General features: G+C 48.6%; 64 protein-coding genes and 1 pseudogene (2 of these 65 only partly in view). 48 read left to right on the top strand and 17 right to left on the bottom strand.

Features of this window, described 5'->3' with window-relative positions; translation table 11 throughout:
* From T320_RS01115 to T320_RS01135, 5 genes are all read left to right on the top strand, one after another.
* Positions 1-388: the 3' portion of an ABC transporter permease gene (locus T320_RS01115; RefSeq protein WP_026760727.1), read on the top strand. The gene continues 371 nt to the left of window position 1, outside the view; the window shows 388 of its 759 coding nt (coding positions 372-759); the start codon falls outside the window, past its left edge; it ends in the stop codon at positions 386-388.
* Positions 389-390: 2 nt separating this feature from the next.
* Entirely contained in the window at positions 391-1167 is a 777-nt protein-coding gene (locus T320_RS01120; RefSeq protein ID WP_037352128.1) for an ABC transporter ATP-binding protein, read from the top strand.
* An 86-nt stretch (positions 1168-1253) separates the two neighbouring features.
* Positions 1254-1748, top strand: a complete 495-nt coding sequence (locus tag T320_RS01125) for a DMT family transporter (protein WP_037352130.1) — start codon at positions 1254-1256, stop codon at positions 1746-1748.
* 315 nt (positions 1749-2063) lie between these two features.
* Positions 2064-2303, top strand: coding sequence for a hypothetical protein (locus T320_RS01130; protein ID WP_026760725.1), 240 nt, complete (start codon positions 2064-2066; stop codon positions 2301-2303).
* 165 nt (positions 2304-2468) lie between these two features.
* Positions 2469-3680 carry an MFS transporter gene (locus T320_RS01135; protein ID WP_037352133.1) on the top strand — a complete coding sequence of 404 codons (1212 nt, stop codon included), beginning with the start codon at positions 2469-2471 and terminating at the stop codon, positions 3678-3680.
* A 148-nt stretch (positions 3681-3828) separates the two neighbouring features.
* Here T320_RS01135 and T320_RS01140 read toward each other — a convergent pair whose 3' ends face one another.
* Complete coding sequence (locus tag T320_RS01140; protein WP_231465815.1) at positions 3829-4281, bottom strand: cupin domain-containing protein; 453 nt, start codon at positions 4279-4281, stop codon at positions 3829-3831.
* Between the two features lie 169 nt (positions 4282-4450).
* Positions 4451-4585, bottom strand: coding sequence for a single stranded DNA-binding domain-containing protein (locus T320_RS14485; protein ID WP_156032684.1), 135 nt, complete (start codon positions 4583-4585; stop codon positions 4451-4453).
* Between the two features lie 726 nt (positions 4586-5311).
* Here T320_RS14485 and T320_RS01145 point away from each other — a divergent pair.
* A complete protein-coding gene (locus T320_RS01145; protein ID WP_037352137.1) occupies positions 5312-6031 on the top strand; it encodes a metallophosphoesterase in 720 nt (239 codons plus the stop codon).
* Positions 6032-6090: 59 nt separating this feature from the next.
* Here T320_RS01145 and T320_RS01150 read toward each other — a convergent pair whose 3' ends face one another.
* Complete coding sequence (locus tag T320_RS01150; protein ID WP_231465816.1) at positions 6091-6690, bottom strand: hypothetical protein; 600 nt, start codon at positions 6688-6690, stop codon at positions 6091-6093.
* 30 nt (positions 6691-6720) lie between these two features.
* Positions 6721-7344, bottom strand: a complete 624-nt coding sequence (locus T320_RS01155; RefSeq protein WP_037352143.1) for a hypothetical protein — start codon at positions 7342-7344, stop codon at positions 6721-6723.
* 503 nt (positions 7345-7847) lie between these two features.
* On the opposite strand from T320_RS01155, the gene T320_RS01160 reads away from it, so the two are divergent.
* The 11 genes from T320_RS01160 (at position 7848) to rbsK (ending at position 19706) form a co-directional block, all read left to right on the top strand.
* The gene (locus T320_RS01160) at positions 7848-8048 is read left to right on the top strand and encodes a hypothetical protein (protein ID WP_156032686.1); all 201 of its coding nucleotides are present in this window, start codon (positions 7848-7850) and stop codon (positions 8046-8048) included.
* Between the two features lie 183 nt (positions 8049-8231).
* Complete coding sequence (locus T320_RS01165) at positions 8232-8786, top strand: hypothetical protein (protein ID WP_037352149.1); 555 nt, start codon at positions 8232-8234, stop codon at positions 8784-8786.
* Between the two features lie 256 nt (positions 8787-9042).
* On the top strand, positions 9043-11763 hold the full coding sequence (locus T320_RS01170; protein WP_037352152.1) for a molybdopterin-containing oxidoreductase family protein: 2721 nt from the start codon (positions 9043-9045) through the stop codon (positions 11761-11763).
* Positions 11756-12331 carry a 4Fe-4S dicluster domain-containing protein gene (locus tag T320_RS01175; protein ID WP_037352153.1) on the top strand — a complete coding sequence of 192 codons (576 nt, stop codon included), beginning with the start codon at positions 11756-11758 and terminating at the stop codon, positions 12329-12331. Before T320_RS01170 ends, T320_RS01175 begins: the two co-directional genes overlap by 8 nt.
* A 5-nt stretch (positions 12332-12336) precedes the next feature.
* Entirely contained in the window at positions 12337-13158 is an 822-nt protein-coding gene (locus T320_RS01180) for a DmsC/YnfH family molybdoenzyme membrane anchor subunit (protein WP_037352154.1), read from the top strand.
* 13 nt (positions 13159-13171) lie between these two features.
* A complete protein-coding gene (locus T320_RS01185) occupies positions 13172-13837 on the top strand; it encodes a TorD/DmsD family molecular chaperone (RefSeq protein ID WP_037352155.1) in 666 nt (221 codons plus the stop codon).
* A gap of 15 nt (positions 13838-13852) precedes the next feature.
* On the top strand, positions 13853-14461 hold the full coding sequence (locus tag T320_RS01190) for a 4Fe-4S dicluster domain-containing protein (protein WP_051608522.1): 609 nt from the start codon (positions 13853-13855) through the stop codon (positions 14459-14461).
* Positions 14458-15255 (top strand): 4Fe-4S binding protein, encoded by a 798-nt coding sequence (locus T320_RS01195; RefSeq protein WP_051608523.1) that lies wholly within the window; start codon positions 14458-14460, stop codon positions 15253-15255. The genes T320_RS01190 and T320_RS01195 overlap by 4 nt, the downstream gene beginning before the upstream one ends.
* Positions 15256-15261: 6 nt before the next feature.
* Positions 15262-16383: a 4Fe-4S binding protein gene (locus T320_RS01200; protein ID WP_072023976.1), complete on the top strand. Its 1122-nt coding sequence runs from the start codon at positions 15262-15264 to the stop codon at positions 16381-16383.
* Between the two features lie 135 nt (positions 16384-16518).
* Positions 16519-18591, top strand: coding sequence for a sigma-54 interaction domain-containing protein (locus T320_RS01205; RefSeq protein ID WP_051608524.1), 2073 nt, complete (start codon positions 16519-16521; stop codon positions 18589-18591).
* 185 nt (positions 18592-18776) lie between these two features.
* Entirely contained in the window at positions 18777-19706 is a 930-nt protein-coding gene (rbsK, locus tag T320_RS01210; protein WP_037352158.1) for a ribokinase, read from the top strand.
* 99 nt (positions 19707-19805) lie between these two features.
* On the opposite strand, the gene T320_RS01215 is transcribed toward rbsK, so the two are convergent.
* Positions 19806-20381, bottom strand: coding sequence for a TlpA family protein disulfide reductase (locus T320_RS01215; RefSeq protein WP_037352160.1), 576 nt, complete (start codon positions 20379-20381; stop codon positions 19806-19808).
* Between the two features lie 177 nt (positions 20382-20558).
* Between T320_RS01215 and T320_RS14490 the strand changes: the two genes are divergently transcribed.
* The 3 genes from T320_RS14490 to T320_RS01225 all read left to right on the top strand — a co-directional run bounded on the left by T320_RS14490 (position 20559) and on the right by T320_RS01225 (position 21478).
* Positions 20559-20726, top strand: coding sequence for a hypothetical protein (locus T320_RS14490; protein ID WP_197019342.1), 168 nt, complete (start codon positions 20559-20561; stop codon positions 20724-20726).
* Entirely contained in the window at positions 20713-20877 is a 165-nt protein-coding gene (locus tag T320_RS01220; RefSeq protein WP_197019343.1) for a hypothetical protein, read from the top strand. Before T320_RS14490 ends, T320_RS01220 begins: the two co-directional genes overlap by 14 nt.
* 115 nt (positions 20878-20992) lie before the next feature.
* Positions 20993-21478: a hypothetical protein gene (locus tag T320_RS01225; RefSeq protein ID WP_037352164.1), complete on the top strand. Its 486-nt coding sequence runs from the start codon at positions 20993-20995 to the stop codon at positions 21476-21478.
* Here the strand turns inward: T320_RS01225 and T320_RS13775 are convergent.
* From T320_RS13775 to T320_RS01240, 3 genes are read right to left on the bottom strand one after another with little or no spacing between them, the layout of a single operon-like run.
* Positions 21463-22164, bottom strand: coding sequence for a hypothetical protein (locus tag T320_RS13775; protein WP_051608525.1), 702 nt, complete (start codon positions 22162-22164; stop codon positions 21463-21465). The two genes, T320_RS01225 and T320_RS13775, sit on opposite strands and share 16 nt — an antisense overlap.
* Positions 22115-23215, bottom strand: a complete 1101-nt coding sequence (gene hydE, locus T320_RS01235) for a [FeFe] hydrogenase H-cluster radical SAM maturase HydE (protein ID WP_051608526.1) — start codon at positions 23213-23215, stop codon at positions 22115-22117. The genes T320_RS13775 and hydE overlap by 50 nt, the downstream gene beginning before the upstream one ends.
* A 59-nt stretch (positions 23216-23274) precedes the next feature.
* Positions 23275-23472 carry a hypothetical protein gene (locus T320_RS01240; RefSeq protein ID WP_026760707.1) on the bottom strand — a complete coding sequence of 66 codons (198 nt, stop codon included), beginning with the start codon at positions 23470-23472 and terminating at the stop codon, positions 23275-23277.
* Positions 23473-23625: 153 nt separating this feature from the next.
* Between T320_RS01240 and mtnN the strand changes: the two genes are divergently transcribed.
* Positions 23626-24366: a 5'-methylthioadenosine/S-adenosylhomocysteine nucleosidase gene (gene mtnN, locus T320_RS01245; RefSeq protein ID WP_051608527.1), complete on the top strand. Its 741-nt coding sequence runs from the start codon at positions 23626-23628 to the stop codon at positions 24364-24366.
* A gap of 63 nt (positions 24367-24429) precedes the next feature.
* On the opposite strand, the gene T320_RS01250 is transcribed toward mtnN, so the two are convergent.
* On the bottom strand, positions 24430-24690 hold the full coding sequence (locus tag T320_RS01250; RefSeq protein ID WP_026760706.1) for a hypothetical protein: 261 nt from the start codon (positions 24688-24690) through the stop codon (positions 24430-24432).
* 115 nt (positions 24691-24805) lie between these two features.
* On the opposite strand from T320_RS01250, the gene T320_RS01255 reads away from it, so the two are divergent.
* From T320_RS01255 to T320_RS01340, 21 genes and pseudogenes are all read left to right on the top strand, one after another.
* Entirely contained in the window at positions 24806-28204 is a 3399-nt protein-coding gene (locus T320_RS01255; protein WP_231465817.1) for a DNA polymerase III subunit alpha, read from the top strand.
* Between the two features lie 134 nt (positions 28205-28338).
* Positions 28339-31413, top strand: a complete 3075-nt coding sequence (locus T320_RS01260; protein WP_037352166.1) for an amino acid adenylation domain-containing protein — start codon at positions 28339-28341, stop codon at positions 31411-31413.
* A gap of 12 nt (positions 31414-31425) precedes the next feature.
* Positions 31426-32766: an MATE family efflux transporter gene (locus tag T320_RS01265; RefSeq protein ID WP_037352168.1), complete on the top strand. Its 1341-nt coding sequence runs from the start codon at positions 31426-31428 to the stop codon at positions 32764-32766.
* Between the two features lie 32 nt (positions 32767-32798).
* Complete coding sequence (locus T320_RS01270; RefSeq protein ID WP_026760702.1) at positions 32799-33101, top strand: TIGR04076 family protein; 303 nt, start codon at positions 32799-32801, stop codon at positions 33099-33101.
* Between the two features lie 182 nt (positions 33102-33283).
* Positions 33284-33565, top strand: coding sequence for an AbrB/MazE/SpoVT family DNA-binding domain-containing protein (locus T320_RS01275; protein ID WP_231465818.1), 282 nt, complete (start codon positions 33284-33286; stop codon positions 33563-33565).
* A 6-nt stretch (positions 33566-33571) separates the two neighbouring features.
* A complete protein-coding gene (locus T320_RS01280; RefSeq protein ID WP_037352170.1) occupies positions 33572-33988 on the top strand; it encodes a putative toxin-antitoxin system toxin component, PIN family in 417 nt (138 codons plus the stop codon).
* Positions 33989-34221: 233 nt separating this feature from the next.
* A pseudogene (locus tag T320_RS15035) lies at positions 34222-34326 on the top strand (sigma factor-like helix-turn-helix DNA-binding protein); the annotation flags it as partial.
* A gap of 48 nt (positions 34327-34374) precedes the next feature.
* Entirely contained in the window at positions 34375-34611 is a 237-nt protein-coding gene (locus tag T320_RS14905) for a hypothetical protein (RefSeq protein WP_231465828.1), read from the top strand.
* A 53-nt stretch (positions 34612-34664) separates the two neighbouring features.
* Positions 34665-34760, top strand: a complete 96-nt coding sequence (locus T320_RS15100; RefSeq protein ID WP_369793425.1) for a hypothetical protein — start codon at positions 34665-34667, stop codon at positions 34758-34760.
* A 154-nt stretch (positions 34761-34914) separates the two neighbouring features.
* The gene (locus T320_RS14770; RefSeq protein WP_197019344.1) at positions 34915-35055 is read left to right on the top strand and encodes a hypothetical protein; all 141 of its coding nucleotides are present in this window, start codon (positions 34915-34917) and stop codon (positions 35053-35055) included.
* A 32-nt stretch (positions 35056-35087) separates the two neighbouring features.
* Entirely contained in the window at positions 35088-35282 is a 195-nt protein-coding gene (locus T320_RS01290) for a hypothetical protein (protein WP_037352172.1), read from the top strand.
* Positions 35283-35598: 316 nt separating this feature from the next.
* The gene (locus T320_RS14775; RefSeq protein WP_197019345.1) at positions 35599-35883 is read left to right on the top strand and encodes a DUF1653 domain-containing protein; all 285 of its coding nucleotides are present in this window, start codon (positions 35599-35601) and stop codon (positions 35881-35883) included.
* A 26-nt stretch (positions 35884-35909) separates the two neighbouring features.
* Positions 35910-36656: an NAD-dependent protein deacylase gene (locus T320_RS01300; RefSeq protein ID WP_037352175.1), complete on the top strand. Its 747-nt coding sequence runs from the start codon at positions 35910-35912 to the stop codon at positions 36654-36656.
* Complete coding sequence (locus T320_RS01305) at positions 36653-37168, top strand: O-acetyl-ADP-ribose deacetylase (RefSeq protein ID WP_037352177.1); 516 nt, start codon at positions 36653-36655, stop codon at positions 37166-37168. The genes T320_RS01300 and T320_RS01305 overlap by 4 nt, the downstream gene beginning before the upstream one ends.
* A gap of 147 nt (positions 37169-37315) precedes the next feature.
* Positions 37316-38539: a D-alanyl-D-alanine carboxypeptidase family protein gene (locus T320_RS01310; protein WP_231465819.1), complete on the top strand. Its 1224-nt coding sequence runs from the start codon at positions 37316-37318 to the stop codon at positions 38537-38539.
* Entirely contained in the window at positions 38539-39270 is a 732-nt protein-coding gene (locus T320_RS01315; RefSeq protein ID WP_037352182.1) for a pseudouridine synthase, read from the top strand. Before T320_RS01310 ends, T320_RS01315 begins: the two co-directional genes overlap by 1 nt.
* Complete coding sequence (locus T320_RS01320) at positions 39267-40508, top strand: BaiN/RdsA family NAD(P)/FAD-dependent oxidoreductase (RefSeq protein WP_037352185.1); 1242 nt, start codon at positions 39267-39269, stop codon at positions 40506-40508. The genes T320_RS01315 and T320_RS01320 overlap by 4 nt, the downstream gene beginning before the upstream one ends.
* A 34-nt stretch (positions 40509-40542) precedes the next feature.
* Positions 40543-41841: a 3-phosphoshikimate 1-carboxyvinyltransferase gene (aroA, locus tag T320_RS01325; protein ID WP_037352189.1), complete on the top strand. Its 1299-nt coding sequence runs from the start codon at positions 40543-40545 to the stop codon at positions 41839-41841.
* A complete protein-coding gene (gene cmk / locus T320_RS01330) occupies positions 41841-42497 on the top strand; it encodes a (d)CMP kinase (protein ID WP_037352191.1) in 657 nt (218 codons plus the stop codon). Before aroA ends, cmk begins: the two co-directional genes overlap by 1 nt.
* A gap of 10 nt (positions 42498-42507) precedes the next feature.
* On the top strand, positions 42508-43107 hold the full coding sequence (locus tag T320_RS01335) for a lysophospholipid acyltransferase family protein (RefSeq protein ID WP_037352193.1): 600 nt from the start codon (positions 42508-42510) through the stop codon (positions 43105-43107).
* 19 nt (positions 43108-43126) lie between these two features.
* Positions 43127-43768, top strand: a complete 642-nt coding sequence (locus tag T320_RS01340) for an MBL fold metallo-hydrolase (RefSeq protein WP_037352195.1) — start codon at positions 43127-43129, stop codon at positions 43766-43768.
* Positions 43769-43818: 50 nt separating this feature from the next.
* Here T320_RS01340 and T320_RS01345 read toward each other — a convergent pair whose 3' ends face one another.
* Positions 43819-44742 carry a YihY/virulence factor BrkB family protein gene (locus T320_RS01345; protein WP_037352197.1) on the bottom strand — a complete coding sequence of 308 codons (924 nt, stop codon included), beginning with the start codon at positions 44740-44742 and terminating at the stop codon, positions 43819-43821.
* 127 nt (positions 44743-44869) lie between these two features.
* Between T320_RS01345 and T320_RS01350 the strand changes: the two genes are divergently transcribed.
* From T320_RS01350 to T320_RS01375, 6 genes are all read left to right on the top strand, one after another.
* Entirely contained in the window at positions 44870-45256 is a 387-nt protein-coding gene (locus T320_RS01350; RefSeq protein ID WP_231465820.1) for a hypothetical protein, read from the top strand.
* Between the two features lie 25 nt (positions 45257-45281).
* A complete protein-coding gene (locus tag T320_RS01355; RefSeq protein WP_037352204.1) occupies positions 45282-45617 on the top strand; it encodes a DUF4870 domain-containing protein in 336 nt (111 codons plus the stop codon).
* 125 nt (positions 45618-45742) lie between these two features.
* A complete protein-coding gene (locus tag T320_RS01360; protein WP_037352207.1) occupies positions 45743-45997 on the top strand; it encodes a type II toxin-antitoxin system HicA family toxin in 255 nt (84 codons plus the stop codon).
* Complete coding sequence (locus T320_RS01365) at positions 45994-46341, top strand: type II toxin-antitoxin system HicB family antitoxin (protein WP_081824741.1); 348 nt, start codon at positions 45994-45996, stop codon at positions 46339-46341. The genes T320_RS01360 and T320_RS01365 overlap by 4 nt, the downstream gene beginning before the upstream one ends.
* 286 nt (positions 46342-46627) lie before the next feature.
* A complete protein-coding gene (locus tag T320_RS01370; protein WP_037352210.1) occupies positions 46628-47413 on the top strand; it encodes a DpnI domain-containing protein in 786 nt (261 codons plus the stop codon).
* Positions 47414-47424: 11 nt separating this feature from the next.
* Positions 47425-47787, top strand: coding sequence for a DpnD/PcfM family protein (locus T320_RS01375; protein WP_037352213.1), 363 nt, complete (start codon positions 47425-47427; stop codon positions 47785-47787).
* Between the two features lie 244 nt (positions 47788-48031).
* On the opposite strand, the gene T320_RS01380 is transcribed toward T320_RS01375, so the two are convergent.
* The 7 genes from T320_RS01380 to T320_RS01410 form a co-directional block, all read right to left on the bottom strand.
* Positions 48032-49039, bottom strand: a complete 1008-nt coding sequence (locus T320_RS01380) for a tyrosine-type recombinase/integrase (RefSeq protein WP_051608528.1) — start codon at positions 49037-49039, stop codon at positions 48032-48034.
* A gap of 143 nt (positions 49040-49182) precedes the next feature.
* Positions 49183-51252, bottom strand: coding sequence for a polyribonucleotide nucleotidyltransferase (locus T320_RS01385; protein WP_026760636.1), 2070 nt, complete (start codon positions 51250-51252; stop codon positions 49183-49185).
* 129 nt (positions 51253-51381) lie between these two features.
* Positions 51382-51657 carry a 30S ribosomal protein S15 gene (gene rpsO, locus T320_RS01390; protein WP_014424698.1) on the bottom strand — a complete coding sequence of 92 codons (276 nt, stop codon included), beginning with the start codon at positions 51655-51657 and terminating at the stop codon, positions 51382-51384.
* Between the two features lie 150 nt (positions 51658-51807).
* Complete coding sequence (locus T320_RS01395) at positions 51808-52365, bottom strand: GNAT family N-acetyltransferase (RefSeq protein WP_037352218.1); 558 nt, start codon at positions 52363-52365, stop codon at positions 51808-51810.
* Between the two features lie 62 nt (positions 52366-52427).
* Positions 52428-53312, bottom strand: a complete 885-nt coding sequence (locus tag T320_RS01400) for a LysR family transcriptional regulator (protein WP_037352221.1) — start codon at positions 53310-53312, stop codon at positions 52428-52430.
* 119 nt (positions 53313-53431) lie between these two features.
* Positions 53432-55441, bottom strand: coding sequence for a molybdopterin-containing oxidoreductase family protein (locus tag T320_RS01405; RefSeq protein ID WP_037352222.1), 2010 nt, complete (start codon positions 55439-55441; stop codon positions 53432-53434).
* A gap of 131 nt (positions 55442-55572) precedes the next feature.
* A protein-coding gene (locus tag T320_RS01410) for a carbon starvation CstA family protein (RefSeq protein WP_037352225.1) crosses the window boundary here: on the bottom strand, positions 55573-56236 show its 3' portion. The gene runs 1016 nt beyond the window's last position; only the last 664 of its 1680 coding nucleotides appear in the window; its start codon lies off the right edge, out of view; its stop codon occupies positions 55573-55575.

A 56236-nucleotide genomic window follows, 5' to 3' on the forward strand; every position in this document is an offset into this window, starting at 1 on the left:
ATTTATCGCTGCCTTTTTTCCCGTGCTTTTGGCCACTGTAGCGGCGGTGCAGGGGATGGAACCTGTGTACTTAAAGGTCGCTAAAAATTTTGGCATAGGCCAGCCTCAGATTTTAGGGAAAATCGTATTCCCCGCAGTTTTTCCCCGTATTGCAACAGGCCTGCATTTAGCTTTAGGGACAGCCTGGGTATTCCTCGTTGCTGGAGAAATGGCTGGTGCGCAATCTGGTCTTGGCTTTTTGATTATTGATGCCCGTAATAATCTAAGAGCAGACTGGCTGATGGCTGCAATACTGACCATTGGTGTTCTGGGCTTAGTCTTGGATGGAATCGTAAGTTATCTGGAAGGGCAGATTTACCGCCGGTGGGGATTAACGAGGAGGACCTAAGTATGAGTTATATAAAAGTGGAAGATGTATCCCGTCAGTTTACCAAGGCGGATGGCAGTGTGTTTCAAGCTCTTGACCATGTGGATTTGGAGATAAAGCAAGGAGAATTTATTTGCTTGCTTGGGCCGTCTGGTTGCGGCAAAAGTACCCTGCTCAATATTCTGGCAGGCTTTGAAGGGGCTAGTGCTGGAACGGTTACGATTGATGGACAAACCGTGGCTAAGCCTAGTCCGAAATATGTGACGATTTTTCAGAACTATGGCTTACTGCCTTGGCGTACTGTACTAAAGAATGTAGAACTCGGATTGGAAGAACAGCAGCTTCCTGCAGATGAACGGGAAAAAATTGCTCGTCACTATTTGGAGGTTGTCGGTTTGCAGGATTTTGCAGACAGCCATCCGGCAGAACTATCCGGTGGGATGCAGCAGCGTGTGGCAATAGCGAGAGCATTGGCAGTTGACCCGGAAATTATCTTTATGGATGAACCATTTGCGGCGTTAGATGCTTTAACCCGTATGAAATTACAGGATGAGGTATCGGCTATCTGCCGAGAGCAGAAAAAGACCATTATTTTTGTCACGCATGATATCGATGAAGCGGTGGTGCTGGCAGACCGCATTGTGGTCATGACACCAAATCCTGGACAGATTAAAACCATACTGCCGGTAGACCTGCATGGTCAGCGCGACCGTACCAGCCCGGATTTCTGGGATATCCGTGAACGAGTTTTTGAGTGCTTTGCCTTAAAACCTGAGGATAAAACCGAATATTACATTTGAGATAATGGAACACATTTATCCGTTTCATGGACGGGCTACCGTCAAAGGGAGTATAATAAACTCACTATAAACATGGAGGGATAAATGTGTTTCGTGCATTATCGTTGTTATGCCTGTTATGGGGCTTCAACTGGGTGGTCATGAAAGTGGCCAATGAATATTTTTCGCCATCATTTTTTGCTATGCTCCGTTTTTCCACAGGGTCAGCTATATTGTTAATGGTAACCGTGATAAAGCAGTATGCTATTATGCTGGCATTGTCTGCTGCCATGGTATGGGCTGCAGGGAATGTTGCCATGAAAGGCAAGCTTATAGGATGTGACCTTACGTCGCTTACGGCATGGCAGATGACAATTGGTGCCGTAGTATTAGCGGTTTATAATGTATTTATAGGAGATTGGTACGCTGAGTGGAATACACTGTCCATTGCTTGTATTGCCTATAACGGCGCTTTGGCATCTGCGGTTGCTTTTCTGCTTTGGTGTTACTTGATAAAGCATATGGAAGCCAGCAAGGCAGCCATATCTTCTCTGGCTGTTCCAGTAGTGGGTATCGTTTCGGGAATTGTGTTTTTGGGATAAAGTCTGACGCTGGCTATGGGAATGGGCATGCTGCTGGTTTTTGCAGGTATTGTCCTGGCGCAGAAAGGCTAATGAAAAATAAGCTTGCAGTTTTATCTGGATTTATGGTATGTTATTGGCTATCCCCTTGACGGTGGAAATGCTGTCAAAAATTAAGATGTAAAGGAGAATCCCCGAAATGTGTGTGTTACGGTTTGAAGAGAGACCTAGGAAATTTAACGAAGGCAGTGCAGTGCGGCTTATTGATGCACTGAGAAATCAGAATCCGAAAAAGTCCAACAGAGCATCAGAACAGAATAAAAGTGTGGTCGTGGCATGAAAATGATAACCATCAAATTTGACGGTGAAGATTATCCGGCTAGACTAATCGATGTAAGTGGCAAGCGGTTGATATCGATAGATAGACTGGATGTTGCACTTATGACCAAGGACGGCTGTTATGTATCAGAGGAAGCCCGCGCTATTGATGAAGGAGTTTTCCTCTATGTACCGGAATCAATGATAGCCACAGACGAAAAAACACTCGTGCAGTATGTAAAGGAAATGGCTGCATGAGGAATATAGTACCTTACAGGGGGTGTGAAATAACACATCCCTTTTTGTATGCAAGGGGAGGGACAGCAGCGTTCTTCAATAATAGCAAATTGACATGTTGATTATTACATACTATAATGGGAGATTGTAATTGACGGGTCAATTACAGAGAGGAGCGACATCATTTTGACAAAAGAAAAATTATGGACACGGAATTTCGGTGCGTTAATTGCGGCGAATGGCCTGTTGTTTGCAAGTTTTCATTTTTTACTACCGACGATTACCCTGTATGCGGCAAGTCTCGGGGCTACAGGAATGCAAATGGGGTTAATTGGCGGTATTTTTGGTTATTCAGCGATTTTTATCCGCTTGTTTACGGACACGGGAGTGCGGGCTTTTGGTAAGAAAATTTGCTTGTATGCTGGTCTCGTACTTTGTGTTTTGGCAACGCTTGGCTATATGCTGTTTGCCAACATCCATGCCTTGGTGTTTGCCCGGGTAATCCATGGTTTTGGCTTTGGCCTGTCTACGACTTTTGCGGCGGCGCTGGCGGCCGATGTGATTCCTGCTTCCCGCCGGGGCGAGGGGATCGGTTATTTCGGTTTGGGAAGTACTGTCGCTATGGCTATGGCTCCAGCTTTAGGATTGTGGCTTTTGTCTGAGGGGGCAGTAAATCTTTTCTTATCGTCGATAACTGCTGCCCTGCTGGCCCTGTTCTTTGCCTATATCTGCCGGGGGAAAAAGCATGTATCAGAACTTCCTGAAGTTTCGCCTATCAAGTCTTCCATCCGCAACCGCTTGTGTGAACGCAATACCGGGGGACCGGCACTACTGACCATTTTGTTTGGTGCTGGCTACGGCAGCGTCAATACCTTCATTGCCATGCTGGCAGCGGAAAAGGGGATTGAGGGAGCTGGCCTTTTCTTTGTAATCGGTACATTATTCATCTTTATTTCCCGTCCCTTCGGCGGCAGGTTACTGGATCGTTATGGGGCCTTTGCAGTGGTTCTCCCTGGGGCAGTTTCGTACTTGGCGGCCTTGGGGCTTTTGCTTTGGGCACCGTCGTTGGGCTGGATACTGACAGCATCGGCTTTTTATGGCTTAGGCGCTGGTGCCCTTTTACCGGCACTTTTGACATGGATGCTCAATCAGGTGCGGCCGGACCGACACAGTGCAGCCAGTGCCACGTTCTACAATATGCTGGATATTGGCACGAGTACCGGTATTTTGGTGCTGGGAACTGTAGCTGGGGAAATTGGTTTTACCGGAATGTTTGGCTGGATTGCCGCTATAATGGGCTTGTTTTTGTTGCTGGCAGTTATTCAGTATCGCAGCAAGGATGATGCAACAGTTGTGTTGGATGATCTGAAAACCAAGAAAGCTGATGGGGGATTATAAAGATCTCACTGATTACATGCTGGCAAACAATATCAGCGCCGAAGATGTTCTAGCAAAAATTAAAAACTAAGGATATATAAAAATGAGGCTGATGCAATGCACCAGTCTCATTTTTATATATCCTTAATCGTGGTTGTCAATATCCGACTTATTTCTTGTTAGTCTCAGGATGATTTGCCTTATAGGTATCGTTCTGCGCGATAATATCAAGGAATACTAAGGGCTCATCCTTTTCATTTCTGAGCGCGTGAGACTGACCGGGGCGGGCAATGGTGATGGAGCCAGCCCGTACAACCGTTTCTTTGCCAGTGCCATCCGTAAAGATACCCTCGCCGGAAATGATGATATAAGCATCTTCGTTGAAAGCATGTTTATGCAGGCCGATGGATGCGCCTTTCCTTAAGGTCATCCAGCCGATTTCTTTCATGGCAGACTCTGCAGGTGGCATATCGCGAGTAAAGGAGAATTTTCCATATAAAGTACCTTTTCCTTTTGCGACATCCTGCTTGTCCAGCGTAATCAGCTTATCCGGTGTGTAGCATTGCTCATCTGGTGCGGCTGCCTTGCTGTCCGCAGCAAAAGCAACTGTTCCAAATGCCATACAGCCTAATGCACACAGGATTGCCAAACGTTTTTTCATGCAAAACCACCCTTTCTATAAAACATGATTTACAACACTGGTAATTCATTTCGATATGAACCAGCTGATTCCTCCTTTTCATAGAAATGTTTTGAATGAAAAGGAACTTGTCTAGAAATAAGATATTTATTTAGGTAGGCTCTTCACCAGCCTTATAGTAGTCGGATTGCACGACAAGATGAATGGTGGTAACACTGTTGTCGTTACCCGTGGTATGCAGTTCGATGTTCTGAGAAATTTTGCCCGTGAGTGCTACATGATTCATAATTAAATCCTCCTCATAGATAAACAGTGGATGTTCTTGCAGGCTTATCACCCCTCCTTTTGCCGCCTGCCCGCCGGATTTTTTATTTTTGACGCCCGTATAATGCGGCAGACAAAAACAAAATCTGTAATAGATTAAGTCAGGATGGCTGCCGCCACCTGCTAATGTTTGTTATATTTTTTGTGGCAGGATACCTGCCGCAGTGTAATGGTTTGTAATGCTTTGTGTGGAGAAGGAATATCCGGCAGATTTGTAGAAAAGAAGCGAAGATGGCAAATAATGTGTCCTCAGGTCGTGATGGACACAGATTGTATAAAGAGGTGAGCATTACTATGGCTAAGTATTACGATGGCTGTCCCCGATGCGGGAGAAGAGACTTTGGTGAAATTTTACACTGTAAGAGGTGCAAGACTGATTTTTGCACGAAATGCCAGGGAAAACGAAAACTGGCCGACGGTACAGAATATGGATGCTGCCCTCGATGTGGAGCGGAAATAGATGATGATGATACGGTGGTTGTTGTGACCACAGAGAAGGAAAATGCCAGGAAGAGCTAGTGTGTTGTTTCAAAGGAAAAATGATACAGATTTGAGATAAAATGCGTTGGAATAACATGAAAGGGTTGACTTTATCCTTGAACTGTATTATCTATCAATCGAATATGTGATAGATTATGAAGGTGCAACCAACTCCATAGATAAAAGGGGCATTGGGAGAAAAATTACTATGGACAGAATAGAAAGATTATTGGTCTTTGGTGATATTCATGGTAAATGGGATCGGTTTATGATGGCTTATCAAAAGGCGGCTTTCAATCCTGATAAGGACTTGTTGATTTTCCTGGGAGACTATCTTGACCGCGGTGAGCAACCGGTGCCAGTGATGGAGTGGGTAATGGAACACTTAGGCCAAAAGCATATAGTATTCCTGCGCGGCAATCATGAGCAGATGTTTTATACGGCTATGAAAGCTAAAGATGAGCCGGATAATCTGCTGTCGTTTCTATTTGGTTCGCCTAAAGCATTGTGGCTCAACAACGGAGGCAGTATAACCTTATCCGAAATAGAAAAGACAGACCGGAAGGATAGACTCATTGACAGTTGGCTGAAACTGATAGAGCAACTGCCATTATATACAGAAGTCAAGGTTAATGGCCGTATATATTGGTTTATGCATGCTGATTGTGAGCCGGATGTTCCTCTAGCCGAGCAAAAAACAAAAACATTATTATGGAACAGAAGCCTGGCAATGCATCCACAACTTCACCAAGGAAAACAGATTATTGTTCTGGGGCATACTCCTGTGCAGGCCTTAGGCTATCAAGCAAATCCGCAATGGTTACAAGATGGCAGGCTGGTTTTAATGGACACGGGGAGTTTCATGGGGAATGGCCGCGTATCCTGCGCTGATTTATTAAGTGGGGAAGTATATCAGTCATCGATATAGCGAGGAGAATATAAAAACGAGAAGAAGGGCTTAGTTTATGGCTAAGCCCTTCTTCTCAGTTATTTCCAATATGAATTAAATGTTCCTTTGGGATAATCCTTAGGATGAGCCCAGCCAACGGTGCCATCGGCTTTTCTAAGGCACATCCAGAAATCAATGCCTAAATCAGCAGTGGTTGCCTCTCCAATATAAGCGCCCCAAGGGGCATTCGGTTTAGCATTGGTGAATCCTGAAATGTTGTACCCCTCCAGCCACCAGAGTAGCTGTCCGTTCCATAAGCCCAGGTATGTTCCTTCGCCAGTATACTGGAGCAGATGAATGATTGTACCTGGATACAGTGTGATGAATTGAGGATTGGAAGAGTGTTGATACTTATAGGCCTTGGTGGCTTTCAGTACTTTGACTGCATGGCGATTTGGGTGCGTATAGACCACACAGGAAATACGATTGACAATTTCGCCTGGAGAAATAGCGCCGCTCACTTTGCCGCTATTTGGTGCAGTATAAAGTGTTACAGTGTTTTGGATTTTCAGTTTTGCATCAACTGCAGCTTCGGCTGGCATCCTGTCCCATACTGTATAGTTTGCAGGAATTTCAACAGCTAATGCATATGCTGCAGTTGAAAATAGGAAAGCCATAAGCAAAAAGGGAATTTTCATAAGACACCGACTCATATTATCACATCCTTATCACAGTCTACGGATACCGAACCATTTTGCATCTTGATCCCAGAAAAGCTGAAGTTGAAGGTCTACTGCAAATTTGCGCTGGTAACCATATTGAGCGCCAGGTGGCATATATTCGTGCCTGCTGGTGAGAATGAAGCGGCCAGTAGCATCACTGTTCAGTGCCGTGCTGATTTGATGCCATTCGCCGGGAGTATAACCCATGGCAGCCAGACTATCAATGGAGACGTAAGTAACCCATTGGCCATCTCTCTTGCCGATAATCCAATAGCCGCAGTTTTTTGCATGAGCGCCCCGGTCAGCAATTATCTCGAAAAACTGCATGCTGGGGAACATCGTGTAAATCTTTCGGATTTTATAGCCGATACCGGCATTGGTATCATCGTATCCGGTGAATGAGAGATAGTCACGGGTCCCATTACGGCTCATGAGCCGCAGTACGCCATCCTGCTGAAGTACGAACTTAATGGGCTCATTATCATAGGTCTCGTTAAGAATACGGGTATCCAAATAGAGAAATGTGGATTCACCAGGTGTCAGGAATCCTGTTTCCTGCGCAGAGACCGCCTGCGGGATGCCAAATAGGCAGACCAATAACAAGAAACAACTAAGCAATAGTTTTTTCAATTCAAGCACCTCCTAAAAATGTTGAATCATACATCTACATAGTGGTTCGACTATTAAGCCAGTAATCCTTCAAGCGTATCAGATATAAACGGAGGAAAATTGACTTTTCAATATTCGATATCCGCTCTGATAACCGGAACCATCGCCCGATTCTTCCTCAAACACCTAGGGAAAGTCAACGAGGCAGGAGTACTGGTATTTCACCCGCACTTATAAGAGGAACGATACAGAAGAAATCGCAGAATTTAGCGGTTTCTTCTTTTGTTGTATATGGATACTATTACATAAAACTGTCCCCAAGGCAGGACATAGCATACTGTTGGCGAAAATATAAAATAAGGTAAAGGTTGTGGAGCACTTTGCGGAGATCAAGATTAAGTACGTAGATAGTTTTCCAGGGGTAGAATAAGGTGATTTGAGGTGGCAAATTGGTTAAGCAGCTATTCAATTTTGTAGATGCGGTATGCTGTACGATAACGAGAACACCAGATGATATCGCTAAAATGTCAAGTATTGTATTGCCAGCAGATTATCCCAAATACAAGTGGATGGAAAAATGGTATGTCCATACCGGTCTTTTGCCGAGCAGGGAAAATCGGGAAGAGTACAACAAGGAGCTCATAGCAAAGTACAATGAAAACCACCCGGATAAACCGCTGAATGTAGATATGAATGAAGAACAAAAGCAGAATTTTGACAAATGAGCAAGGAATAATCTATAATTGTCGTAACAATATAATAGCCACCCTGCGGGGTGGCTTTTCGTATGGGGCAGGTGGCCTAACAATGGTCTGCGAATGTGCCGGACTGACCGATTCAGTCGCATCGAAATATATAGAAGAATATGAGACACATATTAAGCAGCAGCATAGACAGAGGAGGACAAGATGCGTTTTTATTTTATTGCCGTTATTATGATGGGAGCTTTGTGGCTATTATGCGAGAATGGGGCTCTGCAGGTCAGCGATTATTTTTGGGAAACAAGCCGCTTTATGGCTTCGGGAAAGCAGGATTTGCAAATAGAACTGCCTGTTTGTCTTGAACCGCTGTCCACGCAAGACGAGGGCTATACAGTATATCAGGCAGAAGGTGAAAATATATTTGCAGATTTGCATAGCGAGCCTTTATATCTATCCGAAGACAGGGCCCGGTATGCGCAGGAAGGGCCACAGAAGCGTGTCCTGAAGATAATCGATAAATATAATGTGCAGGATGCGGAGATGACACATCAGCAGATGGAGGTCGTCAATCATATTCCTCTGCGCAGATTTCATTTTATCGGCCAGCAGAAAGGACAAGACGTAGAAATTGAGGTAGTAACGGTTTCCCGTAAAAGTATAGGCTGGATTTTTACATTCTTCTATGATGCCGGCGATAAAGAAGCAGAAAGACAGGTACAGAAGGGAATTCAAAGCCTGCAATATGTAGAGCGTAATAGATAATTTTACTGGCATAGGAACATGGCTTCAAGGATGCCGATGAGATGACCAAAGCTAGCGTAGTAAAGTAAACGAATATTATAGTTTAGAATATAAACGGTTAGAAATTAAACTGGCGTTTAGAAATTAAACGTATAATAAGTCTTTTCCAATGGAAAAGGCTTATTTTTTCGTCTAAAAATTGGCATGCTTCTTGCATGTTTATTATATGGAAAATATATGTATAATATTTACCCCAATTATGGAAGGAGAGACGAGGATGAAAGATTTTACCTTGAGCAGGAGAAGCTTTCTAAAGGCTACAGCCATTACTGGCTTAGCGGCGACTATCAGCGGTTCCTTTAAGGGCATTGAAAAAGCTGCTGAAGCTGCTGAAGCTGCTGGTACAGAGGAAAAAGGGGAAAAAAAAGTCGTACATACGGTCTGCCGTGCCTGCATCGCTATGTGTGGAGTGCTAGCTCATGTCAAGAACGGCAGAGTGGTGAAGATTGAAGGGGATCCTATACACCCCATGTCTTGTGGGAGAATGTGTGCAAAAGGCTTGGCGGCGATTCAGGCATTATATAACCCAAATCGCAATAAATACCCCATGATTCGTGCAGGCGAACGCGGGGAAAACAAATGGCGGCGTGTATCATGGGATGAAGCCATTGATTACATTGCTAAAAATCTGATGGAAGTACGGGAAAAATATGGTGCCGAGGGTTTGGTGTGCACCACCGGTGGCGGCGGGAATCCTGAATTCGGCAGTGCCCGTCGCTTTGCCAGTGTATTTGGTACGCCTAACTGGTGGGAGCCGGGCGCACAGCAGTGTTGGATGCCTCGTACTTCGACATATCGTCTGATGTACGGATTGACGGAACAGTCGCCGTTGCAGACCACCAGTATTGCAGATACAGATGCGTTAGAGATTTACTTCCACGAAGATACCCCCATGAAGTCACTGGTAATGTGGGGCACATGTGCTAGCAATGACAATCCTTCCTTTGGCGGACGGGCAGTTATTGCACTAAGGGCTAAGGGCGTTAAAACGGTTGTAGTTGACCCGCGCCTGACCAATGATGCCGCCAAGGCAGATGTATGGCTGCCCATCCGTCCCGGATCGGATGTGGCTTTAATGCTGGCCTGGATTCGCTATATCATTGAGCATAAGCTTTACGATGAGGACGTTTGCCTCAAATGGTCGAATCTGCCTTTCCTAGTTAATACGAAGACAAAGATGTGCCTGCGGGAAAGTGATGTTACTCCCGGCGGCAGCCCAGATACGTATATGGTCTGGGATAAGAAGACTCAATCAGCTCAGCCGCTTCCTTATCCTTGGAATGATGCTTTAGAACCGGAGCTTTTTGGCACTTATACAGTTAATGGTATGGAATGTAAGACTGGCTTCCAAATGTATAAGGAGCGCTGCGAGGAATGGACACTGGAAAAGGCCGCAGAAGTATGCTGGCTGAATGCTGGCAAAATTGAGGAAGCTATCAAGATTTATGCTGAAGGCCCCGGTGGTTTGAGCTTAGGGGTGGCAACGGACCAGAATCCCCAGTCTATGCAAGCGGCTATGGGAGCTTGTGCTCTGGATTTGATGATGGGGTATATGCAGAAACCGGGAACACTGCTTCAGAACTTTAAGTCGGTGAAATTCGGTGGCTCGGCGGTATCGGCTCTATACAAATTTCTGCCACCGGAACAGTTTAAGAAGCGTCTGGGCAGTAAGGAGTTCAAAGCGGCTTTACATTGGGGTTCCTGTCATAGCCCCTATGTGCGCAAGGCAATCCTGGAAGGCAAACCATATCCCATAAAGGCATGGATTGAGCGCTCAGGCAATAAGTTTGCCGTGATGGCAAATGCAGAATCCTGGGTGCCGGCCATGGAAAAGCTAGATTTGATCGTCCACATGTATATGTATCCCACGAGCTTTTCTACCTTTGCTGATGTGCTGTTGCCGGTGACAGAATGGCTGGAATCTGATTTTGTGGTTCCTTCATTGAACTGGATATTCCCACGACAGGCAGTAACGCATATCTACGAAACTATGAACGAAACGGTCATCTGGGCAAAGATTGCCAAACGCTGTGGCCAGTTAGGGCATCAGGCATGCAAGGATTCCTTTGATCCAGCTAAAACTGCACCTGAACAGCCTTATTGGGAAAGTATGGATGAATTCTGGAGCTATATGACTACCCGCAGGCTAGGGATGACCTGGAAGGAACTTTGCAAGAAAGGCCCCTATGAAGTTATGCCAATCAGCGAATGGCGCCGCTATGGTTTCTATAAGCAAATCAATCCCAAGACCGGCCAGCCAAACGGATTCGGTACACCAACTAAGAAGCTGGAAATATACGGCGAAGCTTTTATCACTTTAGGACGTACGGGCAAACCTTTTGCTCCTTATCCAGTTCTTGATCCTGTGGATAAGGATTATGATCCTATGCCATATTATATGGAACCGGCTGAAAGTCCGCTACCCGGCAGTGAACTGGCCAAAGAATTCCCTCTGGTTATGACAAATGGTCGCCTGCCTTATTTCCATCATGGGACCTTGCGTAATGTACCTTGGCTCAGAGAAATTTATCCAGCTCCGGAAATTTGGATTCATCCGGAAGCCGCCAAGAAATCCGGCGTTAAGACTGGCGACTGGGTGTGGGTGGAATCCAAGCGTAATAAGACAAGGGCCGTTGCATGGGTAACGGAAGGTATTAATCCTGGCGTGGTCTATATGGAACGCTTTTGGTTCCCTGAGACAATGAATACAGCTACCCGTGGTTTCAAAGAATGTAATGTCAATTTGCTGAGCAGCAATGAGCCGCCTTATAACGATATGATGGGAACCTATACTTTGCGTGGGTACCTGGTAAAGGTGTATAAGGCCGATAAGGCACCGGAAGGCATTTGGCTCAAGCCGGAAGAGTTTAAGAAATGGCTGCCTGAATATACGGAAGAAACACCACGCGTAGAATTGGAGGTGGGCAAGAATGCTTAGAGCAATGGTCGTAGACCTGGATAAATGCTGCGGCTGCAAATCCTGTGAAGTAGCCTGTAAACAGGAAAATGATGTAGCCCTGGGATGTTATTGGAATAAGACCTTACAGATTGGCCCAGAGGGGAAATATCCGGATTTAAATATGTATTTTCTGCCAACGATGTGCCAGCAGTGCAAGGATGCTCCTTGTGTCAAGGTGTGTCCTACGGGGGCATCCTACCGGGATGAAAAAACCGGGGTAGTGCTAGTAGATAAAGAAAAGTGTATTGGTTGTCAGTATTGCATGATGGCCTGCCCCTATGGTGTGCGTACCTTCAACAAGGAGAGCAAGGTCGTGGAAAAATGCACCTTGTGCATGCATCTCTTTGCCATTGGTGAGGAACCTGCCTGTGTGAAGAATTGCCCGGGCGCCTGCCGGATCGTGGGGGATTTGGATGATCCAAACAGCAATGTGTCCAAGGCCATTAAGGAGGCAGGCGAGGAAAATGTTCATTACCTGCCGGATGTGGGCAATCATCCTTCAACTGCCTATATCCTGCATAAGAAAAATGGAACCTGGAAGGAGTGAGGAAGATGAGCATTGAATGGCCATTGGTGTTTTTCAGTATTTTTACGGGCATTGCCTGTGGCATGTTTTTCAGTTTGGTCTATTTGGCAGAATATCAGGGAAAGGCACTGGATAAGCGGTTGAAAGTAAGTATATTGGTGCTTATTTGTATGGCAACAGGTGGTTTTTGCGCCCAACTGCACTTGAGGCATCCGGAGAGAATGTTTGGGGCTTTAGGTCATCCAACTTCTGGTATTTTTATGGAAGCTGCTGTGGAGTTTACCCTAGGAGCGATTATCGTAGCTTATATGCTTGCTGTGCGCCGTGAGGCAGGAGCTGCAGTTACGAAAATTCTGGGCACAATCGGCGCAGTGGTAGCAACGGTTATGGCCTTTATCAACGGAGATACCTTTGTTATGGCTTCTCGTCCTGCCTGGAATACACTGCTTTTACCCATCTGTTATATCGCTTCTGCAGGCGTGTTGGGAGCCTTTGCCCTGAACTTATTACTTGGGGAAGATGAAGGCGCTCATTATACTCTGCAAAGACTGCTGTTAAAAGTTATCGGTGTACAGGCTGTGGTAATGTTACTCTATCTTGTAATGGTAGCAATAGCACCTTATCCGGATTACAGCCGTTCCTTGCAAAGGATTTTTGCTGGCGATATTGCACCAATATCCTGGCTGAGCATCTTAATTGTAGGTATGGGCTTGCCAGTAAAGTTTATCAAAGATGACAAGGCCGCTAAAATGGCACTAACGAGCTTTATCTGTGTGCTTGCAGGAGCACTGTCGTTTCGCATTATGATGTTTATGATTGGTTCCAGTGTTAGGAATTTCTTTAGCTGAAAGGGATGGATTTATGGATTATTTAAAAGAATGGTTGGAAATTAACGAGGCCCGGGAAAAAATGTACCGTCTGTTGGCCCGTTTTTATCGGATTGAAGTAGATGCGGAAATGCTGGAGCAGTTGGCAAAGATGACATTTCCTCAGGATTGCTCGCAGGAAATGTCTGATGGTTATAATTTGCTGCAAGCAGCGGTGTCTTCTCGCAATGACAAGACGCTTGAAAATCTGGCTGTGGATTATGCCCGGTTGTTCCTGGGGGCTGGTATCATCAATTTTGATGCGGCTTATCCCTATGAGTCCGTGTATCTTAGTGAAAAGAAGCTAATTATGCAGGAACCACGGGATGAAGTCGTGACTTTTTACCGCTCCTGTGGGGTGGATAGAAGTCATGATTTAAGCGAACCGGAAGATCATATAGCCTTTGAACTGGAGTTTATGGCTTATCTTTGTGGTGAAGCGGCTGAATTTGCCCGTCAGAGAAATGATGTGCAGATGCAACAGAGTTTAAACCGGCAGCAGGAATTTTTGCAGAAACATTTACTGAAATGGCAAGAAAGATTCTGTAATGATGTGCTGAAATATGCTGGTACGGATTTTTACAGGGGGGCAGCCCGGATTACCAAAAGTTATCTGGATATGGAAGGTGCCCTGCTGAATGATGAAGCCATGACTGCCTGAAAAAAGGTGAGAACGATGAAGGATTTTCAGCCTTCCCGGCGGGATTTTCTCAAAATTGCTGGAGGGATGGGGGTGGCTCTGCTGGGAACAGGGACAGCAAGCAAAGTACTGCCGGCAAAAAAAATGCTGCGCCCTCCCGGCGGTCAACAGGAGGCGGATTTTTTATCCCGCTGTTTACGTTGTGACCGCTGTCGTAGTATTTGTCCCACAAAGGTCATTGGACTTGCCAATGTGAGGGACGGCCTCGTTAATGCCCGGACCCCGGTGCTTAATTTTCATCAGGGGATATGCGATTTTTGCAGGAAGTGCATGGAAGTTTGTCCTACTGGAGCTTTGCAGTTCTTTGACCCGCTACGTGATAAGATTGGCCGGGCGAATATACAGCCGGATATATGTCTGGCTTATGACAGCCGTGGATGCCGTCTGTGTGTGGATGCCTGCCCTTATGGGGCTATTTGTATGGACGCGCAGAATCTTCCCGTGGTGGATGAGGAAAAATGCAATGGCTGTGGTGTTTGCGAAAATGTCTGTCCTGCCTTGGTACTTCATGGTTTCAGTGGCAACCGCACTCAGCGTATCCGCGGAATAAAGGTAGAGGTTACGGAAGGCGGTGATGAGCAATGAGCAAAAAAGCACAGCAGGTTCGTAACTCGCGGCTGTTGTCCATGGCGGTGATATTGCTTGTTATATTTCTAGGAGCTGCCTGCCGCTGGGGGACGGGAAGTTTTTCCACGATTGGCTGGGACAGGCTGTATCTGATATGTCCATTGGGCTATTTGGAGACTATAGCGGCCAGTAAGTCCTTGCTTTTGGGAGCTGCTGTTCCTTTTATGCTTATCGCGTTCATCAGCCTGCTGGCAGGACGGATATTTTGCGGCTGGGTATGTCCTGTGCCGCTGACGCGCAAGCTGCTGGTCAACCGGCTGGATGATAAGCCGGAAAATGGCTGTAAGCCTCAGGCAAAAGAGCCTTTGACTGTGCTGGGGCTTACTCTTGGCTCGGCGGCGGTCTTTGGCTTTCCAGTTTTTTGCCTGCTTTGCCCCATAGGTCTTAGCCTTGCTACCCTCATTGCCATTATCCGGCTGGTGGGGGTAAATGAGCCGTCTTTTGACCTTGTGATTTTTCCTGCTATATTGGTGGTGGAGCTGGTTGTTCTTCGGCATTGGTGTGGCAAATTTTGCCCGGTGGGGGCACTGCTTTCCCTGCTGGCTAGAGGCCAGAGATTATTTGTGCCCAGGATTGACAAGAAAAAATGCTTGTCCGTGCAGGGAAAAACTTGTGGACAGTGCGTCAAAAGCTGTCCGGCGGGAATTGATTTGCGAGCCGATAACTCCTGCGGTGAGCTTGCCGCATGTACAAAATGCCGAGAATGTGCAGCTATCTGCCCGCAAAATGCCATAAATTTTCTGAGGAGATGATTGCCTGTGTTAGCATCGCTGAAATATATCTGTACATCCTGTGCCAGTCTTACGGATAACAAGGTGGAGATAAAGGAAGAATACTGCCTGCACAGCCGTCATCAGGGAAGCTCCTGCAATCGTTGCACGGAGGTTTGCCCTCAGGGAGCGATAGAGAAAGGAAAATTCATAGCAGAAAAATGTGACGGCTGTGGACTTTGTGCAACAATCTGTCCTGCTGGCGCCATACAGCAAACGTGGCTAGTAAAACTTTTACCCCAGCTGATACGTCATGTGCGGGAGGCGCAGGCTTGTGCCTTTATTTGCCGAAAAAGCCCTAAAGTTGCTGGCGCCTTTCGTATTCCCTGCTTGTTGGGATGCAGTGAAGCTTTGCTGCTCCTTTTAGCATCCCAGGGAGCCAAAAGGATTCTGCTGGGGGCAGAATATTGTGCGGAATGTCCCCGGGGGGAAATATGCTGGGATATTCTGGCGGCTCGTGTGTCACATATCTATGAAATACTGCATGATTACGGGGCTAAATGTCAGTTTGTCTTTAACAGGGATAAATACAAAGGGGAAACGAAGGCTGGTCGGCAAGGCGAAGTAAGCAGTATTTCCCGGCGGCGTTTCCTTACGGATATCCGGCGTGGATCGGTGAATCTGCTGGGGCATATGGCGGCGGACATGGGCAGGGGCTTCAGACAGGAGGTTAAAAAGACAAGCCTGGAGACAGAAAAATATCTGCCCTATGAGCACAAGTTGCTGAGCGCTGCTATGAATAATTTGGGCGCAAGGACTAATCAACATCCGAAGATACAGGGTTATTTTGGCAGAGTAGAGGTAAGTCAGTCCTGTCATGGTTGTGGTGCCTGTGCAGATGCCTGCCCTACAGGAGCTATGACATTGCAGGAAAAAGCAGGAAGAAGAATTTTAGTTCATGCACCGGGCAAGTGTACGGGCTGTGGACTTTGCCAGGAAATCTGCATGCAGGATAGTATCGGCCTTACACGCAGCGTCTCCTGGCAGGCGGTGTCTGAAGAAAAACAATATGAAGTTGCCAATCGTCCTGCCAGGCAGATGGAAACAGCCTTGGGCAGTATGGAAAATAGGTTGTCGTTTTTGCTGGGCTGCGGCGTGAAGAAAAACTAATGATGTTCAGAAGAACTCAAACCAAGGCGGGTGTAGGAAGTTAAGGCACCCGCCTTTGGTTATGAGCAGGGATTTTACCCGTATATGGGGAATAGTAAAGTAAAGACATTTTGGTGAAGGCGAGGCATAGGCCCCATGAAATCAGAAGCAACAGATAAAAATTTGGATTGGCTCCGGGTCGTAACCAAGGAGCGCTGGGAATTAATGGCAGAGTGCAGGGATTATTTTTTACATCATCCTGATTCTGATCCACGGGAATATCCCCGATTAAATCCCATTATAGCTGCATCCTGGGCACGTTCACAGGCGGCAGGACTGCATATCGATAAAAATATTCCGGAACAGTTCGTATCCCCCCAGCAATTAAAAAAGATACAGCAGCGGGATGCAGTGCTCCTGAAGATTGCCCATGATGTATTTGAGCCTTTTCGCAATCTGATCAACTTGACGGGCTATCGGCTTTACCTTTTTGACAAGGATGGAGTAATGCTCTTTACCCAGGGGCGGCAGGAGAAAAATAATCGCTGGTTCAGCGGCAAGCCAGGTAAGATTTGTCGAGAAGATACAGTGGGCACCTGTTCCCATGTGCTCAGTATGCGCTATTTAGAGCCGATTCAGCTGTTATCAGTGGAACAATATGGAGCCGTATTTGAAAATATGATTGGTACAGCGGCTCCTATATGTGATGCGGATGGTAATATCCATGCCACAGTAGTGCTTAATCAACGGATTGCCAGTCTGGTACTGACGGATAATTACCGAGAAACATGTGCCCATACCCTGGGGCTGGTGGCATCTATGGCCGAAGCCATCGAACTCCAATATCGTCTAGTGAAGACCAGCCAGCGTCTCTGTCAAAGTAATATTGCCCAGCAGCGAGCCAGTGAAGCATTGTCGGTCATGCTTAATCTGCTGGATGATGGTATATTGAGTATAGATGGACACGGCAATATAACCAACTTAAATAAGATGGCGCGGCAACTTTTGAGCATAGGCGACAAAGAAAAATTAACAGGGGTCAATATCGCAGAGTTTACGGATGATGCACCACGCTTGTATAAAGCATTAGCCGCAGGTAATCAGGAGATGATGGAACTGGATATGGGCCGCAGACAGACGCGGACGAATTGCCAAGTGGTTATCTATCCTGCCAAAACCAGCGGTGCAATTCTCAAAATTAATCGCATGAAAAACATCAATGCGTCTATGAGCCGAAGAGTTGGTTCCCAGTCGCCGTATAATTTTAACGACATCATTGGTGAGAGCAGCCTGATAAAGCGGACTTTGGAGCTGGGCAAGCGATTTGCTGTGATTGATGAAGCCGTGCTTATCTGTGGGGAAAGCGGCACAGGAAAGGAACTTTTAGCACAGGCCATTCATAACGCCTCTGGCCGTCAGGGCCCCTTTGTAGCACTTAACTGTGCTGCGCTGCCTCGTGACCTGATTGAAAGTGAGCTCTTTGGCTATGAAAGCGGTAGCTTTACGGGAGCAGATAAAAACGGGCGCCCCGGTAAAATAGAACTAGCCAATGAGGGAACATTATTTCTGGATGAAATCGGTGATATGCCGCTGGAATTGCAGCCGTTATTCCTGCGGGTGCTGGAAAATAAGGAAGTAATCCGTATTGGTGGGCGTCAGGGTCGCAAGGTGGATTTCCGTATTGTAGCAGCAACCAACCGTGATTTACAGCAGATGCAGCTTCAAGGTCTTTTCCGCAGTGATTTATACTTCCGTCTATCTGTGCTGACTTTACAGCTTCCCCCTTTGCGCCAGCGTGGTACAGATATTGTACTGCTGGCGAAGTTCTTTATCGGAAAATATTGCCGTAAGATTGGTGTAAAGGAAAAGAAACTGACGGCAGAGGCTGAGGAGTGGCTTGGTTCCTATCCATGGCCAGGCAACGTCCGGCAGTTGGAAAATGCTATGATTTATGCGGCTAATGTAGCGGCAGGAGACTCAATAGATATTCACTGCTTTCCGGAATCTATCCAACGAGAAAAATTACCTGCCCAGCCTGTTCATGAGCAGACCGATGTTACACCCAGGAATGAATGGATTACTTTGGCCGATTGGGAGAAACAGGCTATTCGCCATGCACTGGAAAGAACCAGTGGAAATGTTACTCAGGCAGCTTTGCAGCTCAAGATATCTAAGGCAACGATTTATAAAAAGATGCATGAATATCAGATTCAGCCATCACGCAATTAAATGGTCGCTTCAGTACATTTTAAAGCTTGTTTGAGTTTAGCTGTGTGAGAAAATGGTGACAATGTGGCGGCATATGAATATATGTAGGCGTGGGAAGGAACATGTCTTTATTGTGTAAAATGACAGGATAAGGATATGACAAAGCGATTATAATATAGAGAAAATCTGGAATGTGAGGGATTTTCATGAATAAGGTATTGGTTATTGGCAGTTTGAATATGGATTTTGCGGTCTATATGGATAGAAGGCCTAAGGCCGGGGAAACAGTCATGGCGCAGAGTATGAAACTTGTGCCCGGCGGCAAGGGTGCCAATCAGGCATATGCGCTAGGAAAATTGGGCGCAAACACTTCCATGATTGGCGCTGTAGGCATGGATACCTTCGGTGAGCAGATGCTGGCCAATCTGGAAAATGTGGGTGTGGCAACGGATGGCATCAAAAAAATTGCCGGTACAGAAACCGGCAAGGCATTTATCGAGATTGAAAAAAGCGGGCAAAACAGCATCAGCGTGATTGCTGGTGCCAATGCTGCCGTGGATGAAGCCTTGGTGCAGGAGCAGGAGGATAAGTTTGCACAGGCTGATGCTGTGGTCATGCAGCTGGAAATCCCCCTGCCATCCGTAGTAGCTGCCGCAAAGCTGGCCAAAAAACACGGCAAGACCGTGGTGCTCGACCCAGCTCCGGCTCGGAACGATTTGCCGGATGAACTCTGGGCGCAGGTGGATATCACCAAACCCAATGAAACAGAACTTGCCCTGCTCACCGGACTGCCGACCAATACGGAGGAAGAAGTAGTGACAGCGGCAAAAGCTCTCATTGCTAAGGGCGTGAAAAACGTGCTAGTGACCTTAGGCGGTGACGGTACCATGCGTATTTCGGCAGATAAGGTGGAAAAATTTCCGGCTTACAAGGTAAAGGCTGTCGATACCACCGCCGCTGGCGATTGCTTCCTGGCCGCATTTATAAGCCGGTTTGATGGCCGTAATTATGCCGAAGCTATCGACTTTGCTGCAAAGGCATCGGCTATCGCCGTAACCCGTCAGGGAGCACAGACATCCATTCCTACGGTGGAAGAAGTTGAACGTTTGATTATAAACACAAGGTTATTTCCGTAAGCAGTAAAGAATCTATTTGACTGTGCTGTAGATGATACTGTTCAGAAAAGCTATGCTTGAAACTGAATCCCTACGCTTTTGTCTGACGGTCATGCTCTATCATTGAGAAGCTTTTTTCATAAACAAGGATTTATTCCTATCGGCTTGGGAGTCCGTTGTCAACAGGCGGCGGGCTTCTTTTTTGATGAGCTCCGGCTCATAGCCGATTACCGGCTGGCCCACGAGTCTGCCGGTGGCATCCACAAAACAGATGGTAGGAGCAGCCCGCATATTGGTGAGAAATTCTGCCATATCATCATTGACAAGCAGCTGCGGCTGGGAAAAGTCAGCGGTCATTTGCTGGGCATAGCTGATTTTGGCAGCATCATCTGTGCTCTTTACATCACCTACGAGGCCGATGATTTGTATTTGGCTAGCTTCAGCTTGCTGCCAGTCGGATAAAAAGCGCCAAAGCTGCCGGCTGTTTTCATCCTTGGTGACCCAGAGCACCACGACGGTAAACTTGCCGGTGAAAATCTTGTTGGTTATGGTGTTGCCATTGAGGTCAACTGTTTGAAACGCGGGAAAGCGAAGGAGGTTTTGCTTGTTGGTATCACGGGCAGAAAAGACATTTATGGTCAAGATGGAGAGGAGCAGGGCTAGGGGGAGCAGGATGTAACGCAGGTTCGTGCGCATGATTATCACCTCGATATGTTCACACTGATTTCGTGGCTATTCGCGCCATTTCTATTAGGCGTTACCAGGATTGGACGATATAAAGGTAAGAAGGGTTAGGAACCTTATTTACAAGGAGGTTGATTACAATGCCGGTGAAGGTTGGAGGCAGTTATGTTTCAGAGGCAGCTTATAGTTTTGCCCAGGCGCAGGTTTATTGACGAGAACGGCGAAGTGACCACGGAATCCTCCATACGCACGGTGTCCATCAACGAAGACAAACGCCGTCGTCAGATTGCCGCCGCAGCAACGCAGGGCGATGCAGGCAGTGCTTGCTATTTTAGCGCAAGATTTGCAGGAACTTGAAGACGGATACAAGCAAAATGCCTGTGATGCCGCCGAGGTCGAAAAAGCCAAAAAACTTATCGAACAAGCCAAACAGCAAATGGGCAGATTGCCTGACCGGCCGCCCACCTTGTCGGAACAAAGTGCTAGGACCATCAATACGCTGATATGATACCCCTCTTAGAAAATAAGCATAAGTTGTAGAATTATGGGAACGATTATAGTATACTTATTTACCTGCAGGGTATACCCGCAGATAAAATAAACGGTTCGATTCAGGAGTATTAATGGAAATCATCGATTTTGCCAAGGCCAGAGAAGAACGCCTGGCTAAAGCAGCCAGAACAAAGGCTGAACCACAAGCGCGCTATAATGCCATGCAGGATGCGCTGCGAAATGAAGATTTGACCCCCATAGCCTATATTGCCCAAAACCATGCCTTGCAGATGGCGTATAAAATTGTCGAGCACAGTCCCAATTATGGCAGGAAAAACGGTGATTTTTTCCTGCCTGTTTGGTCAGCATTGGAAGCCGTAGTGCCTGTGCTGGGTGACATGATTATCGCCGACAGCTATGTGCAAGGCTCCGTGCGTTTGACCGGTCAAAAATACACGGCCAGCGAAGTGGGCCTCTGGGCGGCAAGACGGCTGATACTTGACTATCTTTTGATTTTGATTGACGATAACAGCCGCCCGGATGACTGGCTGGATATCCGGGACAAACAGCCCTTACAAAATATTTTTTTGTATTTAGGTTATCATATAACCGGATAAATCTGTGATTGAATCTTAAAGACATCGACAATCAATTCATGCTCATTGCGTTCATCAATGTAAGCCAAAACATGCTTTTTGCTGATAACAGCGGTTAAGAGCTGTCCTTGGCTGCCGCTTTCATAGCGTTTTTTGAACCACATGGCCATGTCCTGGTCAGCTGTCCAGGAGAGTCCATACTTTGCCCGGTGCGGACTGACGCCGCGATAGATGGTTAAGGTATGGGGAAGATTTTGGTAATAAGCAAGGTCGCTGGGATTCATCAAGCATGTTTTATCAGCCTGCCGAAAATAGCGAAGAACTTCCTCGCGGTCAACCATCGGGTCCTGATTTGGGTCCTCTTCATCGAGCCAACTGTGCTTGAGATAATAGGCAAAGTCTTCACGGCTCATATAATCTTTGCAGAGTTGAAACCAGGCGAGCTTATAGTCATCCAGAATCATGTCATAGATAAATGGCAGACTAAGACTATTTATCCTGTCGAGAATAAGGTGGCGATAAAAAGCGTAGCTGTTCGGTGTAGAAATATCCAGCCATTTTTGTCTGTTCCGGTGATAAAAGAAGATGGACTTTGCAAAGGGATGGCAGGCTTCACCCATGTTTTCAACAGCTTTGTGGGGAATGAGGGGCGTTGTGTCAAATAGCTTTATGGTCTGTTCGCGGATTCGGGTGAGATTGGTTTGCATGATATAGCCCCTCCTTCGTTATATTGTCGCCACGGCTGACGACAATTTTATATCCGGTGGATTCCACGCGGGCGGCGAGACAGCGGACACATTCAGCAGCCTCCTCGCCGGTGCAGATTTTATGGTCATAGAGTGCGTATTTCTTGCGAACTTCCGTCGGAGAAAGATTGGGCATCAGCACATTGGCGCCGGCAAGCAGCCCCTTTTCACGCCCCTTGGGGTCAATTGTCCCCAAAGCCGTAGTGGCAGGCAGTAATACATGCGGCAAAAGCAAACGGATAATGGAGAGCAGGCGCACGGTCATAGCGGCTGTACCGCCCGCCTCCTGTGCAAAGGGCGTGTCATGTTGGGGAATAAAGGGGCCGATGCCGACCATTTCCGGCTGGAGTTCCTGCAATAGGCGCAGGTCCTTTATCAGGCAATTGAGCGTTTGCCCAGGTGAACCGACCATCATGCCACAGCCTACCTGATAACCGATTTCCTTTAAGTCACGCAAGCATTGCAGACGATGACTGTGCGACAGTTCCGCGGGATGCAGCTGTTCATAATGCGCTTTATCAGCCGTTTCATGGCGCAGTAAATAGCGGTCAGCACCGGCCGCGAATAAGCGCTGGTAACTTTCTTTACTCCGTTCCCCAATGGACAGAGTTACCGCACAATCTGCATGGTGCCTCTTTATTTCCCTTATCAGCTGACAGAGACGTTCATCCGTAAAATAGGCATCCTCGCCACCTTGCAGGACAAAAGTACGAAATCCCAGCTGATAGCCTGTATGACAACAGGATAAAATCTGCTCAGCAGTTAAGCGGTAACGCTGGGCATGGGCATTATCCCGACGGATACCGCAATAATAGCAGTTATTACGGCAGTAATTGGTGAATTCAATCAACCCGCGAATATAAACATCCTTGCCATAATATTTTTCACGCACATAGCAGGCACGTTGGCTAAGATATTTTTCATCGTCAGCGGAGAGAGGGGCGAGCAGTGCAGCAAATTCATCGTCCGACAGATTATGTGTTCGTTCCAGTTTATCAATGATAGCCTGCATATGGGACCTCCTGCATCTCAAAAAGGATTATGGCCAGCAACACAGAATAACAGAATATATCAAAGGAACATATTGTTTACTGCATTACTAAGAGCGATAAGCACCAACAGTACCGTAATGCCGCCGATTAAATATTCTGCACAGCCCAAAAGATTTTTGGACTGCCAGTGACTTTTTACATTGGCCCAAACAACTTCCAGCGTAATAAACAGCGCAATAAAGCAAACGATATTCACGATATAGCGTAAAATTTCCATAATGGACAAGGCTCCTTTGAGTTTTATTTTATGCAAAAGAAGATAATTTTATGGTAAGCGACCGGATGGGGAATGTCAAGGTTTCGCCGGTTGCTTATCTTAAATAAGAATGCTATCATTAACAACAGATAACGACAGAGGGAGTCAATGTTGATGAATACTAAAATAATCATGCTGCAAGGCGCCATGGATTTGGAAACCGAACTGCTTATCGCTTCCTTGGAGCAACCACAGGAATATTTACTGGGAAAGTGGCGCTTTGTGGAAGGAATCTATAAAGATAAGCCTCTGGTAATCGCGGCCACTTCCATTGGCTCTGCCAATGCTGCAGCAGCTACCGCCTTAGGCATCGAGCATTTTCATCCTGCCGCTGTAATCAATCAAGGGACTGCAGGCGGTCATGATCCTGCCTTAAAAGCCTTTGATATCGTGTTAGGCAAACAGTCCTTTGACGTCAGTTCATATCGCACAGCCAAAGAGGAGCAAGCAGACTGGCAGCACATGGAACTGATGGGCGCTTATGCCTATGACCCGCAGGAAAAAACATTCCTGCCGCAATCTGTTTACTATTCCGGTGACCAGAAACTATTAGAAGCCGCACATAAAACAGCATCTGAGTATACTCGTGGAAAAGTAGTGAATGGCTGTTTTGCCAGCAGTAACACCTGGAACCGTCAAAAAGAACGCATCCGCTATCTGCATGAACAGTTCGGTTCCTCCTGTGAGGAAATGGAAGTCCATTCTGCCGCACAAATCTGCCAGCAATACAAAATTCCCTTCCTGGGTATCCGCATCATATCCAATACAGAATTTCAAGATGAGGAATTCCAGCCGGAATCGGCAAAAGCCTGCCAACAATTCGTACTGAAGGTTGTGCAAAACATCACATTGTAAAACAAGAACCTGCCATGGTTTTCGCCAAGGCAGGTTCTTATTATGTGCATGGGTAGTCACAGTTCAATAGATGTGATACTCTTTCCACGGTATTTGGTCCAGCCGGATGGATTTTAGGAATTCCACAATGTCCTTCCTCCCGTAGTAATGGGGTGTGCCACTGTTATCCTGACTCATAAGGATGATGGGCATATTGGGGAAGAACTGGGCCAGTTCGTGACGGGTCTGCACCATACGGGCAGTATACATGGTAACGGTTTGTTTCACTGCGATAATGGCAAAGGTCACTCCCTGTTCGATAATGACGGCTCCGTGTATGGTCATGGCGGGCACCTCCCGAAAACTATTGTTACTAATATTTTAGCAAAGAGCCTGCAAGGGGGCAAGGTTTTATGCTATACTAGAGGGTAATCGTTTTTCGTTTAGGAAGGAACTACTTATGGAAGCAGTTAACAATATAGACTTTGCCCATTTGCACGTCCATACGGAATTCAGTCTGTTGGACGGTGCCGCCCGCATCAAGGATTTGGTAGCACGGGCCAAAGAGCTGGGCATGAAACATCTGGCCATCACCGACCATGGCGTAATGTATGGCACCATTGACTTTTACAAGGAATGCAAGAAGCAGGGCATCAAACCCATTATCGGCTGTGAGGTCTACTTAGCGCCCGGCCCACGTCAAGAACGGCAGGATGTCAACGGTGTCCGCTACTACCATTTGATTTTGCTGGCGGAAAATCAAACGGGCTATAAGAATCTCGTCAAGCTCGTGTCGCTGGCCAATATTGAAGGCATGTACTACAAGCCCCGGGTGGATATGGAGCTGCTGCGCCAGTATCACGAGGGCATTATCTGCCTGTCCGCCTGTATCGCGGGCAATGTGCCTCAGGCCCTTATCCAGAACAACAAGGATAAAGCCGAACGGCTGATACAGGAATATATCGATATCTTCGGCAAGGACAATTACTTTCTGGAAATCCAAAATCACGGTCTGCCAGAGGAACGCACAGCTAATGCAGGCCTTATCGAACTGGCGGAAAAGTACGGCCTGGGCCTTGTGGCCACCAACGACAGCCATTATGTACGCCGCGAGGACAGTGAATTCCACGATATTCTGCTCTGCATTCAGATGAGCAAGACGGTGGATGACCCAGACCGCATGCGCTTCAACAGCGATGATTATTACTTGAAATCCTCCGAAGAAATGGCCGCCCTGTTCCCGGACCATCCCGAAGCCCTGAGCAATACCGTAAAGATTGCCGAGCGCTGTCAGGTGGATTTTGAGTTTGGCCATATCCAGTTGCCATATTATCCCATTCCCGAAGCCTATAAGGATGATGAAGCCTATTTGCGGGCCCTCTGTGAAAAGGCGCTGCCGTCCCGCTATCCGGAAGTCACCAAGGAAGTGCAGGAGCGTTTGGATTACGAGCTTTCCATCATCCACCGCATGGGGTATGACAGCTACTTCCTCATCGTTTGGGATTTTATCAATCACTCCCGTGAGCAGGGAATTTCTGTTGGCCCGGGCCGCGGCTCGGCAGCAGGCAGTATCGTCGCTTATCTGCTTGGCATCACGAACCTTGACCCCCTTAAATACGATTTGCTCTTTGAGCGCTTCCTGAATCCAGAACGCGTGACCATGCCGGATATTGATATCGACTTCTGCTATATCCGCCGTGAAGAGGTTATCGACTACGTAAAGGAGCGCTATGGTTATGACCATGTGGCCCAGATTGTCACCTTCGGTACCATGGCAGCCAAGGGAGCTGTCCGCGATGTGGGCCGTGCCCTGGGCATGAGCTATGCCCAGGTGGATACCATTGCCAAGCTGATTCCCAACGAACTAAAAATGACCTTAGACAAAGCCCTGAAGTCCTCCACGGAGTTCCGCAATCTTTACGAATCCTCGGAGGATGCGCATCGGCTTATCGACTTTGCCCGGAAGGTGGAAGGGCTGCCCCGTCATTCATCCACCCATGCAGCCGGCGTGGTTATTGCCAAACACCCGCTGACGGATTATCTGCCAGTTTCCGTATCCGAAGGTACTTTGGTGACGGAATTTGATAAGGACCACGTAGAGGAGCTGGGCCTCCTCAAAATGGACTTCTTGGGTCTGCGCACGCTGACGGTTATCAGTGACACCTTAAACAACATCAAAGCCACCCGCGGGGTAACTGTTGACATCAACGCCATCCCCTTGGAAGACGAACTGACCTCCAAGATGCTCTGCGAGGGGCGCACGGGGGCTGTGTTCCAGATGGAATCCTCGGGCATGACCAATCTCGTAAAGGATTTGGCCCCGAAGAACTTTGCGGATTTAATACCTACCGTAGCCCTGTACCGTCCGGGCCCTTTGGGCAGTGGCATGGTGGATGACTTTATCGGTGGCCGTCATGGGCGCAAGGAAGTCACCTATATGCACCCGCTCTTGGAGCCCATCCTCAAAGAAACCTTCGGCGTGGTGCTCTATCAGGAACAGGTTATGCAGATTGTGCAGGTATTGGCGGGCTTCTCGTTGGGCCAGGCCGACCTCCTACGTCGCGCCATGGGGAAGAAGAAGCACGAAATCCTGATGGCCCAGAAGGAGAATTTCCTCAAGGGCTGCGCGTCCAACAATATCGACGCCGACTTGGCTAACACCATCTTCGACCTTCTGACGCACTTTGCCGATTACGGCTTCAATAAGTCCCATAGTGCTGCCTATGCACTCGTAGCTTGGCAAACAGCTTATCTCAAAGCCCATTATCCCGCGGAGTTCATGGCGGCCATGCTCACGAGCGTCATGGACAACGCAGCCAAGGTGCCGGTCTATATCGAGCAGGCACACCGCATGGGCATTAAGATACTGCCGCCGGACATCAACGCCAGCAACATCATGTTCAGCGTAGATAAAGGGGATATCCGCTTTGGTTTGGCGGCGGTGCGCAACGTAGGAGACGCCGCCATTAAGGCCATCATGTCCGCGCGGCAAAAAGATGGCGACTTTAAGTCCCTGCTGGATTTCTGTACCCGCCTCGATATGGGCACGGTCAACAAGCGAGTCATTGAAAGCCTGATTAAATGCGGAGCCTTTGACTCGCTGGGCAATAAGCGCAGTCAGCTCCTCTCCGTGCTCGACAAGGTAACAGGGGAGGCCCAGAGGCGGCAGAAGGACTTTGCCCATGGCCAGCTCGGACTCTTCGGTGACTTTATGCAGGATGACGCGGCGGATATGCAGCTGCCGGACGTTGAGGAAGTTCCCAAACTCACCATGCTGGGCTGGGAAAAGGAAAACACCGGTTTTTACATCACAGGACATCCCTTGGACGAATACAAGGACCGAATCGGTCATCTGCCGGGCATTGAAACCCTGCAGGGAAGCGTCAAGGATAAGCAGGTGGTCCGCATTGCCGGGCTGATTACGGAAAGCAAGCGCATCACCACGAAGAAGGGCGATACCATGTGCTTTACCACCGTGGAAGATTACACGGAACAGCTCGAAGTCACCATCTTCCCCCGCACTTTTTTGCAGTATATGAATCTGCTGATACCGGACACCCCGGTTGTCATGCAGGGCAAGGTTGACCTGCGGGATGATGAAGTCAAACTGCTGGCCGACAAAATCTGGCCTGCAAAAGAATACCAGCCGGAGTATTATCTGATGCCCGCAGCGGAGGGCGGCGAGCAACTCCTCAAGGAATTGAAGGAGCTCATGGCCAAACACCACGGCGACCATGTTGTCTATCTCTATCGCGGCAGCTGGCAAAAACTCAGCGAAAGCTATTGGCTGGACAATGCGCCGGAAACCCTGACCGAGTTGGAAGCTCTTTTAGGGCCTAAAGGCGTAAAAAAACGCTGACCATATAACCCCATAATAAAGACCGATTGACATGTCAACCGGTCTTTTATTATGCCCTGCCTCCTTTATAATGGCAGGAAATAAATGGATTTTCGGCGAAATAATAAGCAAATATTTTGCGAGGGGGTCTTTTGATGTCCAATACGTTTTTAGCAGAACAGGATAAATTTAATCATACAGAGAGCAGTTTTCCCTTTGTTCCGGTTTCCGTCCAAATCCATCAGCAGGCGTTGAAAACGCCGGATAAAATAGCCGTGATTTCTGCAGGCCGCAAAATGTCCTATGGCGAGCTCGATATGCAATCAAGCCGCGTGGCCAATTTTTTGCTGCAAAAAATCAATCACCTGGAAAAGAGCAAGGATATTATCATTGGGGTGGCACTGGCACGCTCTGAATATGCCTATGTGGCAGAGCAGGGCATCTTAAAAGCCGGTGCGGCCTTTCTTCCTTTTGTGACTTCCTACCCGGATGAACGCATTAACTTTTGCCTGGCAGATGCCAATGCGCCGCTGCTGATTACTTCAGAGGCTTTGCGGCAAACAAGGAACTTCAACGGCGATTATGAGGTTATCACCATCGAAGAACTTTTGGCGAGTACGGATGTCTCTTATCCCGAAGCCGTAAACATTGCCCCGGATGATTTGGCCTATGTCATTTATACATCAGGTTCTACGGGAAAGCCCAAGGGCGTAATGATTGAACAGCACAGTCTGGCCAATTATGTACAGCGCGATGAAAAGTCCCTGGAAATCATGCACTATGTGCGCGAGGGACGCGTTTCCCTGGCTCTGGCAGCCTTTTCCTTTGACGTGTCAATCGTAGAGGAGTTTGTCCCCCTGACCAATGGCTGTACGGTATGTATTGCCACGGAGGAAGAAATCCATGACCCCTTCCTGCTGGCCAAGCTCATGCAAGAGTCGGGAGTAAACGGCATAACCTGTACGCCGACTTTTCTGCTTAGCATTTTGAACATCCCGGAATGTGCCGAAGCATTGAAAAATGTCGATTTTTATGATGTTGGTGCCGAGGCATTTCCCGCAGGGCTCTTTACCAAGCTCAGAAGCCTGCGTCAGGACAGTGTAATCATGAATGTCTATGGGCCGACGGAATGCACCATGGGCTGCTCCGCGGCCCTGATGGAAGAGGAAGGCGAAATCGTAGTCGGCGGGCCGATGGTGAATACCAAGTTTTATATCGTCGATCAGCAGGGAGAATTTCTGCCTGTGGGCGAAAAGGGCGAATTGATTATCTGCGGCGATTGTGTCGGCCGCGGCTATATCAATCTGCCGGACAGGACGGCCAAGGCCTTCTTTACCTGCAACGGCCTGCGGGCCTATCACAGCGGGGATTTGGCCTCGTGGACAGAGCAGGGAACCATACGCATTCATGGACGTATTGACAATCAGATTAAGCTGCGCGGCTTCCGCATTGAACTCGATGAAATTGAGAAAGTCATGGCAGAATTTCCCCAGGTGGATTCCTGTGCCGTTAAGGTTTTGAACCGTTCCGGGAAATCGGATTATCTGGCCGGCTACTTCACGGCAGCTCCTGATACCAATCCGCAGATACAGGATATTACCGATTTCATGAAGAACCGCCTCCCCGAGTACATGATTCCGGCCGTCATGCTGCATGTAGACAGTATGCCGCAGACGGTAAATGGCAAAATCGACCGCAAGCAGCTACCCTATATTGCACCTGTTCAGAGTACGGAAAATTATGTAGCTCCCCGAAATGAGAGTGAAGCGTATATTTGCAAGACTTTTGCTGAGGTACTGCATCTGGATGAAGGAACCGTCAGCGTGGAGGATGATTTCTTCCAATTGGGCGGCGACTCGCTTTCCAGCATGGTGCTGGTTTCCCATTTGATGGACAAGGGCATTTCCAGTGCAGATGTGTTCTCGCTAAGAACGGTGGAGCGCTTGGCGGCTCTGCTCGATGAACGCAGCAATGCCGAATCACTGGATGCCATAGACGATTACGAGCGCCAGCAGCCGCACAAACTTTCTCCCATGCAGTTGGAGATGGTGGACAATCAGATGATGATGCCGCGGACTACCATGTTCAACAATATGTCCTATTTCTTCCGCTTTTCCCGGAACATCGATTCCCAGAAACTGCAGCAGGCGGTTATTGCGGCCATCCATAATCATCCAGCTCTGGCCATGAAGATTATTTTCGATGATGACAATGACATGGTGCAGGTCTATTCGCCGGAAAGTCTGCCGGAAGTCAAAATCGAATATATGTCGGATTTGGAAATCATCAAATTATCCCACGAGCTGATAAAGCCCTTTAAGGTATTTAATGCGCCGCTGCTAAACGTGCGCATGTTTAAGTCAGACCGCTACACCTATTTGTTCTTCGACGTGCATCATCTGGCCATGGATGGTTCGTCCCTCAGTATCGTTCTGGCAGATATTATGCGGGCATATAATGGAGAAGATTTACCGCGGGATTATTATTGTGCTTATTTGGCCAATGAAGAAAAAATACGCGAGTCCCCTCAATATGAAGAAGATAAGGCGTATTTTCAAACGACCTATGGCGGTTATGATTGGTGCAAGATTCCGGAACCGGACAAAGACGATACCTACCATCTGGAGGCAGAACAGCGCAAAGTCCAGCTTCCCTTTGACGAAGTGGATTTGGCCGAAACCGAGAAGCGGCTGCACACATCCCGAAGCGTTATTGCCATCGCCGCGGCGATTCAGGCCCTGCATGAGTTTTCCGGGAAAAACGATATTATGACCAACTGGATTTTCAATAACCGTTTGGGCAGCTATGCGGCCAATTCCGTAGGCATGCTGATTAAAAATCTTCCGGTAGGCATACATATGGACAAGATAGACAGCACCAGCGCTCTTTTGGCCGAGGTAAAACGGCAGGTGACCGATGGGATTGCCCATTCCAGCTATGATTATTTCGTAGCCAACGACCAGCCCTTCCTGGATGACCCGATGGAGGTTAACTACCAGTTGAACATTAACGCAGATGAACTGGGTGAACTTCGGCCTTTCTATCTGCCCTTGCCCAATCCTTATTCTGCTCCTGGGGCCAGATTGGAACTGGAATTTCTGGAGAATGACAACAATTCCGGCTGCTTTGAATCGGAATTTGAATGGGCGGGGAATTTATTCTCCCGGAAAAAGATACGCGCCTTCCAGAATCTCTATATCGAAAAATTCATTAGCATTATCTTTGGTTAGAGGCACAGGGTTATGAACATCAAGTTATCGGACCATTTTACTTATCAAAAACTGCTTCTCTTTGCTGCTCCGACCATAGGTACCGTGATGATTGCCATCACCTATGATGTGATTGACGGCTATTTTGTTTCCAACTATATCGGCAAGACAGCATTTGCTGCGGTTAATCTCATTTATCCGTTTCAACTATTGCTTTCCATTGTGGGCTATATGTTCGGCACGGGCGGCAGTGCGCTGATTGCCTCAAAATTAGGCAACCAGGAACCGGAACGGGCAAACCAGCTCTTTACCATGATAATCAAGACAGCTCTCTATTTAGGTATCGCTTTGGCTGTAGTCGGCTTTATCTTCCTGCCTGACATTGCCGTCCTAATTGGTGCTACACCTGATATCATGGTTTATGGCCTGCCCTATGGACGAACATTGTTCCTTTTCCTGCCCGTCATGATTGTCGGCTATGCATTCCAAAGCATATTAATTACGGCAGAAAAACCACAGTTGGGCTTATATTTGTCGCTGGCCAATATGTTCAGCAATCTCATATTCGACTATCTCTTTATTGTGGCCTTTGACTGGGGAATGGTGGGCGCAGCTGCAGCCACGGGAATTGGAGCCTGCCTGAATGGGATTATTCCCTGGGTTTACTTTTCACGCCTCAATTCCAGCAGCCTGCAGTTCCAGCCATATAAACTAGAACTACAGCCGCTGTTAGCAGCATGCAGCAATGGCCTGTCGGAAATGGTCGATGATATGTCCTATTCGTTGATTTTTGTCTTTTACAATATCCAGTTATTGCGTTTTCTCGGCGAAGATGGTGTAGCGGCCTTTGGCGTAGTGATATTCATTGAAGGGATTTTCGCTGCCGTCTTTACCGGATTGGCCTTGGAGGCCAATTCAGTCGTTGGCTATCATTTTGGAGCAAAGAACTATCCAGAACTAAAAAGCCTGTTAAAAAAAGGAATCGTGCTCAATCTGTCGTTTGGCTTGCTCATGTTCTTTACAGCCCGTTGGACAGCCTCTTATATCGCAGAGCTTTATGTAGGCTATGATACGGCAGTCTGTACGCTGGCAGAACATGCCTTGTCTGTCTTTGCCTTCGCCTTTATCTTTCAGGGCTTTAACGTCTATGCCTCGGCTTACTTCACGGGCCTCAACAATGGCAAAATCTCCGGGATTATTGCGCTCATGCGCTCCTTTGTTATTCAGACACTGGCAATATTCGGCCTCCCGCTGTTTATGGGGGCAGAGGGCTTATGGATATCCCAGGCGACAGCGGAATTTCTATCCGTCTTTTTGGCAGCAGGCCTGCTGTACAGATACCGCAAGGATTACTGCGGGGACAGTTTGAAATAATATGGTGGTTTTATATGGCAGGAGGTGCTGGCATGAAAAAGGTGCGGATAACGGTTGTGCGGAAGGCATGCTACCCGGATTTGATGAAAAAATATGAAAATCCCATAGAGCATGCCTGTGACATAGAGGAAGGCACTGTGTTCATCGCCAATGGCTGGCAAAGACCGGAGGGATTGTGCGAAAGTGCCTGGGAGACCATGTCGCCATTCGTCATGGGGCTGGCACATGGTGCAGAGAACTTCTACGATGGTTGGATGAAAAATCCTCGGTCAGCTATGATTTCCTGCAATGATGGGTTCCGTCCGGTAAGTTTTCTGCTAGAGGTGGTGGATTAGGATGACGGACCGCGGTTGCAATGGTGTGGCTTATAATAGCAATGGCGCATAGGGAAAGAATGGCACGGGCAAAGTCCCGTGCCAAATGACAGGTAATGACCATGATTTTTGCTTTACTCTGTGATGGTGGTATGATATAGTAAAAGTAGGGATTTTCCTACTTTATACAGGAGGGATTCATTATGATGGCGGTAAATGTGCCGGATACTTTTATAGATAATGCTAAAGTAATGGCAAAGGGACAGGTGACTATTCCTAAGGATGTAAGAAATGTATTGGGGCTAGATAGTGGAAGTAGGGTAACTTTTATTGTTGAAAATGGTTCTGTTCGCATGGTTAATTCTGCTATATACGCCATGCAGATGCTGCAGAACGAAATGTCAGACGAAGCTGAAAGAACTGGGTTGGTTACCGATGAGGCAGTCAATAATCTGGTAAAAGATATACGCAGCGAGGGAGAATAAGGAAAGATGCGTATACTGATTGACACCAACATACTGATTTCTGCAATATTAGGGAATGGAACTCCTTTTCAAGCTTATGTAAAGGCAGTGTCCTATCCTAACTCAGGAGTGGTGTGTACCCAAAATATAGATGAACTTCGGCGCATCTTCAACAGAAAGTTCCCTAAGAAGATATCTGCAATGGAGCAATTTTTGGCAATGGCTCTTTCCGTCATAGAGGTAGTACAAGTGCCGGATGAGTTGACAGAAGAGGAAAAGTCAATTCGAGATGTAAATGACAGGGGCATTATGAGAGCTGCTGTGGCATCGCGAGTGGATGTTATACTGACTGGAGATAAAGATTTCCTAGAATCGGGAATAAGCATTCCGAAAATAATGACAGCAGCAGATTTTCTAATGATGGAAAATAATAACTCCGTTTGATTGCGTCAAATAAAATATCAATGACAACTTCATAACCGAATTGATACAAGCAAGCAGAGAGAAAAACACCTCGAAACCCGATGAAATAAGGGGCTTCGAGGTGTTTTTGCATTGTGGGGAAGTTGCATAGGCAGAAGGGGGAAAGGATATAGGCAGGGATTTGTGGTGTTGCGGCTCCGAAGGGGGTGCAAACAGGAGGACGGTGTTTGCAGGGTGTGCAACTTTAAAGTGCCATGACAGACAAGGATAGGAAAGTAATTGTTCAACTTAGAGAAAATGGGCTGGGGTATGGCAGAATTGCCCGCCTGTTGGGGATACCGCTTAGTACGGTCAAGTCCTACTGTCGCAGGAATAATTTGCTTGGCAGAGCAGGGGGGGATGTCTGCATGCAGTGTGGTAACCACCTTGAGCAGGTGCTACGCAGAAAGAAGAAAAAATTTTGCTCGGATGGCTGCCGGATAAGGTGGTGGAACCATCATATGCATCTGATGAAGGCCAATGCCGTATGCGTTCACTGCGGTAAAGAATTTCATGGCAGGTCAGGACGTAAGTATTGTTCACATCGTTGCTATATTGCAGAAAGGTTCGGTGGGAAAGATGACTCGGAGAATGTTACGGCGTGAAGCTCGCTATCAAGTGATAATGGTGGTGCTAAGGTCATTTCTGCGGCAGAGGCATAAACAAGCGAGAATACAGAATGGCTGAGACTACGATGATTAAGAAGTATAGGCCGGCTTCAGGGACGCTGTTTTCTGACCTTGTGCTGATTTAATGCCAGTACGCGAACAGTGTAAAATAGCCAGAATAGCAGGATTTGCGGTGGCATTAGCGAATTTTGATAAAAGTAGAAGATTTGGCTGAGAATGAGGGAGTAACTGCTATAAAGCTTACAAAATAGATTCTTCCCCATTCCAAACCTATATGATATGCTTAAGAACCGCCTTTACAGTCGGATAAAGGGCGAGATGTCGCAGAAGGAGCAGGTCGAGGAGTTCTATGCAGACAAGCAGGATACCAACTCGCCGTGGGAGACGGATAAGGTGTTGCTGGACTTGAAGATGAAGTGAGGACTGGGTCATCTGGAGGGAAATCTTGTCTGATGCGTATTTACGTTGATGCTGACGCCTGCCCTGTAGTGAAAGAGACGGAGCAGGTGGCGAAAAAAGCCAGACAATCAAAGAAGAAAGTGCATCTGAAAGGCCCAGATAAGCGCACGAGGGCAGATAATGAGAAGTTTGCAGATGGGCTGGCTCGTCTGTTGGAGATAGCGAGGAATAGCGATGGATTGGCTTAAACTGGAAATATACATACCAGAATCACATTTTTCTATGTTGCAAAGTGCGTTGCAATCAGTTGATGCCGGGCATATTGGCAAATACGACAGTTGCTTGTCTTACTCTCGTGTCAAGGGTACATGGAGACCACTTCGGGGAGCCAGCCCGTATAATGGAACTGAAGGCACAGTGAGTGAGGCAGAGGAGCTCAAGGTAGAGGTCAATATCAGCAGCGACAAGCTGAACAGCACCTTACGGGCTATAAGAACTATCCATCCCTATGAAGAGCCCGTCATAAATGTCATCCCACTTTGTGCGACTAGGGAGGAAGCGTTGATGGAAGAGATGAAAGAAAATCAGGAGCAGCGGCGATTGCTCGGTGCCAAGTATCGCAGGGCTATTCCGCAGAGTGGAGAAGTGTGGTACCACTTCAAGAATAACGAGTATAAGATTGTGGCCTGCCCTGTCACGCACACAGAGTCGCAGGAGATTTACTGCGTGTATCAGGCGCTTTATGGTAACTACGGTATATACTGCCGGCCACTTGATATGTTCATGAGCGAGGTTGATTACGAGAAATACCCGCAGGCAGGGCAGAAATATCGGTTTGAGAAAAAATGACTGTACCATGATGGAGGTGCCAGACAATGAGCAAGATTGATGAGTTGGCGAGAATTATGGCCACCAGTTTCCATATGGTATTCTTTGGCGGTGCCGGTATGTCCACCGAGTCAGGCATACCCGACTTTCGCAGTGCTGACGGTATATACAACCAAAAACTTAACCGAGAGTTCAGCCCGGAAGAAATGGTATCTCATACCTTTCTGTGTGACCACCCACATGATTTTTTTGACTTTTTCTTTGCCAAGATGGTATTTCTTGATGCCAAGCCCAATTTAGGGCATTATGCTTTGGCTGAGTTGGAAAGCAAAGGAAAGCTGCTGGCAGTGGTCACTCAAAATATAGATGGTCTTCATCAAAGCGCTGGTAGTGAAAGTGTGTGTGAACTTCATGGCTCAATTATGCACTGGCATTGTATGGACTGCGGCAGGCAATATACACTGGAATATGCCCTGCAAAACCAACCGGTTCCTATTTGTAAAGACTGTAGCGGCATCGTGCGGCCAGATGTGGTTTTATATGAAGAAGCACTCAATGAACTGGTAATCGAAGCCGCTGTGCGGGCAATTCGCAAGGCTGATACGCTTATTGTAGGCGGCACTTCGTTGGCTGTGTATCCAGCGGCAGGTCTATTGGATTATTTTCGGGGCGATAATCTGGTGGTTATCAATAAAACTGCTACCAAGGCAGATATGAGTGCTAATCTGGTCATTCGGGAACCAATAGGCAAGGTGCTGAGTGCAGCGGTTAGGAAAAACGGAGGTGCGGTATGACCGTAATCAGAACTGAGTTAGGAGACATTACAGCAAAGCATTATGCCGATGCCATTGTCAATGCCGCCAATGAGAGCCTGCTTGGCGGCGGTGGCGTGGATGGAGCAATACATCGAGTCGCTGGGCCGGAACTTTTAGCAGAGTGCCGAACGCTTGGTGGCTGCAAGACAGGGCAGGCGAAAATTACTAAAGCGTATAAGCTACCTTGCGATCATGTCATCCATACTGTGGGGCCGGTATGGCATGGCGGAAAACACGGTGAAGCAGAACTACTGGCTGACTGCTATCGTCACTCACTGGAGATTGCCATAGAGAGAGGGATCCGCAGCGTGGCTTTTCCATCAATATCGACGGGGGTGTACGCCTATCCCGTGCAACAGGCAGCGGAGATTGCCATTGGGGCGGTCAGAGAAGTCGTAAAGGAGTACCCTAAGGCATTTGACGAAATTCTGTGGGTATTGTTCGATGAGCGGACAAAGCTGGTGTATGATGGAGCGTTACAGAAATGCTGACACCAAAGTATATCAACAGCTTGACGGAGGAAGAATAGGGTAGCAGGTGGCACGGGCAAAGTCCCGTGCCAATTTTCTTGTCTTAACTTCTTATTTTATGGTAAAATGATTGTTATGTGATTAACAAGATTAATGGAGTGTATGTTTTTGAGACGAAGAATCGCCTGTAAAGCAGTCACAGCGTTCATGCTGGGGGCTGCTGGTTTTATGATAAATTTGCCGCAGAGTCCGTCTGCTTTTGCCGAAGTGCAGGATAAGGTCTACGTTCAGCCGGAGAGGCCGAATATTCCGGGACTTGTGGTAAGTCCTGCCGACCCCTTGCAAAAGCTGACGGCCCGTTCCGCTATCGTAATGGATACAGTAACGGGACAGATTCTCTACGAGCGGGATATTGATGCCCGCCGTTATCCGGCCAGCACCACGAAGATGATGACCTTGATTGTGGCCCTGGAGCATGGCAAGTTGGACGATATCGTTACCGTCAGCAAGAATGCCGAAGGGGTGGAAGGTTCTACGCTCTGGCTGGTGCAAGGCGATAAAATTCCTCTGGGCGAGCTTCTGACCGGCATGATGATGCATTCCGGCAATGATGCCACTGTCGCTGTAGCTGAGCATATCGCAGGCAGCGTGCCCGCCTTTGTGCGCATGATGAATGACAAGGCCGAGGAGCTTGGGGCTAACAGCACCCATTTCATGAACCCCAACGGCCTGCCGGATGAAAAGCATTACACCACGGCCTATGATTTGGCCAAAATCGCCGCCTACGGCTACAGCCTGCCGCATTTCGAGGAAATCGTGGGCAAGCAGGAAGCGCTCTATGACTGGGTAAAAGACCCGGCCAAGAAACTGCGCAATGAGAATCAGATGCTCTGGCTCTATCGCGGGGCTAACGGCGTCAAGACAGGCTACACGGATGCCGCAGGCCGCTGCCTGGTATCCGCCGCCCGCCGCGACGGTATGCAGCTCGTAGCGGTGGTGCTGGACAGCTACTATATGTGGAACGATTCCATTGCCCTGCTCGACTACGGCTTCCAGAATGCCCATCCCAAGACTTTGGTCAAGAAGGGCGAAGTGGTGGCAAAAGTAGATGTTGCCGATGGCCGCCATGATGAATTGGAACTTGTCGCCGCTGAATCCTTGGTCGCCGTGGAAAAGACCGGCGAAACAGCCAAGGTGGAGCGCAAGGTGGAAGTACCGCACGAAGTTGCCGCCCCGATAAAAAAGGGCGATGTCATCGGCAAGGTAATCTGCTACTATGACGGCAAAGCCCAAGGTTCCATCTATCTTTTGGCCGCTCAGGATGTGGAATATTATTCCTTCTGGGACAATCTCTTAAAAACGCTGCGTGATTTCTGGAAAGGACTGTTCTGATGGAAGAACGCTTGCAAAAAATCATTGCCAAGGCGGGAATTGCTTCCCGGCGGGCGGCAGAGGGGCTTATTCTTGCAAGACGAGTAACTGTTGACGGCAAGACCATCACCGAGCTGGGGGGCAAGTACGACAGCAGCCGCCAGCACATCTGCGTGGACGGCAAGCCCCTGACCTTTGCCGAGGAAAAAGTCTACTTCCTGCTCAATAAACCCAAAGGCTATCTTTCCACGGCCAAGGACGAGCGCGGGCGGCGCACAGTACTGGACTTATTGCCCGAGGTCAAAGAGCGGGTCTATCCCTTGGGGCGTCTCGACAACAACACGGAAGGGCTGCTCCTAATTTCCAATGACGGCAATCTGATGAATGGCCTGTTGCATCCCCGCTACAAGGTCAATAAGACCTATATCGCCAGAGTCACGCCGATTCCCACAGAAAATGCTTTGGACAAATTACGCCAGGGCATTCAGCTCGAAGACGGGCTCACGGCTCCGGCTGTAGTAAAGCTATTGGACACCGCCGAGGATGACGCCAAGGTGGAAATCACCATTCATGAGGGCCGCAACCGGCAGGTGCGCCGGATGTTTGCCGCCATTGGCTCCGATGTACGGGCCTTGAAGCGGGTGAAATTTGCGGATCTGACCTTGGCAGGCGTCAAGCGTGGTCATTACCGCCCTTTGACCGCTGAAGAAGTTGCAGAACTCTATCGTATAGCAGGTTTAGAACAATCATGAAAAAAATCATTGTAATCGGTGCCGGCCCCGCAGGCATGATGGCAGCCATCAAGGCGGCGGAGAACGGCGCTGATGTTACCATACTCGAAAAAATGAAGCGCCCCGGCAAGAAGATGCTGATTACTGGCAAGGGCCGCTGCAATATCACCAATGCCGCCACCGTGCCCGAAATCATCAAAAATATCCACGGCAACGGCAAATTTCTCAACAGCTCCATGCGGGCCTATGACAATGAGGATGTTATCTACTTCTTCGAGTCGCAGGGCGTACCGACCAAGGTGGAACGCGGCCAGCGTGTGTTTCCCGTCAGCGACAAGGCCCAGGATGTCGTGGATGCCATGGTGCATAAACTCCATGAACTCGATGTCAAAATCGAAACCGACAGCCCGGTCAGCGAAATTCTCGCCCAGGACGGGGAAGTAAAGGCTGTGAAATTGCAGAGCGGTGCCAGCTTCAAAGCCGATGCCGTAATCCTCTGCACCGGCGGGGCATCTTACCCCGGCACCGGCTCCACAGGCGACGGCTATAAGATGGCGCAGAAACTCGGCCATACGCTGGTGGATATCCACCCGTCGCTGGTTCCTCTGGAAACCGAGGAAGATTGGGTAAAATCCGTACAGGGCCTATCCCTGCGCAATGTAAAGGCCACGCTCTTGGTAGACGGCGAGAAAAAGACGGATATGTTCGGGGAAATGATGTTTACCCATTTCGGCGTAACCGGCCCCATCATCCTTTCCCTAAGCCGGGCAGCTACCGAGGCACTAGCCAATGATTCCTTTGTGGAACTTGAGCTCAACTTAAAACCCGCGCTAGCCGAAGATGTGCTGGATGCCCGCCTGCAGCGGGATTTTACCAAGTATCAGCGCAAGCAGCTGGGCAATGCCATGGTGGATTTACTGCCGCATAAGCTCATCGAGCCGGTGCTCGATGCGGCGTTCCTCGAAATGGATAAGCCTGTGCATCAGATAACGGTGGAAGAACGCCATCGTTTGGGACAGACTTTGCAGCATTTGCCGCTGACCATCACGAAAGCAAGGCCGATTGCCGAAGCCATTGTGACGGCAGGCGGGATTTCCGTCAAGGAAATCAATCCCAAGACCATGGAGTCCAAACTCGTCAAAGGCTTGTACTTTGCCGGCGAAGTGGTGGATGTGGACGCTTATACCGGCGGCTACAATCTGCAAGCGGCCTTTTCCATGGGCGCAGCCGCTGGCAACTGGAGTGTGTGGAACGATTAATCATATATACCTATAAAACAAAGGGGTTGTCTGAATGGAAAAAATCCAGATTGAAAAAGCCCGTCAGGGCCTGCAAGGCGAAATCGTAATACCCGGTGACAAGTCCATTTCCCATCGCAGTGTCATGTTCTCTGCCCTTGGGGATACGCCGGTGCGCATCAAGAACTTCCTGCACGCACAGGACTGCATGTCCACCGCAGCCTGCATGGAAGCACTCGGTGCAAAAGTCGAATTCATCAGCGACACGGAGCTTATCGTCACGGGTAATGGCCTGCATGGACTCAAGGAACCGGCAACCATTCTGGATGCGGGCAACTCCGGCACAACCCTGCGCCTCTTGATGGGTATTTTGGCCGCCCAGCCCTTTCTTTCCACCTTCACGGGGGATGCTTCCCTGCACAAGCGCCCCATGGGCCGGGTAATCAAGCCGCTCTCCCAGATGGGCGCACAGATTTACGGCCGCGAAAACAATGCGAAACTGCCCATCACCGTAGTACCTGCCCAGGAAAAACTTCACGGCATGCACTACGACAGCCCGGTTGCCAGTGCGCAGGTAAAATCGGCTATTTTGCTGGCCGGCATGTTTGCCGAGGGCGAAACGACGGTCAAGGAACCCTTTGTCTCTCGTGACCATACGGAACAGATGCTCGCGGCCTTCGGTGTGCAGCTCAAGCGCGAAGGCACGGCTGTAACCATCCAGCCCGTAGAAAAATTCACGGCACCGCAGGAAATCGAAGTGCCCGGCGATATCAGTTCTGCCGCCTATTGGCTCGTAGCTGGCAGCATCGTGCCCGGCAGCAAACTGCTCTTAAAGAACGTGGGCATCAATCCCACCCGCACAGGTATTCTCGATGTACTCAAGGACATGGGCGCCAAGATTACCCTGCAGAATGAACGCACAAGCGGCGGGGAAGCCGCAGCGGATATGCTGGTGGAATACAGCGACCTCAAGGGCGTGACTTTCGGTGCTGAAATCATGCCGCGCCTGATTGACGAAATCCCCATTATCGCCGTGGCGGCCCTTTGTGCCCAAGGCGATACCGTGATTACAGGAGCAGGCGAACTGCGCGTCAAGGAAACCGACCGCCTCATGGCCATTGCCAAGGAATTCAACAAGCTGGCACCTGGCGCTGTAGAAGAACGCGAGGACGGCCTTGTGATTCATGGCGGTGCCAAACTGCAAAATGCAACGGCCTTTTCCTATGACGACCACCGCATTGCCATGTCCCTAGCCATCCTCGGCACCGTGGGCGCTGGCGTGGAGATTCAAAATCCCCAGTGCGTCAATATCTCGTATCCCGAATTTTATCAGACTTTGGAGGAAATACAGTAATGAAGAATTTAGTAGTAGCAATCGACGGCCCTGCCGGAGCAGGCAAAAGCACCGTGGCTCAGTTAGCCGCCAAGAAACTCGGCTATACCTATATCGATACCGGCGCCATGTACCGTGCCGTAGCCTGGAAAACCCTGCAGCAGAAGAAGGACGTCACCGACGAGCTGATTCTCGAAGTGGTCAAGGATATTGATGTAGACCTGCAGTACAAGGACGGCAAAACCACCGTTGCCGTAGACGGCACCGATGTGACGGGCGAAATCCGCACGCCGGAAGTCAGCGCTATCGTGTCCCAGGTCGCTGCCCTTGGCCCTGTCCGCGAAAAGATGGTAGACCTGCAGCGCAAGATGGGTGAGCGGGGCAGCGTGCTCATGGATGGCCGTGATATCGCCACCAACGTCCTGCCCAATGCAGATGTCAAGATTTTCCTGACTGCCTCCATTGAAGAACGCGCCCGCCGCCGCCACAAAGAGCTCACGGAAAAAGGCTATACCATCGACATGGAACAGATGAAAGCCGATATCGCCGCCCGCGACAAAGCCGACAGCGAACGCGAAATCAGCCCGCTGGTACAGGCTGAAGATGCCACGCTGCTCGACACCACGGGCCTGTCCATTGACGAAGTAGTAGAGCGCATCCTCTCCATGTGCAAATAAGAGGTGCATCATGTTATATAGTCTGTTACAGCTGATTTTCAGCATTTTCTTCAAACTCTTTTTCCGCGCCGAAATCTACGGCCGGGAGAATATGCCAAAAGACGGCGCCGTGATTCTGGCCGCCAACCACATGAGCAACTGGGATCCGCCTTTTGTCGCCACCTTCCTGCACCGCCCGGTAAGCTATATGGCCAAGATTGAACTCTTCAAGAATCCCATCTTTGGCCGGGCCATTACCGCCTGCCATGCCTTTCCCGTAAAGCGGGGAGCTGCTGACCGTGGCGCCATAAAAGCCGCCATGCAGGTGCTCAAAGAGGGCCGCTGCCTCGGCCTGTTCCCGGAAGGCACCCGCAGCCGTACCGGAAAACTCGGCAAAGCCGAAGCCGGTGTCGGTCTTATCGCCGCCATGAGCAAAGCGCCCATCGTGCCGGCTGCCATCATCGGCACCGATAAGATTTTTGCGGGTGGAGAACATTTCCCGAAGCTCAAGGTTATCTACGGCGAACCCATGAAGTTTGAAGGCAACCATAAAGACAAAGAAGCTCTGGAAGCATTTTCCCAGAGCATTATGGATAAAATCGCCGCCATGAAAGCTGAATATCAGGATTAACGAATATGAGGTGAGACACATGATTTTGCAGGTTACCGTCACGGAATATCTTCCTACCAATGTTTACTTCTACATTGACGAGGAAAGCAAGCATGGCTTCATTATCGACCCAGGCGCCGAAGCCGCCAAACTCAAAAAAGTTGCGGAAGATAGGGGCTTTGTCATTGAAAAAATCCTGCTGACCCACGGCCACTTCGACCATATCGCTGCAGTAAACGAATTGCAGGCAGCCTGGGGCGCCGAGGTCATTATGCAGGAGAACGGCAAGAACTACGCAGAAAATCCCGACTGGAATCTTTCGAGCCAGCTGCGGAAGGAAATCATCCTCCATGATGTCACGTACCTGCCTCACAACGCCTTAATCACCTTAAAGGACAATCCTGACCACAAGCTGCAGCTCATCCATTGTCCCGGCCATACCTCCGACGGCTGTGCCTTCTACAGCGAAAAGGACGGCATCGCCTTTGTAGGGGATTGTGTCTTCCGCGAAAGCTACGGCCGCACCGATTTGCCCGGCGGGGATGAAGAAACCCTGCTGCGCCATATCACGGACCGCCTGCTGACCCTGCCGCCGGAAACCATCCTGCTGAGCGCTCACTCGGAAGAAACCACCGTGGAGCATGAACGCAAGATGCCCTGGTACGCCGGGCGCCTCAAATAAAGCAAAAATGACATCTGACTTGTCAAAAAAAGACCGGTCAGATGTCATTTTTATTTCGCCTGCTTGGCCTGCAGGGCGGCAATCTTACGCCGCAATTCGATTTCATTTAGGGCCATGAGAAACTCAATGCCATAAATGATAAAGCTGACAATAAACTTAAACCACACGAACAGGGCAAAGAGCCCAAAGAGGGAGCCATAGGCAATGCCCATGCTTGGAATGAGGGTCATGAACCAGCCGTAAATCCCCGTAACCGCCAGCCACAAGCAAGTGACCAGCAGAGCCGTGATTAATGCCTGCCGGAAGGGCGGCGTGTAGGAGTGGGGGGCAAAGATATAGAAGAAGGTCAGCCACACCACGAGCACCACAAACGGCAGGAAAACCCGCAGGAAATTCCATAGCCAGAGGAAAAAGGCGGGGAAGTGACTGCTTTCATTCAGATAATACACCAGTGAATTGCCAAAAACAGGCAGCCCCAAAGAAAGGAAAATCACCACCATGAGGCCAAAGGTAAAGATAATGCCCTTGGCATACACCAGAACATTGTGGCGGTTATCCCGCGCTATGTTTTCCGTCTGCGCATAATCCAGACTGTCCGTAGCCCGGGTCAGAATCACCAGCCCCTGCACAAAACTGTACAGGGAGAAAAGCCCCGTCACCCACATCCACAGGGAACTGCGGCTGGCCATAATGCGGGTAATGTCGCTCATCAACGGCCCCGCCATCCGCTCCGGCAGATAATGCGCTGCCACACCGTAAATGGCATCCACCTGCGCCGCCATGACAAACAGCATCAGATTGACCGTAAACACCAGAAAGGGCAGAAAGCCCAACAGGAAATAATACGTCGTTCCCGAAGCCATATCAAACCAGCTGGCAATGCGATGGTAATCCGTAAAGCGCTGATAGAAGAAGTAAAGCGTCTCCCAAAGAGGCGTAAGCCGCTTTAACAGGCTCTGCACCAATTTATCCATAACTCTTTCTCCTTGCCGATATCCATCATTTCCTATAAGTATTCGTCCTTCACCGCGCATTTTCCTATTTACACCCAAGGGAATATCCTGTATATTAAGAGCGGGATAAGTTTTAATCAATGAAAAGATGGAGAGGAAGAGTGAGCGCTTGATATCACTTAACAATGTTCACCATGCCATGCAGGCCTACCATGGGCCCATTAAGCAGCCGTCCTACAAAGAGGACGAGATTGAAGGCCTGAAGGCTCAGAAAAGCAAATTCGAGAACCAGATTACCGATTTGCAGGGCGATAACAACGAAGACAGCCAGACAAAGCTGGGCAGCGTGCAAAATGACCTGGCCAGCGTCGAGGACAAACTGGAGGATTTGAACCCAATTTCTACAGTAAAACCCTCTGAACCGGCTCCGCCGCCCAAAGAAGTTCCCAGCGACGAGGAAATGAACCGCCGCTTTGGCGCCGCCTATTCGGTGGAACTGAGCCATATCAAAACCTCCCGCATGGCAGAGGAATAATAAACTATAGGGAGTGTGGTTTCTCATGATAGATGGAAAGCAAAAAGCATTAGCACTGACGGCCCACATCGGCTATCTGTTCTTCGGTGTTGGCTATGTACTGGTGCCGCTGGGATTGTATTTGATTTACGATAAGCATGACGATTTTATCGCCGGACACGCCAAGCAGGCATTACTGGCCCAGGCAATCTTCGGTGTGATTAGTGCCATAGTCGCAGTGCTTACCATGCTGCTGGTCGGAGTGCTCCTCTGGCCGATAGTATTCCTGCTCGGCATCGTATGGTTCTGCTGCTCCATAATTGCCTGCTTCAAGGTGATTAACGAAAAGGAATACCACTATCCCTTGCTTGGGAAATTTTAACACGTTGTACAAAATAAAAATACCTGACAAGTCAATTGATTTGTTAGGTATTTTTATTTTGCAACTATATTTGGTTGCTAAAAATCATCAGAAATGATATACTTCATGTAAGGAGATAATATTTCATGGGAAAGAAAGATAAACTATTAGCACGCTTAAAGTCCAAGCCAAAAGATTTCACATTTGCAGAAACAGAAGCTTTGCTGGAATACTTAGGTTATGTACGAAATGACAAGGGAAGAACTAGCGGTTCACGTATTGCATTCAAAAATCCACAACATCGAACAATCATGCTGCACAAACCGCATCCACGCAAAGAGTTGTTAGAATATCAGGTAAAAGAATTGATTTCTACATTAAAAGAGGAGGGCTTACTGTGAATAATACTATGCGCTATAAGGGGTATGTGGGTTCTGTTGAGTTCTCAGAAAATGATGCTGTTTTTTATGGCAAGGTATTGGGCATACGCTCCTTAATCTCTTACGAAGGTGCAAATGCAACTGAACTAATTGCTGATTTTCACGGGGCAGTTGATGATTATTTAGCAATGTGCAAGGAAGATGGCATAGCACCTGAAACAGCGTATAAAGGCAGTTTTAATGTCCGCATCACACCGCAACTTCATGAAAAACTGGCTATTTGTGCTCAAAATCAGGGAATTAGTCTTAATAAACTAATAGAAAAAGCATTACAGGCTTACCAGCCAATAAATGCTGTCTCTTAATGATTTACGATAAGCATGACGATTTTATCGCCGGACACGCCAAGCAGGCATTGCTGGCCCAAGCAATCTTCGACGTAATTGGTGCCATAGTCGCAGTGCTTACCACCCTGCTAATCGGAGTGCTCCTCTAGCCGATAGTGTTCCTGCTCGGCATCGTATGGTTCTGCTGCTCCATAATCGCCTGCTTTAAGGTGATTAACGAAAAAGAATACCAGTATCCCTTATTGTGGCAATAACTAAGTAATATCTATATAAAAGCTTGGATAAAAATGTTGGAGGTATTCGCATGGATATACACATGGACGCTACATTAGGATTGAACTACCATAGCCCCCAGCAACAAGCACGAGTCATAACAGAAGTATGGGCGGCTGAAAATATGTACTGTGTCATGTGTGGCGAACCACACTTAGAACATTTGCAAAATAATAAGCCAGTAGCGGATTTATTTTGCCCAAACTGTCAAAATACGTTTGAGCTAAAAAGTCATAATGGTCATTATGGTTCCGTAATTGCCGATGGAGCCTATGAAACGATGATGGCCAGATTGATGGATGACAATAATCCGCATCTGTTTGTCATGGAATATCGACGGCCTGAGTATATAGTGGAAAATCTTTGGGTTATTCCCAGTTACTTTTTTACCACAGAAATTATTATCAAAAGAAAGCCTTTGCCCCCAACCGCTCGCCGTGCAGGCTGGACGGGCTGTAATATTGCTTGGAAGAATATTCCCACGCAAGGCAAAATTCCCGTCATTTTTCAGCAAGAAATCCTTGACCCTAACTTAGTACGTGAAAAGGTGTCCGCTACTACGGCATTGGCTACATCCAAAATTCAGACTAGAGGTTGGTTAATGGATGTGCTCTATTGTTTGGAGAAAATGGGCAAGGAATATTTTACACTTAGGGATGTATATGGATTTACGGATTATTTACAGGAACGGCATAAGGAAAACCACAATATCCAACCTAAAATCCGTCAGCAGTTGCAATTCTTACGAGATAAAGGTTTCGTAGAGTTTTTAAGCAGAGGTGAATATCGGCTAAAGAATATAGGATTAACCGCTTAGAGGTGTAAAAATTGAAATTTAACTTAACAATTCAAGAGATATATGAGAAAAAAGTGACGGTAGAAGCAGAAAATTGGCATGAAGCCTTAATGAAAACTATAAAGAAACATGATAAAGGTGAATTTATAATTGAAAATGATGATTTAAGGGAATGTAATGTCGATATTGAAGGTTGGCCTTATCAAATTTTTGATAAGTGGACGATTGAAGATGTAGAAAAATATGTTAATGACAATACTCGTTGGTCTGAACTAAATTTAACAGAAAGTGAAATGCGTCAAGCATTATATGTAATGAGTAAAGACAATGAAGCAAAGGGATTTAGCAAGGAAAAATTGGACAAAAGTTTAGCGATTGTGGTAAACAATAGGTAAGCCCCTAAATGTGTATGACAAAATCAACCATATTTATCTATAGTCACTCTGGTACAGAATTATGAGCAAGATACGAAAAATAAGGCCAATAAAAAAAACGGCCTCACAGAATCGCCTCTAAGGCCTGTGAAATGATTTTTGCATATCAAGTATCGTGTAAAGAGAAACAAAGGCTTAAATGGCCTGTTATTGCCTAAATGGTAATAACAGGCCATTTTTGACATGTCAACGTCCTAAAATCATGTCAGTCAATTTTCGGCGCCAATTTCTCCGTATGCCGGTTGGTCATTCGCTCGTGCACATGAGCATATCTGGCGGTCATCTTGGGGTCGGAATGGCGAAGCTGTTCCTGAACCAGACGGATGTCTTTGGTTTCGCTATAGAGGTTAGTGCCGCAGCTATGGCGGAGGATGTGGCAGGAATAGCCGGGATGTTTGAGATCGCAGCCGCGGAGGATGCGGTTCATGATGTCGCGGATGCCGTTGCGGCTGATGCGGCTGTAGTTGTGGCGATGGTCGGAAACAATGGTGGGGGTGAGGGTGCCATCTTTGGTGGGGCGGGGACGGGCTGCCAAGTAGCGTTCCAGAACGGTGAAGGTGGCATTGCAGGGGTAAACCATTCCCCCATGGCCTTTACCGCGAACGTTGATGGAGCGGTATTCCCAGTTGATATCTTCATCGCAGAGGCGGTGGACTTCGACGTTGCGGAAACCTTCCACGCCCATAAGGTAAATCATCAGCGTATCACGGTAACGAATGAACTCGTTGTCCTCATTAATGTGTTTGACATAGTCACACATTTTTTGAATCTGTTCGGATGAGTAAAAACGGAATTGTTCGTCCCAGCTGATTTTTTTCTCGGATTTGATATCGTCGCAGGGATTGGCCTTGATGAGGTCCATTTTACAGGCCGTATGGAAAAAGGCCCGGACAGCAGCCAGTTTGATGGCAATGGTATTTTCGGAATAGTTCTGGCTAAAGAGGTATTCCATATAGACGCGCATCTGGTAGTCCTGGATATCCAAGGGATGCCGCTGATTGGCAAAGCACCATTTGATAAAGGCATTGATATGGATGCAGTAATCCCGCATGGTATCCTGAGTCGGTCGGCCGCTGGCAATATAACGTGGCAGGAACTGCCAGTAGTAAGCCACAAAAAAATCCGGCGTGATGGCGGTCATGTCCAAATTATTTTTAACGGTCAGATTCGTTTCCTTAAAATCTTTGGGGATTGTCAGTTTATTATCAGCCATAAATACTCCTCTCCAGTTATCCACATCCAACTGTGTGTAATTTCCATTAACCACAGTTGGATAGATTTTAGAAAAGGTAGAGGGATTTTCCCCTACCTTCTCCTTATTTTGACATGTCAGATTTGACTTGTCAAATTTTTATTTTACAGCAAAACTTTGTGGCTGACATTTACGCGGCCCTTGTCGTCAATCTCAACGACTTTGACTTCGAGCTGGTCGCCAACCTGCACAACATCTTCCACATTTTCAACGCGGCGTTTCGCCAGCTGGGAGATATGGCACAGACCTTCTTTGCCAGGCAGCAGTTCTACAAAAGCGCCGAACTTCATCAAGCGCGTAACCTTACCGGTATAAACTTCGCCGACTTCAACTTCACGCACGATGTCTTCAATCATCTGGCGGGCTTTCTTCATGCCCTCTGCATCTGCGGAGAAAATGAAAATGTTGCCGTCTTCATGAATGTCAATCTGTACGCCCGTTGCATCGATGATGCCCTTAACCACTTTGCCGCCCGTACCGATAACGTCGCGAATCTTATCGACCTTGATGGTGATGGTTTCCACGCGCGGTGCATACGGAGACAGGTCATCGTTCGGCTTAGCAATGCAAGCCAGCATCTTGTCCAGGATGAACGCACGGCCGCGTTTTGCCTGCTGCAGTGCCGAGGACAGAATGTTACGGTCAATGCCGTCCACTTTGATATCCATCTGAATAGCCGTTACGCCTTTTTCCGTACCAGCTACCTTGAAGTCCATGTCGCCCAGAGCATCTTCCATGCCCTGAATATCGGTCAGGATGGTATAAGCATCCCCTTCTTTTACCAGACCCATAGCCACGCCGGAAACCGGACGCTTGATGGGAACACCGGCCTGCATCAGGGACAGCGTGCTGCCGCAAACGGAACCCATGGAGCTGGAGCCATTGGATTCAAGAATTTCCGAAACGAGACGAATCGTATACGGGAATTCATCCGTGGAAGGAATTACCGGCACCAGAGCGCGTTCTGCCAGAGCGCCATGACCGATTTCGCGGCGGCCCGGGCTGCGGATGGGTTTTGCTTCGCCGACGGAATAGCCGGGAAAGTTATAATGATGGATATAATGTTTCGTGGTTTCGGGGCCAAGGCCGTCGATAATCTGCTCGTCGCTCATGGGGCCAAGGGTCGTAACCGTCATAACCTGCGTCTGGCCACGGGTAAAGAGTCCAGAACCATGTGCACGCGGCAGAAGTCCTACTTCACAGCTTACCGGACGCACTTCTTCGAGGCCACGGCCATCCGGACGAATCTTTTCATGGGTAATCATATGGCGCACGATTTCTTTTTCCAAATCATGCAGTGCCATAGCGATTTCCTTGTCCATTTCCGGGTAATCTACGAGGAAATGTTCCATGGTATCGGCATTGATTTCAGCGATATGCGCGTCACGGTCGAGTTTATCCGGGTTACGGGTAGCTTCATCCAGACGGTCTTTGGCATATTCGCGGATACCGGCTTCCAGTTCTTCCGGCACCTTGAACAGCTTGGATTCGCGTTTTTCCTTGCCGCAAGCCTGCTGAATTTCTTCCTGGAACGCTACGATGCGCTGAATTTCCTGATGACCATAGAGGATGGCATCAAGGATAACGTCTTCCGGCAGTTCGTTAGCACCAGCCTCCACCATCATGACGGCATCTTTAGAGCCGGCAACGGTGAGGTTCAGAGTGCTGACTTTGCGCTGTTCTTCCGTGGGGTTGATGACGAATTCATCATTTACACGACCTACGCGCACACCGGCAATCGGACCCATAAAGGGAATATCGGAAATGCAGAGTGCTGCAGAGGCACCAATCATGGCTGCCAGTTCCGGTGCATTGTCCTGCTCTACGGACATAACCGTAGCGACAATCTGCACGTCATTGCGGTAGCCTTTCGGGAACAGCGGACGAATCGGACGGTCAATCAGACGAGCGCAAAGGATGGCGTCACTAGACGGACGACCCTCGCGCTTGATGAAACCGCCGGGAATCTTGCCTGCAGCATACATCTTTTCTTCATAGTCCACGGTCAGCGGGAAGAAATCCACGCCTTCACGGGGTTCTGCGGATGCAGTAGCCGTAACCAGCACTACCGTATCACCATAACGAACAAAGGCAGCGCCATTGGCCTGTTTTGCCAGCTTGCCGGTTTCAATCGTCAGCTTGCGGCCGCCCAGTTCCATTTCAAAACTTTGCATAATTTTCCTCCTACGTCAAACTCATACTTTGATATAGTTCGACATCTATTGTATTAATCCTGTCACTTTGAGGATAATAGATAAAGAAAAAAGCGGGAAATCTCCCGCTTTTCTAAGAAAATCTCGCTATTAGCCGATCGTAGCGCGGATGCCGAGCTTAGCGATGATGGAACGATAACGCTCGATGTCCTTCTTGTAGAGGTAGCTGAGGAGACGGCGGCGATGACCAACCATCTTCAGCAGGCCACGACGGGAATGATGGTCCTTCTTGTGCTCCTTCAGATGATCCGTGAGGTACTGAATGCGAGCGGTCAGTACAGCAATCTGTACTTCCGGAGAACCCGTGTCACCTTCGTGAACGGCATACTTCTGCATGATTTCCTGTTTTGCTTCCTGAGTCAACATGTGAAAACTCCTCCTATAAAATAAATCTTAATGTCCTACAGCTAAGATGGCGTCGGAGTACTTCGCCGTCCGGGCTGTGGATTGGTGTCAAACACCTTCGTTAGTATAGCATAGGCCGCCCGAGATGTAAAGAAAATTTATTGCCATCCCTTACTTTGGCCAAAACTTCATAAAAACCCGCTCGTCCTGCCGCATTTCCCCGGACAGATGCTGATATTTCACCAGCTGAGTCATGCCCTGCACGACCCGGTAGCCTAGTTTCTTATGCGCCTTCAAAGATGCCAGATTGATGGTCTTGGTGCGGCTCAGTAACCCTTTGACGGGGATTTTCGTGCGCATTTCCTGTTCCATGGAAGAAAAAATCTGCCGGTGACGGTAGGCCTTGCCTACGCCGCCCTCCTCTAAGAACCAGTAATCTTCCACATTCAGCCCATGTTTTGCCGCAATCCGGGCCACTTCTTCATCCTCAGCTAAAGGCACCGCCGCCAAAAAGCCGGCACAGCGGTCAAGCTCACTATCCAGGCAGAGGATGATGCGTCCCTTGTCCGCATACTGGGCAAAAAGCTGCTGCACCTCATCCGCCGTAAAGACTTCCTCATAAGGCGGCTGGGCAAAGCACTCCATATAAATCTCATAGAGTTCAACTTTGGCGAACAACTCCGCCATTTTCTCTCCCGTTTCTACGGTTATCAATTCCAAATTATTCATAGAAAAAACCTCGCGAATCTATACTACATTACATTATTCGCGAGGTTTTGCGTTTTTCCTGTTTATAAATGTTTTTCTGCGTAATCTTTGATAAAGCCGCTGAACTGCGCATCCACATCCGTAAGCTGCTTGCCGATGCTCCAGTTCAAGGTTATCTGCACGGAAAGATTCGGCAAGAGAGGACGGCGGACAAAGATATTCTCCGTGCCCGTAACGAAGTTGGGCAGGATGGAAATGCCCATGCCGTTAGCCACGAGCTGTTTGATGGTCTTTAGCTGGGAAGTACACAGAGTGATATTCGGCACAAAGCCCACCTCATTGCAGCGGCGGCAGACTTCCTTATATTGATAGGTATGGGGCTGCTGCATGATGAATTTTTCTGCAGCGATATCGCCAAAGCCGATTTTTTCCTGTTTCGCCAAAGGATGGGATGGCGGCAGGCAGACGCTCATGCTGTCCTGCATCAAAAGCATTTCATTTTCCGCCGGAGTCCGCACCTCGCCCAAGACAATGCCAAAGTCCAAATCCCCCAGAGCCAGCCGGTTGCGAACCTCGTCCGAATCACTGTATTCCTGCACATCGAGACTGATGTCCGGGAAGGAACTTTGAAACTTGGTAAAGAGGTCCGGAAAGAGATAGGCTTCCACCATAGGCGGCAGGCCAAACTGGATTTTCCCCCGGCTGTCCCCACGATAACGCGCCATATCCTTCTTGGCAGCACTGGCCGCGCTCATGATTTTCTGGGCGTGCAGGAGAAAAGCCTGTCCCTCTGGTGTCAGATTGACCTTCTTCTGACTGCGGTCGATAAGCACCAGGCCCAGTTCGGCTTCCAAAGCCTTGATGGCCTTGGTTACGGAAGGCTGGGACACATGCAGGGTCTCGGCGGTGCGCGTAAAGTTCTTCAAATGACTAATGGTGCAAAAATACTCCAATTGGCGAAATTCCATATTAGGCGCCCCCATACATATATATAATCAGTTCTATGAATTGGCCTGCGCTCTATTTTCTTTGCAGGCTCATGCTCTAACTTACATTATACTATGCTTTTGGGTTATTATCCAGCCTTTTAGCTTAGCGAATGGAGATTTATGCGTGCGTCGTAAAAGGTACTGCCTGCGGCCTTGTCTGTGGTACGGGCAGGAAGCAGGCGGTTGGTGTTACCGCAAGCCGTGTATTCCTGCCACCAGACGCCTTCGCTGACGGCCGTTCCCGGGGCAACTCTAGCGCTTAGTTTCAGGGAAAACTCTGCCGAACCATAGGTATTTTCTGCCATGACCTTATCGCCATCGCGAAGATTTAACCGCGCCGCGTCGGCAGGATTTACCTGCAGTACCATGACGCCGCTGCGGGTAAGTTCTTCGCGTTCGTTAAAGGAGCTGTCCAAAATCCGCGGGTCAGGGGAATTAATCAGGATAAATTCTTCCCCATCGCTTGCGTAGTGGGGAGGGAAATAATCCGGCAAGGCAGGGGTGATTTTGGGATTGAGAATTTCGATTTTCCCCGAGGGGGTCTTAAAGTCCAGCTTGTATTTTTGCGGCAGAGGAAGTTCCACCGGCTCCCCGGCTTCTAATTTTGACAAGTCAACCGGCAGGGGCCAGCAGGTCTTTGTACTCGCCATAATGTGGTTGACTAAGTCTATTTCCCCCTGACAGAAGAAATCATCCGTAATTCCCATGGCCTTGGCCAAGGCCTGGGTTACCTGCCAGTTGGATTTGCTCTCGCCTACCGGCGGGATAATCTGCCGTCCGCGCTGAATCACATACTGGCCATAGGAATAATAGATATCCTCGTGCTCCAAGGATGTGGTGGCCGGCAGGACAATATCGGCAAAGCGTGCGGTATCCGTCATAAAGCGTTCATGGACAACGGTAAATAAATCCTCCCGCATGAGTCCCGCCATAACCTTGTTCTGGTCTGGGGCTGTACAGGCTGGATTGGAGGAATAGACGTAGAGAGCCTTGACCTGGGGCTGCAGATTCTTATCCGTCAGCACCTCGCCGAGCTTAATCATATTGATATGGCGCACCCCAGCCTTCTCCATATCGGGACGGCGAATGATGTCCTTATCAAAGGCATGGCTGCCAGAAGAAGACGTCAGCATGCCGCCTCCCTTTCTGGCATATGTCCCGAGCACCGCCGGCAGACAGGTAATCAGCCTTGAAGTCATGGCGCCGTTGCCATAACGCGACTGACCGCTGCCCAAACGGATAAAGTGGGCCTTGGCATTTGCCAGTTCATGAGCAAATGCTTCTATTATATTTACACCAACACCGGTAATTTCTGCCACAGTTTCCGGTGTATAGCGGGGTAAAACCTCTGTCTGCAGTGCCTGCCAGCCCTGCACGAATTCAGCGATAAAATCTTCATCCGCCAGCTTGTCCCGGGCGATAATATGGAGCAGTCCCAAGGCAAAAGCACCATCCGTCCCCGGTTTTACCCGGATAAACTCATCAGCATATTGGGCGGTTTTTGTTTCATAGGTGTCAATGCAGATAACCTTGGCACCATGCTTGCGGGCAATATCCACATCATGTTTGAAATGAATATCCGTGGCCAGCATGCTGATGCTCCATAAGATAATGAAGTCACTGTGCTGGGCTTCCTGGGGTGCCGTAGGCAGAGTTTTTCCCATCAACGCCCGATAACCGTAGCCCTTGGCCGGTGCGCAGATGGTCCGGTCGAGGCTGGAAGCCCCCAGGGCATAGAACAGGGCATGGCCGGCACTGTACTGAATGGTTCCCATGGTGCCTGCATAGGAATAGGGCAGGATAGCCTCGGCTCCGTCACAAGCGATAATCTCCTGCCAGCGGGCGGCGATTTCCGCGATAGCCTCATCCCAGCTGATGGGCTGGAATTTTCCCTCACCCTTTTTCCCAACCCGCTTCAAGGGCGTAGTCAGTCGTTTAGCCGAATGCACCGTGCGCTCGTAATGGGCCATCTTCGGGCACAGGGTTCCCCGGGTAAAGGGATGTTCCTTATCCCCTTCCACTTTGAGGGCTTTACCTTTGTCCACCGTCACCAAGAGGCCGCAGCAGTCGGGGCAGTCATAGGGGCAGGCTGATTTCTTTATCTCCATAGGAACACGCTCTCCTTTATCTAGTAATGCTCTTATTATACCCTTCACAAGAGAATTTGACCATAACATTTCGCACATAGAAAAAGCGTGACCAGTCAAAATTTGACCAGTCACGCCGAAAAGAATCCATTTTATTCAGCTACTACAGCAGAAGCATTTTCCTTCTTCAAGAGGCCGCTGCCGCAATGACGGGCTACCAGCACTGCCAAAGTCATCAAAGCGATGGCCAGTACCAGCTGCAATCCATCCACCATCAGGGTGAAATCGCCGGTGCCAATCTTGCCCACAATCCCCACTACGCTGATAACCAGCGCGCTCATGGTCACCAGGAACATGAAGGTCATGGGCACATAGAGCATCCAGCCCTTGCGGCCCGTGGATTTCAGGAACAGGGCAAGAGAGATAAGAACCATTGCCGACAGCAGCTGGTTGCCAGCGCCAAAGAGCGGCCAGATATTCATATAACCAGCCAGGCACAGAGCATAAGCCAGCGCCAGCGTCAGAATGGTGGAAACGTATTTGTCCATGAGGAGCTTGGCAAAGCTGCCAGCCTGCTCCCCTTCACCGGGAGCCACCAGTTCCTGAAGGGACATACGGCCGATACGGGCCACGGAGTCAATGGTAGTCATAGCCAGCGCCGAAACGCACATGGTGATCACGCAGGCCGAAACCGCAGCCGGCAGGCCAAACATCTGGAAGAAACCAGCGATAGCCCCGGCAAAAATCTGGAAAGGCGTGCCCTGCGGCAGTGTGCCGTTCGATGCAGCAGCGCAGGCGATAACGAGCGCTACCACA

Source organism: Selenomonas sp. FC4001, assembly GCF_000701565.1.
GTDB classification, from domain to species: Bacteria; Bacillota; Negativicutes; order Selenomonadales; family Selenomonadaceae; genus Selenomonas_A; species Selenomonas_A ruminantium_B.

Excerpts from the sequence above, each read along its gene's own strand:
- T320_RS01120 (WP_037352128.1), top strand. The coding sequence starts at position 391 with ATGAGTTATATAAAAGTGGAAGATGTATCCCGTCAGTTTACCAAGGCG.
- T320_RS01130 (WP_026760725.1), top strand. The coding sequence starts at position 2,064 with ATGAAAATGATAACCATCAAATTTGACGGTGAAGATTATCCGGCTAGA.
- T320_RS01140 (WP_231465815.1), bottom strand. The coding sequence starts at position 4,281 with ATGGCATTTGGAACAGTTGCTTTTGCTGCGGACAGCAAGGCAGCCGCA.
- T320_RS14485 (WP_156032684.1), bottom strand. The coding sequence starts at position 4,585 with ATGAATCATGTAGCACTCACGGGCAAAATTTCTCAGAACATCGAACTG.
- T320_RS01145 (WP_037352137.1), top strand. The coding sequence starts at position 5,312 with ATGGACAGAATAGAAAGATTATTGGTCTTTGGTGATATTCATGGTAAA.
- T320_RS01150 (WP_231465816.1), bottom strand. The coding sequence starts at position 6,690 with ATGAAAATTCCCTTTTTGCTTATGGCTTTCCTATTTTCAACTGCAGCA.
- T320_RS01160 (WP_156032686.1), top strand. The coding sequence starts at position 7,848 with ATGTCAAGTATTGTATTGCCAGCAGATTATCCCAAATACAAGTGGATG.
- T320_RS01165 (WP_037352149.1), top strand. The coding sequence starts at position 8,232 with ATGCGTTTTTATTTTATTGCCGTTATTATGATGGGAGCTTTGTGGCTA.
- T320_RS01170 (WP_037352152.1), top strand. The coding sequence starts at position 9,043 with ATGAAAGATTTTACCTTGAGCAGGAGAAGCTTTCTAAAGGCTACAGCC.
- T320_RS01175 (WP_037352153.1), top strand. The coding sequence starts at position 11,756 with ATGCTTAGAGCAATGGTCGTAGACCTGGATAAATGCTGCGGCTGCAAA.
- T320_RS01180 (WP_037352154.1), top strand. The coding sequence starts at position 12,337 with ATGAGCATTGAATGGCCATTGGTGTTTTTCAGTATTTTTACGGGCATT.
- T320_RS01185 (WP_037352155.1), top strand. The coding sequence starts at position 13,172 with ATGGATTATTTAAAAGAATGGTTGGAAATTAACGAGGCCCGGGAAAAA.
- T320_RS01190 (WP_051608522.1), top strand. The coding sequence starts at position 13,853 with ATGAAGGATTTTCAGCCTTCCCGGCGGGATTTTCTCAAAATTGCTGGA.
- T320_RS01195 (WP_051608523.1), top strand. The coding sequence starts at position 14,458 with ATGAGCAAAAAAGCACAGCAGGTTCGTAACTCGCGGCTGTTGTCCATG.
- T320_RS01205 (WP_051608524.1), top strand. The coding sequence starts at position 16,519 with ATGAAATCAGAAGCAACAGATAAAAATTTGGATTGGCTCCGGGTCGTA.
- rbsK (WP_037352158.1), top strand. The coding sequence starts at position 18,777 with ATGAATAAGGTATTGGTTATTGGCAGTTTGAATATGGATTTTGCGGTC.
- T320_RS01215 (WP_037352160.1), bottom strand. The coding sequence starts at position 20,381 with ATGCGCACGAACCTGCGTTACATCCTGCTCCCCCTAGCCCTGCTCCTC.
- T320_RS01225 (WP_037352164.1), top strand. The coding sequence starts at position 20,993 with ATGGAAATCATCGATTTTGCCAAGGCCAGAGAAGAACGCCTGGCTAAA.
- T320_RS13775 (WP_051608525.1), bottom strand. The coding sequence starts at position 22,164 with ATGCAAACCAATCTCACCCGAATCCGCGAACAGACCATAAAGCTATTT.
- hydE (WP_051608526.1), bottom strand. The coding sequence starts at position 23,215 with ATGCAGGCTATCATTGATAAACTGGAACGAACACATAATCTGTCGGAC.
- T320_RS01240 (WP_026760707.1), bottom strand. The coding sequence starts at position 23,472 with ATGGAAATTTTACGCTATATCGTGAATATCGTTTGCTTTATTGCGCTG.
- mtnN (WP_051608527.1), top strand. The coding sequence starts at position 23,626 with ATGAATACTAAAATAATCATGCTGCAAGGCGCCATGGATTTGGAAACC.
- T320_RS01250 (WP_026760706.1), bottom strand. The coding sequence starts at position 24,690 with ATGACCATACACGGAGCCGTCATTATCGAACAGGGAGTGACCTTTGCC.
- T320_RS01255 (WP_231465817.1), top strand. The coding sequence starts at position 24,806 with ATGGAAGCAGTTAACAATATAGACTTTGCCCATTTGCACGTCCATACG.
- T320_RS01260 (WP_037352166.1), top strand. The coding sequence starts at position 28,339 with ATGTCCAATACGTTTTTAGCAGAACAGGATAAATTTAATCATACAGAG.
- T320_RS01265 (WP_037352168.1), top strand. The coding sequence starts at position 31,426 with ATGAACATCAAGTTATCGGACCATTTTACTTATCAAAAACTGCTTCTC.
- T320_RS01270 (WP_026760702.1), top strand. The coding sequence starts at position 32,799 with ATGAAAAAGGTGCGGATAACGGTTGTGCGGAAGGCATGCTACCCGGAT.
- T320_RS01275 (WP_231465818.1), top strand. The coding sequence starts at position 33,284 with ATGATGGCGGTAAATGTGCCGGATACTTTTATAGATAATGCTAAAGTA.
- T320_RS01280 (WP_037352170.1), top strand. The coding sequence starts at position 33,572 with ATGCGTATACTGATTGACACCAACATACTGATTTCTGCAATATTAGGG.
- T320_RS14905 (WP_231465828.1), top strand. The coding sequence starts at position 34,375 with ATGCAGTGTGGTAACCACCTTGAGCAGGTGCTACGCAGAAAGAAGAAA.
- T320_RS14770 (WP_197019344.1), top strand. The coding sequence starts at position 34,915 with ATGCTTAAGAACCGCCTTTACAGTCGGATAAAGGGCGAGATGTCGCAG.
- T320_RS01290 (WP_037352172.1), top strand. The coding sequence starts at position 35,088 with ATGCGTATTTACGTTGATGCTGACGCCTGCCCTGTAGTGAAAGAGACG.
- T320_RS14775 (WP_197019345.1), top strand. The coding sequence starts at position 35,599 with ATGGAAGAGATGAAAGAAAATCAGGAGCAGCGGCGATTGCTCGGTGCC.
- T320_RS01300 (WP_037352175.1), top strand. The coding sequence starts at position 35,910 with ATGAGCAAGATTGATGAGTTGGCGAGAATTATGGCCACCAGTTTCCAT.
- T320_RS01305 (WP_037352177.1), top strand. The coding sequence starts at position 36,653 with ATGACCGTAATCAGAACTGAGTTAGGAGACATTACAGCAAAGCATTAT.
- T320_RS01315 (WP_037352182.1), top strand. The coding sequence starts at position 38,539 with ATGGAAGAACGCTTGCAAAAAATCATTGCCAAGGCGGGAATTGCTTCC.
- T320_RS01320 (WP_037352185.1), top strand. The coding sequence starts at position 39,267 with ATGAAAAAAATCATTGTAATCGGTGCCGGCCCCGCAGGCATGATGGCA.
- aroA (WP_037352189.1), top strand. The coding sequence starts at position 40,543 with ATGGAAAAAATCCAGATTGAAAAAGCCCGTCAGGGCCTGCAAGGCGAA.
- cmk (WP_037352191.1), top strand. The coding sequence starts at position 41,841 with ATGAAGAATTTAGTAGTAGCAATCGACGGCCCTGCCGGAGCAGGCAAA.
- T320_RS01335 (WP_037352193.1), top strand. The coding sequence starts at position 42,508 with ATGTTATATAGTCTGTTACAGCTGATTTTCAGCATTTTCTTCAAACTC.
- T320_RS01340 (WP_037352195.1), top strand. The coding sequence starts at position 43,127 with ATGATTTTGCAGGTTACCGTCACGGAATATCTTCCTACCAATGTTTAC.
- T320_RS01345 (WP_037352197.1), bottom strand. The coding sequence starts at position 44,742 with ATGGATAAATTGGTGCAGAGCCTGTTAAAGCGGCTTACGCCTCTTTGG.
- T320_RS01350 (WP_231465820.1), top strand. The coding sequence starts at position 44,870 with ATGGAGAGGAAGAGTGAGCGCTTGATATCACTTAACAATGTTCACCAT.
- T320_RS01355 (WP_037352204.1), top strand. The coding sequence starts at position 45,282 with ATGATAGATGGAAAGCAAAAAGCATTAGCACTGACGGCCCACATCGGC.
- T320_RS01360 (WP_037352207.1), top strand. The coding sequence starts at position 45,743 with ATGGGAAAGAAAGATAAACTATTAGCACGCTTAAAGTCCAAGCCAAAA.
- T320_RS01370 (WP_037352210.1), top strand. The coding sequence starts at position 46,628 with ATGGATATACACATGGACGCTACATTAGGATTGAACTACCATAGCCCC.
- T320_RS01380 (WP_051608528.1), bottom strand. The coding sequence starts at position 49,039 with ATGGCTGATAATAAACTGACAATCCCCAAAGATTTTAAGGAAACGAAT.
- T320_RS01385 (WP_026760636.1), bottom strand. The coding sequence starts at position 51,252 with ATGCAAAGTTTTGAAATGGAACTGGGCGGCCGCAAGCTGACGATTGAA.
- rpsO (WP_014424698.1), bottom strand. The coding sequence starts at position 51,657 with ATGTTGACTCAGGAAGCAAAACAGGAAATCATGCAGAAGTATGCCGTT.
- T320_RS01395 (WP_037352218.1), bottom strand. The coding sequence starts at position 52,365 with ATGAATAATTTGGAATTGATAACCGTAGAAACGGGAGAGAAAATGGCG.
- T320_RS01400 (WP_037352221.1), bottom strand. The coding sequence starts at position 53,312 with ATGGAATTTCGCCAATTGGAGTATTTTTGCACCATTAGTCATTTGAAG.
- T320_RS01405 (WP_037352222.1), bottom strand. The coding sequence starts at position 55,441 with ATGGAGATAAAGAAATCAGCCTGCCCCTATGACTGCCCCGACTGCTGC.